Origin of the sequence: Nocardia sp. NPDC057272 (assembly GCF_042668615.1) — a bacterium.
Taxonomy (GTDB): Bacteria; Actinomycetota; Actinomycetes; order Mycobacteriales; family Mycobacteriaceae; genus Nocardia.
In genome coordinates this window covers 1-55,783 of the sequence record NZ_JBHUYK010000033.1, presented here as the reverse complement: position 1 = coordinate 55,783, position 55,783 = coordinate 1, and the positions used below count along the sequence as shown (strand labels likewise).

At 67.7% G+C, this 55,783-nt stretch carries 56 protein-coding genes, 1 tRNA gene and 1 pseudogene; 30 read left to right on the top strand and 28 right to left on the bottom strand.

Annotated features, from left to right (window positions below; translation table 11 throughout):
• Positions 1-49: 49 nt before the first annotated feature.
• Together ACFULV_RS30640 and ACFULV_RS30635 are read left to right on the top strand one after the other, a co-directional pair.
• On the top strand, positions 50-553 hold the full coding sequence (locus ACFULV_RS30640; protein ID WP_378639435.1) for a low molecular weight protein-tyrosine-phosphatase: 504 nt from the start codon (positions 50-52) through the stop codon (positions 551-553).
• Entirely contained in the window at positions 553-1,413 is an 861-nt protein-coding gene (locus ACFULV_RS30635) for an SURF1 family protein (RefSeq protein ID WP_378662726.1), read from the top strand. Before ACFULV_RS30640 ends, ACFULV_RS30635 begins: the two co-directional genes overlap by 1 nt.
• Positions 1,414-1,893: 480 nt before the next feature.
• On the opposite strand, the gene ACFULV_RS30630 is transcribed toward ACFULV_RS30635, so the two are convergent.
• Positions 1,894-2,829, bottom strand: coding sequence for a cobalamin biosynthesis protein (locus tag ACFULV_RS30630; protein ID WP_378662723.1), 936 nt, complete (start codon positions 2,827-2,829; stop codon positions 1,894-1,896).
• 117 nt (positions 2,830-2,946) lie between these two features.
• On the opposite strand from ACFULV_RS30630, the gene sigJ reads away from it, so the two are divergent.
• A complete protein-coding gene (gene sigJ, locus ACFULV_RS30625; RefSeq protein ID WP_378639125.1) occupies positions 2,947-3,873 on the top strand; it encodes an RNA polymerase sigma factor SigJ in 927 nt (308 codons plus the stop codon).
• Between the two features lie 17 nt (positions 3,874-3,890).
• Here the strand turns inward: sigJ and ald are convergent, their stop codons facing one another.
• A complete protein-coding gene (gene ald / locus ACFULV_RS30620) occupies positions 3,891-5,003 on the bottom strand; it encodes an alanine dehydrogenase (protein ID WP_378662720.1) in 1,113 nt (370 codons plus the stop codon).
• A 746-nt stretch (positions 5,004-5,749) separates the two neighbouring features.
• Positions 5,750-6,520 (bottom strand): MBL fold metallo-hydrolase, encoded by a 771-nt coding sequence (locus ACFULV_RS30615; RefSeq protein WP_378662717.1) that lies wholly within the window; start codon positions 6,518-6,520, stop codon positions 5,750-5,752.
• A gap of 71 nt (positions 6,521-6,591) precedes the next feature.
• Between ACFULV_RS30615 and ACFULV_RS30610 the strand changes: the two genes are divergently transcribed.
• The 4 genes from ACFULV_RS30610 (at position 6,592) to ACFULV_RS30595 (ending at position 9,007) form a co-directional block, all read left to right on the top strand.
• Positions 6,592-7,548: a GlxA family transcriptional regulator gene (locus ACFULV_RS30610; RefSeq protein ID WP_378662715.1), complete on the top strand. Its 957-nt coding sequence runs from the start codon at positions 6,592-6,594 to the stop codon at positions 7,546-7,548.
• Between the two features lie 8 nt (positions 7,549-7,556).
• Positions 7,557-8,072 (top strand): gamma carbonic anhydrase family protein, encoded by a 516-nt coding sequence (locus tag ACFULV_RS30605; RefSeq protein WP_378662713.1) that lies wholly within the window; start codon positions 7,557-7,559, stop codon positions 8,070-8,072.
• Between the two features lie 115 nt (positions 8,073-8,187).
• Positions 8,188-8,376, top strand: a complete 189-nt coding sequence (locus ACFULV_RS30600) for a hypothetical protein (protein ID WP_378639113.1) — start codon at positions 8,188-8,190, stop codon at positions 8,374-8,376.
• 7 nt (positions 8,377-8,383) lie between these two features.
• Positions 8,384-9,007 (top strand): TetR/AcrR family transcriptional regulator, encoded by a 624-nt coding sequence (locus tag ACFULV_RS30595; RefSeq protein WP_378662711.1) that lies wholly within the window; start codon positions 8,384-8,386, stop codon positions 9,005-9,007.
• Here ACFULV_RS30595 and ACFULV_RS30590 read toward each other — a convergent pair.
• Entirely contained in the window at positions 8,975-10,765 is a 1,791-nt protein-coding gene (locus tag ACFULV_RS30590; RefSeq protein WP_378662709.1) for an Eco57I restriction-modification methylase domain-containing protein, read from the bottom strand. The two genes, ACFULV_RS30595 and ACFULV_RS30590, sit on opposite strands and share 33 nt — an antisense overlap.
• Before the next feature lie 194 nt (positions 10,766-10,959).
• On the opposite strand from ACFULV_RS30590, the gene ACFULV_RS30585 reads away from it, so the two are divergent.
• Positions 10,960-12,795 (top strand): VWA domain-containing protein, encoded by a 1,836-nt coding sequence (locus ACFULV_RS30585; protein ID WP_378662706.1) that lies wholly within the window; start codon positions 10,960-10,962, stop codon positions 12,793-12,795.
• A 115-nt stretch (positions 12,796-12,910) separates the two neighbouring features.
• Positions 12,911-13,606: a nitroreductase gene (locus tag ACFULV_RS30580; protein WP_378639103.1), complete on the top strand. Its 696-nt coding sequence runs from the start codon at positions 12,911-12,913 to the stop codon at positions 13,604-13,606.
• 22 nt (positions 13,607-13,628) lie between these two features.
• Here ACFULV_RS30580 and ACFULV_RS30575 read toward each other — a convergent pair whose 3' ends face one another.
• From ACFULV_RS30575 to aceE, 7 genes are all read right to left on the bottom strand, one after another.
• A complete protein-coding gene (locus ACFULV_RS30575; protein WP_378662761.1) occupies positions 13,629-14,042 on the bottom strand; it encodes a winged helix-turn-helix transcriptional regulator in 414 nt (137 codons plus the stop codon).
• Between the two features lie 184 nt (positions 14,043-14,226).
• On the bottom strand, positions 14,227-15,657 hold the full coding sequence (locus ACFULV_RS30570) for a carboxyl transferase domain-containing protein (protein ID WP_364410755.1): 1,431 nt from the start codon (positions 15,655-15,657) through the stop codon (positions 14,227-14,229).
• Positions 15,658-15,774: 117 nt separating this feature from the next.
• A complete protein-coding gene (locus ACFULV_RS30565) occupies positions 15,775-17,031 on the bottom strand; it encodes a KasA/KasB family beta-ketoacyl-ACP synthase (RefSeq protein ID WP_266299014.1) in 1,257 nt (418 codons plus the stop codon).
• 9 nt (positions 17,032-17,040) lie between these two features.
• Positions 17,041-17,346: a meromycolate extension acyl carrier protein AcpM gene (gene acpM / locus ACFULV_RS30560; protein WP_056821158.1), complete on the bottom strand. Its 306-nt coding sequence runs from the start codon at positions 17,344-17,346 to the stop codon at positions 17,041-17,043.
• Between the two features lie 81 nt (positions 17,347-17,427).
• Positions 17,428-18,342, bottom strand: coding sequence for an ACP S-malonyltransferase (locus tag ACFULV_RS30555; protein ID WP_358071125.1), 915 nt, complete (start codon positions 18,340-18,342; stop codon positions 17,428-17,430).
• A 127-nt stretch (positions 18,343-18,469) separates the two neighbouring features.
• On the bottom strand, positions 18,470-19,771 hold the full coding sequence (locus ACFULV_RS30550; RefSeq protein WP_378662759.1) for a PucR family transcriptional regulator: 1,302 nt from the start codon (positions 19,769-19,771) through the stop codon (positions 18,470-18,472).
• A 44-nt stretch (positions 19,772-19,815) separates the two neighbouring features.
• Positions 19,816-22,698: a pyruvate dehydrogenase (acetyl-transferring), homodimeric type gene (gene aceE / locus ACFULV_RS30545; protein ID WP_378662703.1), complete on the bottom strand. Its 2,883-nt coding sequence runs from the start codon at positions 22,696-22,698 to the stop codon at positions 19,816-19,818.
• Between the two features lie 216 nt (positions 22,699-22,914).
• On the opposite strand from aceE, the gene ACFULV_RS30540 reads away from it, so the two are divergent.
• The 6 genes from ACFULV_RS30540 (at position 22,915) to ACFULV_RS30515 (ending at position 26,561) form a co-directional block, all read left to right on the top strand.
• Positions 22,915-23,463 (top strand): hypothetical protein, encoded by a 549-nt coding sequence (locus tag ACFULV_RS30540; protein ID WP_378639088.1) that lies wholly within the window; start codon positions 22,915-22,917, stop codon positions 23,461-23,463.
• Between the two features lie 127 nt (positions 23,464-23,590).
• Positions 23,591-24,013, top strand: a complete 423-nt coding sequence (locus tag ACFULV_RS30535) for a DUF3052 domain-containing protein (RefSeq protein WP_101469203.1) — start codon at positions 23,591-23,593, stop codon at positions 24,011-24,013.
• A gap of 73 nt (positions 24,014-24,086) precedes the next feature.
• The gene (locus tag ACFULV_RS30530) at positions 24,087-24,551 is read left to right on the top strand and encodes a peroxiredoxin (RefSeq protein ID WP_067456651.1); all 465 of its coding nucleotides are present in this window, start codon (positions 24,087-24,089) and stop codon (positions 24,549-24,551) included.
• 32 nt (positions 24,552-24,583) lie between these two features.
• Positions 24,584-24,655, top strand: a tRNA-Val gene (locus tag ACFULV_RS30525).
• Between the two features lie 67 nt (positions 24,656-24,722).
• Positions 24,723-26,156, top strand: a complete 1,434-nt coding sequence (gene tnpB / locus ACFULV_RS30520; RefSeq protein WP_378662701.1) for an IS607 family element RNA-guided endonuclease TnpB — start codon at positions 24,723-24,725, stop codon at positions 26,154-26,156.
• A gap of 186 nt (positions 26,157-26,342) precedes the next feature.
• Positions 26,343-26,561 carry a hypothetical protein gene (locus ACFULV_RS30515; RefSeq protein ID WP_378662698.1) on the top strand — a complete coding sequence of 73 codons (219 nt, stop codon included), beginning with the start codon at positions 26,343-26,345 and terminating at the stop codon, positions 26,559-26,561.
• Positions 26,562-26,907: 346 nt separating this feature from the next.
• Here the strand turns inward: ACFULV_RS30515 and ACFULV_RS30510 are convergent, their stop codons facing one another.
• On the bottom strand, positions 26,908-27,702 hold the full coding sequence (locus ACFULV_RS30510; protein ID WP_378662695.1) for a GTP-binding protein: 795 nt from the start codon (positions 27,700-27,702) through the stop codon (positions 26,908-26,910).
• 77 nt (positions 27,703-27,779) lie between these two features.
• Here ACFULV_RS30510 and ACFULV_RS30505 point away from each other — a divergent pair, with 77 nt between their 5' ends.
• Both ACFULV_RS30505 and ACFULV_RS30500 read left to right on the top strand, forming a co-directional pair.
• Entirely contained in the window at positions 27,780-28,226 is a 447-nt protein-coding gene (locus tag ACFULV_RS30505; protein WP_378662693.1) for a Zn-ribbon domain-containing OB-fold protein, read from the top strand.
• Entirely contained in the window at positions 28,219-29,421 is a 1,203-nt protein-coding gene (locus ACFULV_RS30500) for a lipid-transfer protein (protein ID WP_378662690.1), read from the top strand. Before ACFULV_RS30505 ends, ACFULV_RS30500 begins: the two co-directional genes overlap by 8 nt.
• A 70-nt stretch (positions 29,422-29,491) precedes the next feature.
• On the opposite strand, the gene ACFULV_RS30495 is transcribed toward ACFULV_RS30500, so the two are convergent.
• A complete protein-coding gene (locus ACFULV_RS30495) occupies positions 29,492-30,145 on the bottom strand; it encodes an FMN-dependent NADH-azoreductase (RefSeq protein ID WP_378662687.1) in 654 nt (217 codons plus the stop codon).
• Positions 30,146-30,278: 133 nt separating this feature from the next.
• On the opposite strand from ACFULV_RS30495, the gene ACFULV_RS30490 reads away from it, so the two are divergent.
• The 5 genes from ACFULV_RS30490 (at position 30,279) to ACFULV_RS30470 (ending at position 34,491) form a co-directional block, all read left to right on the top strand.
• Positions 30,279-30,620 carry a winged helix-turn-helix transcriptional regulator gene (locus tag ACFULV_RS30490; RefSeq protein WP_378639071.1) on the top strand — a complete coding sequence of 114 codons (342 nt, stop codon included), beginning with the start codon at positions 30,279-30,281 and terminating at the stop codon, positions 30,618-30,620.
• A 208-nt stretch (positions 30,621-30,828) separates the two neighbouring features.
• A complete protein-coding gene (locus tag ACFULV_RS30485) occupies positions 30,829-32,601 on the top strand; it encodes a hypothetical protein (RefSeq protein ID WP_378662757.1) in 1,773 nt (590 codons plus the stop codon).
• On the top strand, positions 32,598-32,792 hold the full coding sequence (locus tag ACFULV_RS30480; RefSeq protein ID WP_378639068.1) for a hypothetical protein: 195 nt from the start codon (positions 32,598-32,600) through the stop codon (positions 32,790-32,792). The genes ACFULV_RS30485 and ACFULV_RS30480 overlap by 4 nt, the downstream gene beginning before the upstream one ends.
• The gene (locus ACFULV_RS30475; RefSeq protein WP_378639065.1) at positions 32,789-33,166 is read left to right on the top strand and encodes a hypothetical protein; all 378 of its coding nucleotides are present in this window, start codon (positions 32,789-32,791) and stop codon (positions 33,164-33,166) included. The genes ACFULV_RS30480 and ACFULV_RS30475 overlap by 4 nt, the downstream gene beginning before the upstream one ends.
• Complete coding sequence (locus tag ACFULV_RS30470; protein ID WP_378662685.1) at positions 33,163-34,491, top strand: hypothetical protein; 1,329 nt, start codon at positions 33,163-33,165, stop codon at positions 34,489-34,491. Before ACFULV_RS30475 ends, ACFULV_RS30470 begins: the two co-directional genes overlap by 4 nt.
• Positions 34,492-34,496: 5 nt before the next feature.
• On the opposite strand, the pseudogene ACFULV_RS30465 reads toward ACFULV_RS30470, so the two are convergent.
• Positions 34,497-35,611 (bottom strand): annotated as a pseudogene (locus tag ACFULV_RS30465) (serine hydrolase domain-containing protein).
• A gap of 213 nt (positions 35,612-35,824) precedes the next feature.
• Between ACFULV_RS30465 and ACFULV_RS30460 the strand changes: the two are divergent.
• Entirely contained in the window at positions 35,825-36,469 is a 645-nt protein-coding gene (locus tag ACFULV_RS30460) for a GNAT family N-acetyltransferase (protein ID WP_378662682.1), read from the top strand.
• Positions 36,470-36,520: 51 nt separating this feature from the next.
• On the opposite strand, the gene ACFULV_RS30455 is transcribed toward ACFULV_RS30460, so the two are convergent.
• The 3 genes from ACFULV_RS30455 to ACFULV_RS30445 all read right to left on the bottom strand — a co-directional run bounded on the left by ACFULV_RS30455 (position 36,521) and on the right by ACFULV_RS30445 (position 38,343).
• On the bottom strand, positions 36,521-36,793 hold the full coding sequence (locus ACFULV_RS30455) for a hypothetical protein (RefSeq protein WP_378662679.1): 273 nt from the start codon (positions 36,791-36,793) through the stop codon (positions 36,521-36,523).
• On the bottom strand, positions 36,783-37,349 hold the full coding sequence (locus ACFULV_RS30450) for an RNA polymerase sigma factor (RefSeq protein WP_378662676.1): 567 nt from the start codon (positions 37,347-37,349) through the stop codon (positions 36,783-36,785). Before ACFULV_RS30450 ends, ACFULV_RS30455 begins: the two co-directional genes overlap by 11 nt.
• Before the next feature lie 232 nt (positions 37,350-37,581).
• Entirely contained in the window at positions 37,582-38,343 is a 762-nt protein-coding gene (locus ACFULV_RS30445) for a class I SAM-dependent methyltransferase (RefSeq protein WP_378662674.1), read from the bottom strand.
• A gap of 153 nt (positions 38,344-38,496) precedes the next feature.
• Here ACFULV_RS30445 and ACFULV_RS30440 point away from each other — a divergent pair, with 153 nt between their 5' ends.
• Positions 38,497-39,387, top strand: coding sequence for a ribonuclease Z (locus ACFULV_RS30440; RefSeq protein WP_378662671.1), 891 nt, complete (start codon positions 38,497-38,499; stop codon positions 39,385-39,387).
• 38 nt (positions 39,388-39,425) lie between these two features.
• On the opposite strand, the gene ACFULV_RS30435 is transcribed toward ACFULV_RS30440, so the two are convergent.
• On the bottom strand, positions 39,426-39,836 hold the full coding sequence (locus ACFULV_RS30435) for a hypothetical protein (protein ID WP_378639045.1): 411 nt from the start codon (positions 39,834-39,836) through the stop codon (positions 39,426-39,428).
• A 74-nt stretch (positions 39,837-39,910) separates the two neighbouring features.
• Entirely contained in the window at positions 39,911-40,564 is a 654-nt protein-coding gene (locus tag ACFULV_RS30430; RefSeq protein WP_378662668.1) for a TetR/AcrR family transcriptional regulator C-terminal domain-containing protein, read from the bottom strand.
• 94 nt (positions 40,565-40,658) lie between these two features.
• On the opposite strand from ACFULV_RS30430, the gene ACFULV_RS30425 reads away from it, so the two are divergent.
• Both ACFULV_RS30425 and ACFULV_RS30420 read left to right on the top strand, forming a co-directional pair.
• The gene (locus ACFULV_RS30425) at positions 40,659-41,030 is read left to right on the top strand and encodes a nitroreductase family deazaflavin-dependent oxidoreductase (RefSeq protein ID WP_378662665.1); all 372 of its coding nucleotides are present in this window, start codon (positions 40,659-40,661) and stop codon (positions 41,028-41,030) included.
• Positions 41,031-41,064: 34 nt separating this feature from the next.
• Complete coding sequence (locus ACFULV_RS30420) at positions 41,065-41,769, top strand: hypothetical protein (RefSeq protein ID WP_378662662.1); 705 nt, start codon at positions 41,065-41,067, stop codon at positions 41,767-41,769.
• Here the strand turns inward: ACFULV_RS30420 and ACFULV_RS30415 are convergent.
• Positions 41,741-42,277 carry a DUF3145 domain-containing protein gene (locus ACFULV_RS30415; RefSeq protein WP_378639037.1) on the bottom strand — a complete coding sequence of 179 codons (537 nt, stop codon included), beginning with the start codon at positions 42,275-42,277 and terminating at the stop codon, positions 41,741-41,743. The genes ACFULV_RS30420 and ACFULV_RS30415 overlap by 29 nt on opposite strands.
• Positions 42,278-42,380: 103 nt before the next feature.
• Complete coding sequence (locus ACFULV_RS30410) at positions 42,381-43,196, bottom strand: serine hydrolase domain-containing protein (protein WP_378662659.1); 816 nt, start codon at positions 43,194-43,196, stop codon at positions 42,381-42,383.
• Between the two features lie 39 nt (positions 43,197-43,235).
• Between ACFULV_RS30410 and ACFULV_RS30405 the strand changes: the two genes are divergently transcribed.
• Positions 43,236-44,432 (top strand): serine hydrolase domain-containing protein, encoded by a 1,197-nt coding sequence (locus tag ACFULV_RS30405; protein ID WP_378662656.1) that lies wholly within the window; start codon positions 43,236-43,238, stop codon positions 44,430-44,432.
• 77 nt (positions 44,433-44,509) lie between these two features.
• Here the strand turns inward: ACFULV_RS30405 and aztD are convergent, their stop codons facing one another.
• The 3 genes from aztD to aztB all read right to left on the bottom strand — a co-directional run bounded on the left by aztD (position 44,510) and on the right by aztB (position 48,881).
• Positions 44,510-45,670 (bottom strand): zinc metallochaperone AztD, encoded by a 1,161-nt coding sequence (gene aztD, locus ACFULV_RS30400; RefSeq protein ID WP_378662654.1) that lies wholly within the window; start codon positions 45,668-45,670, stop codon positions 44,510-44,512.
• Between the two features lie 26 nt (positions 45,671-45,696).
• Positions 45,697-46,569 carry a zinc ABC transporter substrate-binding protein AztC gene (aztC, locus tag ACFULV_RS30395; protein WP_378662755.1) on the bottom strand — a complete coding sequence of 291 codons (873 nt, stop codon included), beginning with the start codon at positions 46,567-46,569 and terminating at the stop codon, positions 45,697-45,699.
• 152 nt (positions 46,570-46,721) lie between these two features.
• The gene (aztB, locus tag ACFULV_RS30390) at positions 46,722-48,881 is read right to left on the bottom strand and encodes a zinc ABC transporter permease AztB (protein WP_378662651.1); all 2,160 of its coding nucleotides are present in this window, start codon (positions 48,879-48,881) and stop codon (positions 46,722-46,724) included.
• Between aztB and aztA the strand changes: the two genes are divergently transcribed.
• Together aztA and ACFULV_RS30380 are read left to right on the top strand one after the other, a co-directional pair.
• A complete protein-coding gene (gene aztA, locus ACFULV_RS30385) occupies positions 48,873-49,550 on the top strand; it encodes a zinc ABC transporter ATP-binding protein AztA (protein ID WP_378662648.1) in 678 nt (225 codons plus the stop codon). The genes aztB and aztA overlap by 9 nt on opposite strands.
• Positions 49,551-49,560: 10 nt before the next feature.
• Positions 49,561-49,917 carry an iron chaperone gene (locus ACFULV_RS30380; RefSeq protein WP_378662645.1) on the top strand — a complete coding sequence of 119 codons (357 nt, stop codon included), beginning with the start codon at positions 49,561-49,563 and terminating at the stop codon, positions 49,915-49,917.
• Here ACFULV_RS30380 and ACFULV_RS30375 read toward each other — a convergent pair whose 3' ends face one another.
• The 3 genes from ACFULV_RS30375 to ACFULV_RS30365 all read right to left on the bottom strand — a co-directional run bounded on the left by ACFULV_RS30375 (position 49,918) and on the right by ACFULV_RS30365 (position 52,812).
• The gene (locus ACFULV_RS30375) at positions 49,918-51,048 is read right to left on the bottom strand and encodes an NDMA-dependent alcohol dehydrogenase (RefSeq protein WP_378639020.1); all 1,131 of its coding nucleotides are present in this window, start codon (positions 51,046-51,048) and stop codon (positions 49,918-49,920) included.
• A 104-nt stretch (positions 51,049-51,152) separates the two neighbouring features.
• On the bottom strand, positions 51,153-51,677 hold the full coding sequence (locus ACFULV_RS30370; RefSeq protein WP_378662643.1) for a DinB family protein: 525 nt from the start codon (positions 51,675-51,677) through the stop codon (positions 51,153-51,155).
• 70 nt (positions 51,678-51,747) lie between these two features.
• A complete protein-coding gene (locus ACFULV_RS30365) occupies positions 51,748-52,812 on the bottom strand; it encodes a phosphotransferase family protein (protein WP_378662752.1) in 1,065 nt (354 codons plus the stop codon).
• A 70-nt stretch (positions 52,813-52,882) separates the two neighbouring features.
• On the opposite strand from ACFULV_RS30365, the gene pabB reads away from it, so the two are divergent.
• The gene (gene pabB / locus ACFULV_RS30360; protein WP_378662640.1) at positions 52,883-54,943 is read left to right on the top strand and encodes an aminodeoxychorismate synthase component I; all 2,061 of its coding nucleotides are present in this window, start codon (positions 52,883-52,885) and stop codon (positions 54,941-54,943) included.
• A 66-nt stretch (positions 54,944-55,009) separates the two neighbouring features.
• On the opposite strand, the gene ACFULV_RS30355 is transcribed toward pabB, so the two are convergent.
• Positions 55,010-55,501 carry a hypothetical protein gene (locus ACFULV_RS30355; RefSeq protein ID WP_378662638.1) on the bottom strand — a complete coding sequence of 164 codons (492 nt, stop codon included), beginning with the start codon at positions 55,499-55,501 and terminating at the stop codon, positions 55,010-55,012.
• Positions 55,502-55,783 lie beyond the last annotated feature (282 nt).

Genomic DNA, 55,783 nt, shown 5'->3' with positions numbered 1-55,783 from the left:
AGCACAACTGCACACCCTACGTGGCGGCGATTCGGCGCCACGGGCGAGAATGGCTCTCGTGGGTCCACTACATGTCTCGTTCATTTGCACAGGCAATATCTGCCGGTCACCGATGGCCGCGAAGATGTTCGAGGCGCACCTCTATCGAGCGGGTCTCGCGAACCGCGTGCGGGTGAGCAGCGCGGGCACCGGTTCGTGGCATGTCGGCGACGCGGCCGACCCGCGTACCGAGGCGACCCTGCGCCGCGCCGGCTACCCGACCGAGCACACCGCGGCGACCTTCGGTCCCGAGCACAGTGACGCCGACCTGATCATCGCCTTGGACACCGGCCACGATCGCGAGCTCGCGCACCGCGGCGTCCCCACCGAGCAGCGCAGGCTGCTGCGCAGCTTCGACCCCGCGGCCGACGGCCGCGACGTGCCGGACCCGTACTACGGCGACCAGTCCGATTTCGACCTCGTCCGCGACCAGATCGAGGCCGCCATCCCCGGCCTGCTCGACTGGGTCCACGCCGAGCTCGACGCGCGCAACCCCGCCGACGTGCAGCTCTGATGCGCAAACTCACCTTCCTGCTGCGCCCCAGCTGGCTGATCCTCGCGGTGATCGTCGCCGCGTTCGCCTACCTGTGCTTCACCGTCCTGGCGCCGTGGCAGCTCGGCAAGAACGACAGCACCGAACACCGCAACCAGCTGATCGCCGACTCCGTGCAGGCCGACCCCGTGGCCGTCACCGATGTCCTCGACGGCGACTCCGGCACCCACACCGAGTGGCGCAAGGTCACCGCGACCGGCGCCTTCGTCCCCGAGTCGACCGTCCTGGTCCGCCTCCGCCACCTCGACGGCGCCCCCGGCTACGCCGTCCTCGCCGCCTTCCGCCTCGACGACGGCCGCACCCTCCTGGTCGACCGCGGCCTGGTCGCCTCCGTCGACGGCACCCGCCCACCCGCGATCGCCGACCCGCCCGCCGGCCCGCAACGCATCGAAGCCCGAGTCCGAGCCTCCGAGGGCGTGGTCCCCGACAAAACGCCCAGCACCCAAGACGGCTTCCGCCAGGTGTACACGGTCGACACCACCCAGGAATCCGCCGTCCTCGGCACTCCCCTCACCCCCATTCCGACCGGCACCGACAAGGGCGGCTACCTCCAACTGGCCGCCGACCAGCCAGGCGCCTTCACCCCGACCCCCCTCCCCCAACTGGACGCGGGCCCCTACCTCTCCTACGGCCTCCAATGGCTCGCCTTCGGCCTGATGGCCCCCCTCGGCCTCGGCTATTTCGTCGTAGCCGAGCTCAAAGCCCGCCGCCGAGACCGCGCCCAACCGTCCACCCCGACGACCCCCACACCACCCGTAGACACCCCCACCCAACCCACCACAGAAGCCCGCCTAGCGGACCGCTACGGCCGCAACCGCTGACAGCTGCTCGGCTTCCCCCGAATCCAGCACGTCGTCCGGGACCTCAACCGTCTCCCAGCCGCACACCGCGAACCCCACCCCTGTCGCCACCCCGCCCCACCGTGCACCTCCCAGCCACACCGTGCGCCCCGGCCACACCGTGCGCGCCCCAGCCACACCGTGCGCGCCCCAGCCACACCGTGCGCGCCCCAGCCACACCGTGCGCGCCCCAGCCACACCGTGCACCCCAGGTCCGCCATGACCGCCCTCCCAACCCCGCCCCCGCGACCCCTAGGGAGCGGCGGCCACGAAGTGGCCGGTCCGCGGCCGGGTCGCCGGTTAGGCGCCGCGGAGATGCGACGAAGGAGCGATTCCGCGGCGCCTGACCGGCGGCCCCTCAGGGCCGCGGACACGCGCGCGCCAGCGCGCCAATAAACACAGCGTCAAACCGTCCTGGGACTACCGAACAACTGTCATCCCCACCACTACCAACCCGCACGCCTACCGCCCGCCCCGCAGCCAGGCAATCACACCCGCAACCACAACCGCCCCAACCTGCACAGCCCCGGACATCCGCACCGCACGCCGCAGATCCGCGGCAGTAGGTGTCGACCCGTCACCCAGCGTCGGCCGAAGTTCGGTCCCATGCCGATACTGCGTACGTCCACCCAACCCGATACCGAGGGCTCCCGCCATAGACGCCTCGACAACCCCCGCATTGGGACTCGGATGCCCGGCAGCATCACGCCGCCATGCGCGCAACGCACCCGAAGGTTTCCCGCCGACCACCGGAGCGAGGGCCGCCGTGAGCAGCCCGGTGACACGGGCAGGAACAAGATTGGCAACATCGTCGGTACGAGCAGCAGCCCAGCCGAACCGCTCGTACCGCTCGTTCCGGTACCCGACCATCGCGTCGAGAGTGTTGACCGCGCGATACCCCAGCACCCCCGGCACACCCGCGACCGCACCCCACAGCAACGGCGCGACCGCCGCATCCGAGGTGTTCTCGGCGATGGATTCGAGCGCGGCGCGCGCAAGCCCGTCGGCATCGAGCACCGACGGGTCCCGCCCACACAGCGAAGGCAACAGGTCACGGGCACCGGCGAGATCGCCGGCGTCGAGACGATCGGCCATAGCGTGTCCGGCGCGAACGAGGCTGCGACCGCCCAACGCGGTCCACGTAGCCACCGCGGTCAGCAGCACAGCACCAGCGCCCCTGCTCCGGGTAGCCAGCACACCGATCCCGACCACCGAGCCGACCGCGATCACCTCGTGCACCACCCCGGCACGTCGATCGTCGGCATAGGTCTTGGCTTCCAATGCCACTGCCGCCGAACCGAACCCGGCGACCGGATGCCACCGCTGCGGATCGCCGAAGACCCGATCGAGCACAAATCCCAGCACCAGCCCGACCGCCGTCGATGTCCCGTTCCGCACCGGCCGAGGGTAGCCCTCGACCCGAATGTCACACCCGCGACCACTGCTTCGTCATCACTGTGACGGCACTTCTAGACTCGCCGGGACCGAGCAAGATCAACCGAACGGGCGCACACCATGACCGCACCGCAGCCTCTCGATCAGGCCGAACTGGCCCGCCGCTTCGAGGAACACCGCCCCTACCTGCGGCGTCTCGCCTACAGCACACTCGGCAGCATCAGCGACGCCGAAGACGTGGTGCAGGACGCGTGGCTGCGCCTGCAACGGCAGTTCGACGCGGGCAAGGCGGACGAGATCGACAACCTGCGTGCCTGGCTCACCACCGTCATCGGCCGCCTCGCCCTGGACCAGCTCGGGTCCGCGCGCGCTCGCCGCGAACAGTACGTCGGCGAGTGGCTGCCCGAACCCGAGGTCACTTCCTGGGACGATCCGGCCGACCGCATCTCCCAGGACGAACGCGTCACCACCGCGCTGCTGGTGGTGCTCGAGTCGCTCTCGCCCGCCGAACGCACCGCGTTCGTATTGCAAGACGTGTTCGGCATGACCGGCCCCGAGGTCGCCGAGGTGGTCGGGCGTACGCCTGCCGCGGTCCGGCAGCTCGCCTCCCGCGCCCGCAAGCACGTCGAGAACGGCACTCCACGTTTTCCCGCTTCGCCCGCCGAACAGGAGAAGGTCGTCTCGGCGTTCTCGCTGGCCTGGCGCTCGGGTGATCTGAGTTCGCTGCTCGGCATTCTCGACGAGAACGTGGTCCTCACCGCCGACGGCGGCGGCAAGGTGCCCGCCATCCGTCAGCCGGTGCGCGGCGCGGAGCTCATCGCCAAGATGCTGCTCGGCTGGTACACCGCCGCGAACGGCTGGGGCCGGGCGGTGCTGGTCAACGGCATGCCGGGCCTGGTCGTCTTCGACGGCACCAATGTCGGCGTCTTCTCGTTCGTCATCGACGCCGGTCGCGTCGTCGCCATCAATGTGGTGCGCAATCCCGACAAGCTGCGCGACCTGCCCATCGACGGCGATCCGGACTGGTACCTGGGCGGCGGCCGGTAGCCGCGACGCGGCCCCGGTTACGCGCCGAGGGAATATCCGTGCGCGGCCGCGACTTCGGCGGACAGCAGCTTGCCGTCGACAGCCGTGAGTCCCGCGGCCAGACCGGGGTCGGCGGCACAGGCTCCGCGCCAGCCCTTGTCGGCGATCACCGTGGCGAACGGCAGGGTGGCGTTGGTGAGCGCCACCGTCGAGGTGTGCGGCACCGCGCCCGGCATGTTCGCCACGCAGTAGAACAGGGAATCCGCCACGGCGAAGGTCGGATTCGCGTGGGTGGTCGGCCGGGTCGAGGCGAAGCAACCGCCCTGATCGACGGCGATATCGACGAGCACCGAGCCGGGCCGCATCCGCGCGACGAGTTCGTCGGACACGAGTTTCGGTGCCCTGGCCCCCGGAACCAGCACCGACCCGATCACCAGATCCGCGGCGACAACGGCTTTTTCGATCTCGAGCGCGTGCGAGGCGAGGGTGCCGACCCGACCGGCGAAGCGAGCGTCGAGCTCGCGCAGGCGCGCCAGGTTCGTATCGAGCACGCTCACCACGGCGCCCATCCCGACCGCGATACTCGCGGCGTTCGTCCCCGCGACGCCGCCGCCGAGCACCACCACATCGGCCGGCCGCACCCCGGGCACTCCGCCGAGCAGCACGCCGCCGCCCCCCATCGGCGCCATCAGGTGATAGGCCCCGACCTGCGTGCTGAGCTTGCCCGCCACCTCGCTCATCGGTGCGAGCAACGGCAGCGACCCGTCGGGCCCGCGCACCGTCTCGTAGGCGATGGCGACGACTCCCGCGGACAGGATCGCGTCGGTGCACTCCTTCGATGCCGCCAGGTGCAAGTAGGTGAACAGCACCTGATCGCGGCGCATCAGTGAGTATTCCCGCGCGACAGGCTCTTTCACCTTCACCACCAGATCGGCCTGTGCCCAGACCTGATCGGCGTCGGCCACGATCCACGCACCCGTGGCGCGGTAGTCGTCGTCGGCGAAGCCGGACCCGACACCGGCCCCGGCCTGCACGAGCACCTCGTGCCCGTGCGCGACCAGTTCGGTAGCGCCCGCCGGAGTGAGCGCCACCCGGAACTCCTGCGGCTTGATCTCCGTCGGCACCCCGACGACTACGCCCGTTCGCGTCATCCGGCAAGCCTAGGACCTGGGCCGGAGCTCAGCCGTCGGCTCGATCGCGTGTCGCGGTCGCGCCGACTACGCCGGGGCTGGAACCGGCGGGCTGGACGTGGTTTCCGGGGCCGTCGCCGGGACGGTGGTGGTGGTCGGCGGTGCTGTTGTCTGCGTCGAGGTCACCGCGGGTGGCGTGGTGGTCGGGGCGAGGGTCGTCGTGACCGGCGGGACCGTTTCACCACACTCGTTGTGACCGCAGGAGTCTGTTCCGCACTCCGGGCCGGGCACACAGTTGTACCCGGGTGGGATGCCGCATTCGTTGTGACCGCAGGAGTCCGTTCCACACTCCGGCCCCGGCACACAGGTGTACCCGGGCGGGATCTCCCCTTGCGCGGGCGACCCCGGCGCGGCCTGCGTGGGTGAGTGGTAATACGACGACTCCGGCGTCGATCCACCACCCGAACCTCCCGGAACAGCGGATGCCGCAGGCGAACTCGTCGGCGTCACGGACGGCGTCGTGGTGGCCGACGTCTTCGATACCGAAGTCGATCCCGAATCACCGGAGTCACCACCGCCCGACGAACAGGCACCGACAGCGAACACCACCAAAGCCATCAGCACACCGAGCGCGATCCGGAACAGGTTGCCCCTCAGTAACTTCCGCGACATGTCTTCTCCTCAGCCCAAGGCCCCGCACCTGGCAGGACCAGGTGCGGGGCCGCACGAAAGATGTTAGATAGCAGAACTATTCGTTGAATCGCCGCTCACACCGAAAACATTTCACCTCGCACCGGCACGATCAGCTGGTGCGCGCGCTCGGCGTAGGCGAAGGTGCGCTCGAGATAGTCCAGCGACTCACTGAAGTGACCCCACCCCTCCGCGTGCACAGCGACGATCACGGCATCGCCGAGCACCGTGGCGGCCGCGACGGCGGTGCGGGCGTTCAACGTGACGTCACTGTCGCCGAACCGCCCCACATTGGCCCCGCCGATGTTCAGCACCGCGGCATCGATGCGCCCGACCCGCTCGACGATCTGCTCCACCAACTCCACCGAGGCGTTGTCGCCGGAGACGTACACCGTGGGCTCACCCGGCGCGCGCAGCACGAATCCGGTGACCACACCGCTGAACGGCTCGCATCCCGGCGGCCCGTGCAGTGCGGGCACCGCGGTGATCTCCACCGCGGAGACGGTCACCGTCTCCCACGGCGCCAGGCCACGCACACCCTCGATCCGGCTGGCGGCATCCGGTGTCGAGAGGACCGTGTCGACCTCGGCGAGAAGCGCACGGCCGGCGTTGTCGAGGTTGTCGGCGTGCTGGTCGTGCGAGAGGAGCACCACGTCGATCGTCCCGATCTCCTCGACCGGTACGGCCGGACCGCTGAGTTTGTGCAGGGTGATCGGACCCGGGTAGTCGCCGGGCTCGTCGAAGGTCGGATCGGTGAGCCAGGTCAGTCCGCCGTAGCGGAAACGCAGGGTCGGGCCGCCGATATGCAGGGCGGCTGCCAGAGCGGGGCGGGTGATCATCTCGGTCATGCCGATAACTTTCGCCGAGCGGGCCACGGCCCGACAGTGGCCTGCAGGCCGTACAACGCTAAGATCGGGCCATGACCTCGGTGGCCGTGATCGCGTTCGACGGAATCAGCCCGTTCCACCTGTCGGTACCGAGCCTGGTGTTCGGCAGATCCGGCACCGGCGTCGACGACACGTCGACCTATGACGTGCGGGTCTGCGCCGAGGAACCCGGAACACTGTCCACCGCGGCCGGTTTCGACATCACCGTCCGACACGGCCTCGATACCGTGAGCACCGCCGACCTGGTGGTCTTTCCCGGATGGGTCCGCGACCAAGGGATTTCGCCCGCGCTGAACGAGGCGGTCCACATCGCCCACGCCAGGGGCGCACGGCTCGTCGGCCTGTGCCTCGGCTCCTGGGCGATCGCGGCGACCGGACTCGCCGACGGCCGCGAGGTCACCACCCACTGGGCCGCCGCCGACGCACTGGCTCTGGCCTACCCCGACGTTCACGTACGCGCCGACACCCTGTGGAGCGACCTGGGCGACGTGATCACCTCCGCGGGCGTCGCCGCCGCACTGGACTGCTGCCTGCACATCGTCCGCACCGACCTCGGCGTCCGCGCTGCCACCGAACTGGCGCGATCGCTGGTCACCGCACCGCACCGCCACGGCTCGCAGGCGCAGTACATCCCGATCGCGGTGCCCGACGACGACCCCGACGACCCGATCGAATGCGCGATGGCCTGGGCTCGCGCCCGCCTCGACACCGCCGTCGACCTCGACCATTGGTCCCGCGAGGCGCTGATGTCGCGGCGCACCTTCACCCGCCGCTTCCGCGATCGCACCGGCACCAGTCCCCAGCAGTGGCTCCTGCAGCAGCGCATCGACCATGCCCGGCTACTGCTGGAATCGACCGACGACACCGTCGACCGGGTCGCCCGCGACACCGGCTTCGGCAGCACGGTGAGCCTGCGCCACCACTTCCACCGCGTGCTCGGCACGTCTCCGGCGGCCCACCGCGCGCAGTTCCGCGGTGCGGCGCAATAATGACGTTCATGATCATCAAGGTGAGCGGGTTCACTCCCGAGATCGACGACACTGCCTGGATCGCGCCGAACGCGACCGTGATCGGGCGGGTCCGCCTGGGCGCCGAGGTCGGCGTCTGGTACTCGGCGGTGCTGCGCGGCGACCTCGAACAGATCAGCATTGGCGCGCGCACCAATATCCAGGACGGCTGCGTGCTGCATGCCGACCCCGGTTTCGTCCTCACCGTCGGCACCGGGGTCTCGGTGGGACACAACGCGATTCTGCACGGCTGCACCATCGGCGACGATGTTCTCGTCGGCATGGGCGCGACCGTGCTCAACGGCGCGGTGATCGGCGCGGGCAGCCTGATCGCGGCCAATGCCCTGATTCCCGAGGGCGCGCAGATTCCGCCCGGCTCACTCGTGGCGGGCGTGCCGGGCAAGGTGCGCCGCGAACTCACCCCGGCCCAGCAGGACGGCATCAAGCTCAACGCGGCGGTGTATCTGCACAATCTGACCAACCATCGCGATGCCGAGGTGTTGTGACCCGTCACACTGAGCAAGTGACCAGTAGGGAACCCTGATAGCATTTCTCCTGCGTATTGCGTCCGATCATAAGAGTGGCGGTCGGCACCGGATACGCGAGGCAGGAGGTATCACGGTGGCTTACGTGCATTCCGGTGTGCGCCGAGCGGCGGGACGGCTCAGCGTGGCCGATATCGCGGCCCAGCCCGGCGGGGTCGAGGCACTCCAATCCCGTGTTCACGAACTCCGTTCTCGCGGAGTACATTTCGCGGCCAATGCGATCGAGCAGGAGATGGCCGCCTTGGATCTGCCGCCGCGGGGATAATGGGGTAATGCCTACCGTTACGTCGATCCTCGCGCGGATACTCGAAAAGCCCGTCACCGACGGGGAGAAGCTGCTCGACAGCGCGCTGTCGGCATTTCTGGACTTCGGGATCAAGCGCACGAGCATGGGCGAGATCGCTCGGCGGGCCGGCATCAGCCCGGCCACCCTCTATCGGCGGTACGAATCCAAGAACGAGCTGGTCGAAGCGGTCGGCGTGCGCGAGGCGCAGCGCTATGTGACCGAGATCGATGAGCGAGTACGCGCGGTCACCGAACCCGGCGAGCAGCTCGTCGAGATCTTCGTCGCCTTCGTCACCACCATCGCAGGCAATGAACTGCTGCGCCGGTTGCTCAGCACCGAGCCGGAGATCATCCTGCCCCGGCTCACCACCGACGCCGGGCCGATCCTCGCCGTCGGGCGCGCGTATCTGGCCGAGAAGCTGCGCGAGCTCCAGGTCAGCGCGCCGGTGCCCGAATTCGATCCCGATCTGGTCGCCGAGATCATGGCGCGGCTCGCGCTGTCGCTGGCACTGACTCCCGACGGACTCATTCCGCTCGACGACGCGGAAGCCGGGCGGGAGTTCGCGCGGCGCACGCTGCTACCGATGGTCGGCCTCCGCGAGATCCGCTGACACACCGAAGGCCGCCGCCACCACCTCATCGATGTTCGAATCAGCCACCGGTACACCGTCTTCCAGCAGTGCGCGCACCCTTCGCACGACCTCCCCCGCCGCCGGGCAGCCAGGATCGGGCACCGGCAGTCGCGCCACGTACTGGGTGATCCAGCGGCGCCGGCCCGAGTACAGCCGGTTGCCGCAGACGGCGTCGTAGAACCGCAGTCCCAGTGCCGAATTCGCCACGCCCATCAGCAGATACGCCAGATCGATGGCCGCGCGGCCCGCACCGAGATCGGTGAGCGAGATCCAGTAGCAGTCACCGTTGACCACCGCACCCGATCGGTCGAGGGCGAATCGCGGACGTTCACTGATGTCGGGAAACACCAATTTCGGTGCGCCCCAGAGGTGTGGGCGCTGGGGGACCCAGATCTCGAACCACTTCCGGCCACCGTCGAGCACGTAACGTCTGCCCGACAGAGCTTGTTCGTGCGACTGTAAATATGCTGCCGCACAGGGGAATTCGGAGAGGTCGATCGGGGTGCGGCGGGGCTGCAGCAGATCGTAGGGATAGAGCACCTTCGTGCCGCGTGCCATCGCGACCCGCCAGGGTTGCAGATCGTGGTGAGTGATCAACTCCCGCAGCAGTTCCGGTTCCGGCGTCGGGTCCATCTGATCCCAGCGGTCCGAGATGAACACCCGATCGGCTGTCGTCTTGATCCCCACCCGGATCCGCGCGGCCTCCCCGAACGAGCGCCAGGTGCGGTCGGCGATCCGGCCGAGCCAGTGATCGACAGCGGGGCGCGACATGCGCCACGCGGTGTCACCGTGACGGCCGGAGCGGATCCCGCCTCGCGGGGCGACCAGCCCTGCCGACTCCGCGTTCACCGCCGGTGGGGCCAACGACTTCGCCGGCCGCACCTCTGTCACGGGCGCACGGGCCACCGCGTCGCCTGTCGCCAGCACCCCGACCTCCACCGCGAACACCCGCCCCCCAGCGCCGACGCGGCAGGCATCCTCGCCCGCCAGCGCGTCGAAAAGCGCGGTGGTGCAGTCGGGTTCGACCCCCGATTCCTCATAGACCGAGACATAGCGGCAGTCGGGTGGTCCGGTGGCACGCAGGGCGACGGTGATCGCGGGCAGCACCGCGGCGGCGAAGAGTTTGGTGTCACCGAGGTCGTAGAGCTCCACCGGTGTCAGTTCATCGGTGAGAATTCGGCGCAGGTTCGATCCGGCCCGCGTGGTGAGAAAGCGGTTGGCACAGAGCAATCCGAGCACTCCCCCGGCAGTCAGCAGCCGCGGCGCGATGGCGACGAAGGGATGGGTGAGGTCGATCCGCCCGCGCAGGCCGAACTGTTTGCTCAGCAGCTGTGCGGTCGCGCCGCCCAACTGCTGGGTGCGGACATACGGCGGATTGCTGATGATCAAGTCGAACGAGCCGTCGGCCAGCTGGGCCGCCGCTGCCAGGAAGTCGCCGCCGCGGCAGTCTATTTCGATGCCGAGCGCGGCGGCCCGGTCGGCGGTTTCGGCGATCGCGTGTCGATCCAGGTCATATCCCGTCAGGCGCACCGCCAAATCCGGTGCGGTCGAGGCGACTTCCCGACGTACCGCCAGCAACAGCTCGCCGTCCCCGCACGCCGGGTCGAGCACGCGCAGCACGCCGCCGCGTGGGGTGTATCGCAGCGCTCGTCGCGCCAGGAACCGCGCGAGCTCCGGTGGCGTGTAGTGCCTGCCGTGCCGTTTACGCTCCTGCGCGTCGCGGGCCTGCAAAGCCATGCGTTCGATTGTGCCCCGGAACCGCCCCGATGCGCCGCAGGCGCGAGCCGGGGCGCAGCGCGACGACCTCACCTGCGCAAACCCGATCGAGTGTTTCAAACAGTGGTTTGCACCACTCGATCAGGGGTGGAGCGAGCAGTGGGCGATAGGTAACGTCTGTCCGGTTTCACCCCGCTGCACCGAAGCCGAGGACGATGCCGAGACTCAGCACGCTGACCGCCGCACTCACCGCCGTAGCCCTCACCGTGCTGCCCGCGTTACCCCCGGTCCTCGCGCAGGCCGACCCCGGCCGGTACGCACCGACCATGCTCATCCTCGATGCCTCGGGCTCGATGGAGCGCCCCGATCAGGGTGGCACCATGATGGATTCGGCGAAGCGGGCCGTGCGCGCGTTCGTCGCCTCGGCGCCCGCCGAATCATCGGTCGGACTCACCACCTACGGCACCGGCACCAGCAATGCCGAGGCGGACAAGGCAGCAGGGTGCCGCGACGTCCAGGTGCTGCGGCAACCGACCACCATCGACAAGCCCGCCCTCACCACCGCTGTCGACGGTATCCACGCGCGCGGCTGGACCCCGATGGGCACCGCGCTGCGCCAGGCCGCCGACGCGCTGCCCGATTCCGGACCGCGTTCGATCGTGCTCGTCTCCGACGGTGACGACACCTGTTCACCGCCGGACCCGTGCGAGGTCGCCGAGGAGTTGAAGGCGCAGGGTCTGGACCTGATCGTGCATTCGATCGGGTTCGCCGTCGACGACAAGGCGCGCGCCCAGCTCACGTGCACGGCCCAGGCCACCGGCGGCACCTACAGCGATGCCGCCGACGGTGCCGCGCTGGAACGCATTCTGCCGCGGGTGAGTTCGGCCGCGCTGCGCAACTACCAGGCCACCGGCACACCCATCACCGGCACCGACGAATACCGGACCGCGCCGGTCGCGAAACCCGGCCAGTACCTCGACACCATCGGTCAGCAGCAGAAGCGCCTCTACGCGGTCGACGTGCCCGCGGGCGCGACCGCCCACTTCACCGGGATCGTCTCGTTCCCCCGGGCGAAGGGCGTCTCCACGACGGAGGACATGAACGCGCTGGAACTGCGGGTCTTCGGCCGCGACGGCGCCGATTGCGGTATTCGCGAGCGTGAACTCGAGACCAGGGCCAGCGACGGTGTCGCACTCACCGTCGCCAAGACCTTCGAGGGGGCGGCCGAGGAACCCACCAGCGCTGATTCCGCCAAGTGCAAGGGCGGCGGCCGCTACTACTTCGAGCTGAACTGGGATCTGGTGGCCAAGGGCTCGCCCGCGCGACTGCCGATGGAAATCCTCGTCGGCATCGAACCCGGGGTCACCGATCCCGGGCCGGCCGCGGTGAGCACCCCGGTGACCTTCACCGATCCGGCCGGGCCCGCCCAACCGATCAGCGGTGGCGGCTCGTTCACGACCGCCTCCACGCTGCCCGGCGGCGGCAACTTCACCGACACCCTCCAGTCCGGTGAGTACGTCTTCTACCGGGTGCGGCTCGACTGGGGGCAGGGACTGGCCTACCGCGTGCGGTTCGCCGAGACCGGCGGCGCGAACAGCACCGCCGCGTCGAATGTGGAGACCACCCTGTATTCGCCGCTCGGTCGCGACATCGACTCCGACACCACCGTTTACACGGGCAGGTCGAGCGCTGAGCTCGCGCTGGCGTCGGTGCCGGTCCGGTATGCCAACCGGGATCAGTCAGATTCGCAGGTCCAACGGCAGGCGGTGGCCGGCTGGCACTACATCGCCGTCAAACTCGGCATCCCGATGGGCGCGGACGCGATGCCGCCGACGCCGATACAGCTCGACGTCGCCGTGTCGGGCGCGGCCGAAGCAGGGCCGACCTATGTCGGCGTCAGTGCTCAGCCGGAAGCCGAACAGACTGTCGCCGTGAGCGGTCCGGCGACGGTCGCGCGGCCGTGGGCCCTGTACGCCCTGATCGGGGCGGGCGCGGCGCTGGTCGTCGGCGTCGGTATCGCGATCCTGGTCGTCTCTCGTAGACGCGACTGATTCCGGCTTCCGCCGGCACCCGAGTCCGTGGTGCCGGCGGGTTCCGCCGCGGTGACCGAACTGCTAAATTAGTCTCAAAATGAGACCAGTTCTCCGTACCGTAGGGAGCCGCGCGATGGCGCAGACCGAGCACGACAGCAGCGATTTCGCCACTCTCCAGCGGCTGGCCGACGAACGCTGGAGCTGCCGTCAGTTCACCTCCGAGCAGGTCGACCGCGCGACCATCGAACAGCTGCTGACCCTCGCCCAGCGCACGCCGTCGTGGTGCAATACCCAGCCCTGGCAGGTCGTGGTCACCGCGGGCGAAGGCACCGAGCGGTTCCGCAAGGAACTTCTCGACCACATCCGAACCGCTGGCAACACACCTGATTTCGAATTCCCCGCCGCCTACGAGGGCATCTACCGGGACCGTCGCCGTGCCTGCGGGTTCCAGCTCTACGACAGCGTCGGCATCGTCAAGGGCGACCACGAGAAGACCATGCGCCAGATGGTGCGCAACTTCGAATTCTTCGACGCCCCGCACGTCGCCATCGTCACCTCCGAAGCCGACCTGGGCATCTACGGCGCCGTCGACTGCGGCCTCTGGCTCGAGAACTTCCTCCTCGGCGCCCAAGCTCTCGGCCTCGGCGCCGCTCCCCAAGCCGCCCTGGCCTCCTACGCCCCCTTCATCCGCGACTACTTCGCCATCCCCGACAACCGCAAGGTCGTCTTCGGCGTCTCCTTCGGCCACCCCGACACCACCCACCCGATCAACGCCTTCCGCACCGCCCGCGCCCCCCTCGACGACCAGGTCACCTGGCACACGTCCTGACCGGGCGGATCACCGCGCCGCGTCAGGCAGGGTGCCCGGCCGAGGACATTCCGGGACCGGCTTGCGGTTCGACGTCGCGCGCGGTGATCTCCGCCGCGCACTCGTCGCACGTCAGATGCGCGTGCGCCTCCCCCGCGCAACCACGATGCCGGTATTCCACCGGCGGCCCATCCGGCGCCATGTAGGCATCGCCCCAATCGCGGATCGCCATCAGAATGGGGTAGATCGCGTGCCCCTTCTCGGTGAGGCGATACTCCTCGTAGACACCGTCATCAACCGGCCGCTTCACCAGAATCTCATGTTCGACCAGCCGATCGAGCCGATCCCGCAGCCGACTCCGCGAAATCCCCAGCGCGCTCTGGAACGCGTTGAAACGCCGCACCCCGGCGAAGCTGTACTTCAGGATCAGCAAGGTCCAGCGATCACCGAAGATCACCAGCGGCCGCGTGATAGAGCACGGGACGTCTGCGAGTTCCTCATAGCGCACCCCGCCATTATCCCCCGAACACGCACGGCCGCGGCGCGGTAGACGGGGTTCGTCCCGAGCGGCCGGCTGACCCACGACGACTTCGGGCCCCGGAAGAATCTCCCGGGGCCCGAAGTCGTTGTGTCAGTTCAGATCACAATGGGATGTTCTTGTGGTGGCTCTTGCGGGCCGGAGCCGCCGCGAGGGCCGCGGCGATGATGCTGCGGGTTTTGGCGGGGTCGATGACCTCGTCGACGACGCCGATGGCGACGGCGCGTTCGACGCCGCCCGCGAGCTGCTCGTGTTCGGCGGTGAGGCGCTCATGGAGGGCTTCGCGCTCGGATTCGGGGGCGGCGGCGAGTGCCTTCTTGTGCAGGATACCGACGGCGGCCTTGGCGCCCATGACGGCGACTTCGGAGCCGGGCCAGGCGTAGACGGCGGTGGCGCCGAGGGCGCGGGCGTTCATCGCGATGTAGGCGCCGCCGTAGATCTTGCGGGTCACCAGGGTGACGCGGGGAACGCGGGCTTCGGCGAAGGCGTGCAGCAGCTTCGCGCCGCGACGAACCACGCCCTCGAGTTCCTGGCCGACACCGGGCAGGTAGCCGGGAACATCGGTGACCACGACCAGCGGGATACCGAACGCGTCGCACAGTCGCACGAAACGTGAAGCCTTTTCGGCACTTTCGGAGTTCAGGCAGCCGCCGAGGCGCAGCGGGTTGTTGGCCAGGACGCCGACGGTGCGACCGCCGAGACGACCGAGACCGGTGACCATGCTGCGGGCGTAACCACCCTGGAGTTCCTCGAAGGAGGACTCACCGTCGACGTTGTCGAGCAGCTCGTGCACGATCGGCTTCACGTCGTAGGCGCGCTTGGCCGACTCCGGCAGCATCGCCTTGAGATCGACATCGCCGTGCTCGGCCGCGACCAGGTCGAACTCGCCCTGCTCGGCGAACATCGACACCAGCCGGCGCGCGCGGTGCATGGCGTCGGCCTCGTCGTCGGCGGCGATGTGGCAGACGCCGGACTTCTTGAAGTGTGTGGTGGGACCACCGAGGGTCTCCATGTCGACGTTCTCGCCGGTCACCGAGCGCACCACGTCGGGCCCGGTGACGAACACGCGGCCCTCGGGCGCCATGATGACCACATCGGTCAGCGCGGGACCGTAGGCGGCGCCACCGGCGGCGAAGCCGAGCACCACCGAGATCTGGGGAACGAGACCGGACGCGCGAACCATAGCCTCGAAGACCAGGCCTACCGCGTGCAGCGCCTCGACACCCTCGGCCAGGCGCGCGCCACCGGAGTGCCACAGCCCGACGACGGGAATGCCGGATTCGATCGCGGTGTCGATCGCGTCGACGATGTGCTTGCAGCCCTCCACACCCATCGCGCCGCCCATGACGGTCGCGTCGGAGCAGTAGGCCACGGTGCGGACCCCGTCGACCTCGCCGATCGCGGCGAGCACGCCGGAGCGGTCACGCGGATGCAGCGGCAGGACGGTGCCGGGGTCGAAGAAGCGCTGGAGCCGACCCAGTGGGTCGCGCGGATCGGTGGTGGTGTCTTGAAACGCGGGAGCAATGATGGTCATCGCGCTCACTCCTTCGTAAAGATTGCCGCGGCGGCGGCTGCTGTGGCGAACCGCCGGTGGGAGTCGAACCATTCAGTTGGCACGACCCCCACCGGGGATCGGAATGCAGTCGGCGGCTTATGCCCGACCGAAGGCGAGCGCGACGTTGTGCCCACCGAAACCGAAGGAATTGTTGATCGCGTACTCGATTTCCTGGCGACGGGCTTCCCCGTGCACCACATCGAGATCGATCTCCGGATCCTGGTTGTCCAGGTTCAGTGTCGGCGGAACAATGCCGTCCCGGATCGCGAGCACCGTGAGGATCGACTCCAGGGCGCCGACGGCGCCGATCGAGTGACCCAGTGCCGACTTCGGCGCGTACACCGAAGCGTGCTTACCGATCGCCTTGTGGATCGCGTTCGCCTCGGCGGAGTCACCGATGGGCGTCGCGGTCGCGTGGGCGTTGATGTGGGTGATGTCGCTCTTGGTCAGACCAGCGGTCTGCATCGCGCGAGTCATCGCCCTGGCCGCACCGGTGCCCTCGGGATCGGGAGCGACCAGGTGGAACCCGTCGGAGGTGATACCGGCACCCAGCAGACGAGCGTGGATGGTGGCACCGCGCGCCTTGGCGTGCTCTTCGGTCTCGATGACCATGAGCGCGCCGGCCTCACCGAAGACGAAACCGTCGCGATCCTTGTCGAAGGGACGCGAAGCACCCTTCGGATCGTCGTTGCGGGTACTCATCGCACGCATCATGGAGAACGCCGCGATCGGCACCGAGTCGATGAAGCCCTCGACACCACCGGTGACGACGATGTCGGCGTCACCCATCACGATCATCCGCCACGCGTTGGCGATGGCCTCCGAACCCGACGAGCACGCCGAGACCGGAGTGACCACTCCCGCCCTGGCCTTCAGCTCGAGACCGACGACCGCCGACGGACCGTTCGGCATGACCATCTGAACAGCCAGCGGCGAGATCTTGCGATAGCCACCGTTCTTCAGCTTGTCGACCGAGTCGATCAGGGCGTCGCCGCCGCCGAGTCCGGTGCCGATCGCGACGCCGAGACGGTCGTTGTCGACCTCAGGGCTGCCCGCGTTCTTCCACACCTCGCGACCGAGAACGGTCGCCAGGCGCTCGACATACGCCATGCGGCGGATCTCGACCCGGCTCAACAGGGTGTCGGGGCTGACCTTCAGGTGACCGCCGATTCGCACCGGCAGGTCGTATTCCTCGATGAAGGAATCCTCGAGAACGTCGATTCCGCTCTCACCGTTGAGGAGTCCCTTCCACGTCGCATCGACATCACCAGCGATCGACGTGGTCGCCGCCATCGACGTGACGACGACGTTGGGGAAGTTCCCGTTCAAAGTACTGGGAGCAGGAGTGGTCAAAGTTCGGCCCTACTCGCCGGCGCTGTCGAACTTGGCCTTGAGCTCGGCGGCGACGTCGGCGTTCTCGGCCTCGAGCTTCTGGACGTAAGCGACGGAGTCGCCGACGGTCTTCAGGCTGGCCAGATCCTCATCGGGGATCTTGACGCCGTACTTGTCTTCCATCTGCACAGCGATCTCGACCATGGACAGCGAGTCGATGTCCAGGTCGTCGACGAAGGACTTCTCGAGGGTCACCTCGGAGGGTTCGATACCCGTAACCTCTTCGATGATCTTGCCGAGTTCTTCGACGATCTGTTCCTGGGTCAGAGCGGCCACTTTGGTGGCTCCCTTCTTGTTGCTATTTGTAGGGTTCGTGAACGGCCTGCACTTCGCTGTGCACGACCGCCGGGGGGAAAGCTAGCCCGAGGTGGTCAGTTCGGCCAACGCGGGGAGGTCTTCGGGGGTCTTCAGGGCCAGATTGGGCGTGCCCTTCAGCTCCCGTTTGGCGATGCCGACCAGCGTGCCAGCCGGCGGCAACTCGACCACGGCCGAGACGGCCGCGGCGCGAATGGTCTCGTTGCACAGGTCCCAGCGCACGGGGCGAGTGACCTGAGCGGCAAGTTTTTCGATCGCGTCGGCGCCCGAGGTGACCGGTTGTCCGTCGAAGTTCGACAGCAACGTCCGGATCGGGTCGCTCGGCGAGATCTGGGCGATGGCATCGGCGACAGCTTCCTGTGCCGGGGCCATGAAGACGGTGTGGAACGCACCGGCGACGGGCAACGCGCGGACCCGTGCCTTCTCCGGCGGGTTCGCGGCGAGCTCCGCCAGAGCTTCCAGGCGACCCGCTGCCACGATCTGGCCTACCGCGTTGCGGTTGGCCGGGACGAGATCGAGTTCGGCGAGTCGTGCGAGCACGGTGGCCTCATCGCCACCGAGCACTGCGGACATGCCGGTCGGCTCCAGCGCACAGGCCTTGGCCATCTCCCGGCCGCGGATGGCGGCGAGGGCGACTGCCTCGTCGGCGGTGATGACACCGGCGACAGCGGCTGCGGCGAATTCGCCGACCGAGTGTCCGGCGACGACTGTATCCGCCGGAATCGACCCGGGGGTGATTTCGGCGAACGCGAGGAGTGCGGCGGCGACCACGAGCGGCTGCGTCACCGCAGTGTCGACGATCTCCTCGGCCGTCGCGGTGGTACCGAGACGGACCAGATCTAGGCCTGCGGCCTTCGACCAGAGCTCGAGGCGATCAGTCGCACCGGGAAGTGCGAGCCACGGCGTGAGCATGCCGGGTGTCTGGGACCCCTGTCCAGGGGTGAGCAACGCGATCACCCCCTAAGACAACACTGTGACCCCCGCCGCATGAGATGTCGGCGCGAATGAAGCTTTCCGATCGCTTTTGTAGGGGTCCCACAAAATCCGAGGTGGGGTGTCGGGATCGACCGATTCCCCAATCCCGTTACAGGGGGTCGTGACCCAATGGGACAGGCGGGGTTTCTGTGACAGGAGGAGACGATTCGTTATGCGTTCGTGTCAAACGGCCCACTGTGGCTGCGATTCGGAGCACATAGGCGTCCCGGGGATTCATGGGATCGCGGCCGGTGACCTCGCCGATTCGTTTGAGTCGGTACCGAACGGTATTTGGATGGACGTACAGCTGCCGAGCGCAAGTTTCTACTGCTCCGCCACAATCCAGGTAGGCGTCGAGTGTGTCGGATAACGAAGATCCGGCAGCAGCCAACGGGAGCACAAGATACTCGTTCAACGCCTCTATCGCAGCTCTATCGCCCAGCAACGCGCGTTCCGGGAGCAACTCCGTGGCGTGAACGGGCCTTGGCGCCGCGCGCCAGCCCACCACGGCCTCCATTCCCGCCAGCGCCTCGATCGCCGACGCGTGCGCGGCGCCGAGGGTACGCATCGTCGGGCCGATCACCACCGGACCGTCGGAGAACACCTCGGCCAGCAGATCGGTGAGGAACGGCGAGCCCATGCCCGACTCCCCCAGGTGCCCGCTGACCACCATCACCAGCCGCGCACCCTGCACCACCGCCAGCGCGGCCCTGCCGTGTTTAGTCGCGATGGTGTGCACCGCACCGACCGTCGACACGCCCTGGTCCAGCGGCGGTGTGCCGACCAGCACTGTGGCGGGCGCCGTGGCGTCCCAGTTCAACGTGGCGGCCCGGGAAAGCATGTCCGGGCCCGTGTCGCCCCGGACCACCGCGTCGACGACCAGGGCCTCCAGGCGGGTATCCCAGGCGCCGCGCGACTCGGCGGCGCTGGCGTACACCGAGGCGGCCGCGAAGCCGAGCTCACGCCCGTACCGCAGCACCGCCTCGGTGAGCGCCACCAGCTGCCGATCGTTGCGCGCCAGCGCGGGCAGCCACTGCTCGAAGAAGTCCATGGCCACCCGCACCATGTCCACGGTCTGGCGCAGCGTGAGCCGCCGCGCCAGATCCTGTGGAATCACCTGGAACGCGTCCAGGCTGAAGCGGATATCGGAATCGGGATCCTGCAACCACTCCAGGAAGTTCACGACCGCCGTCTGCACCAGCATCTGCACACCCGCTCGCTGCGCGGCGTCCAGATCGGCGAAGAACGGCAGCCGATCCTGCATCGACCCCACCGCCTCGGTGGACAGCCGGCCCGAGAACTGCTTGACCCGCTTGAGCAGCGTGTCGGGCAGCGGATCACGGGTCTGCCGATTCGGGGACAGAGCCCCCGTCGGCAGATAGACCTCGTGTTCGCTGGTGCCCTCGGTGATCCGACGGGGCCGCGGCGGTTTGCGCTCCACAGTCCAATAGTCCGCTACGCGAGTTCCTCTGCCGCGTCCGCACTCGGCTTCGGCGCGGCGGCCACGCTGTCGATGCCGTATTTCGCGGCCGCTTCCACCGCCTTGGCTTTGTCGAACGTGCCGTCCCGGACGAGACCCTCGAGCACCGCGACCACGATCGACTGCGCGTCGACGTTGAACACCCGGCGCGCGGCCGTGCGGGTGTCGGAGAAGCCGAACCCGTCGGTGCCGAGGGTGATGTAGTCGCCGGGCACCCACTGCCGGATCTGATCGGGCACCGCGCGCATCCAGTCCGTCGCGGCGACCACCGGTCCCCGCGCGGCCGAGAGCGCCTGGGTGACGTAGGGCGAACCCGAATCCGCGTCGGGGTGCTTGAGCGCCGCGATCTCCTTGTCCAGCGCCTCCCGGCGGAGCTCGCCGAACGAGGTCACCGACCACACATCCGCGGCCACACCCCACTCCTGGGCCAGGATCTCCTGCGCGCGCAGGCCGTCGGGCACGGTCACGCCGGACACGAGGATCTGGGCACGAACCTCGCCCTCACCGCCGCCCTGGTACAGGTACAGACCTTTGAGCAGACCCGCGACGTCGAGGTCGTCGGGCTCGGCCGGCTGCTGATAGGGCTCGTTGTACAGGGTGATGTAGTAGAAGATGTTCTCCCCGCCGAACGTGCCGACCGCGGGCACCTCGGTGCCGGGCAGCTGACTGGCCGGAACCTCGCCGCCGCCGTACATCCGGCGCAGACCGTCGCGCACGATGTGCGCGATCTCGAACGAGAACGCCGGATCATAGGTCACCACAGCGGGATTAGACGACGCCAGCAGCAGCGACTGCCCGTCGTTGTGCTGCAGTCCCTCACCGGTGAGGGTGGTGCGGCCCGCGGTGGCGCCGAGGACGAATCCGCGCGCGAGCTGGTCGGCCGCGGCCCAGAAGCTGTCGCCGGTGCGCTGGAATCCGAACATCGAATAGAAGATGTAGAGCGGGATCATCGGCTCGCCGTGGGTGGCGTAGGAGGTGGCGACCGCGGTGAACGAGGCGGTGGAACCGGCTTCGTTGATGCCCTCGTGCAGGATCTGGCCGACCGCGCTCTCCTTGTAGGCGAGCATCAGTTCCGCGTCGACCGAGGTGTAGAGCTGGCCGTTGCGGTTGTAGATCTTCAGCGTCGGGAACCACGAGTCCATGCCGAAGGTGCGGGCCTCGTCGGGGATGATCGGCACGATCCGCTTGCCGATCTCCTTGTCGCGCAACAGTTCCTTGACCAGGCGCACCAGCGCCATCGTCGTGGCGACCTTCTGCTTGCCCGAACCCTTGCGCACCGAGCGGTAGGCCTCGTCGCCCGGCAGCTTCAGCGCCTTGGCGGACGAGCGACGCTCCGGCACGAAACCGCCGAGCGACTTGCGCCGGGCCAGCATGTACTCGATGGCCGGATCGTCCATGCCGGGGTGGTAGTACGGCGGCAGGTACGGGTCCTTCTCCAGCTCGGCATCGCTGATCGGGATGCGCTGCAGATCGCGGAAGTCCTTGAGATCTTGCAGCGCCAGCTTCTTCATCTGATGGGTGGCGTTGCGGCCCTCGAAGTGCTTGCCGAGGGTGTAGCCCTTGATCGTCTTGGCCAGGATCACCGTCGGCTGGCCCTTGTGCGCCATCGCCGCCGAATACGCCGCATAGACCTTGCGGTAGTCGTGGCCGCCGCGCTTGAGATTCCAGATCTCGCTGTCGGACATGTTCTGCACCAGCGCTTTGGTGCGCGGGTCGCGGCCGAAGAAGTGGTCGCGCACGTACGCGCCGTCATTGGCCTTGTAGGTCTGGTAATCACCGTCGGGGGTGGAGTTCATCAGGTTCACCAGCGCGCCGTCGCGGTCGGCGCCGAGCAGCGCGTCCCACTCGCGACCCCAGACCACCTTGATCACGTTCCAGCCGGCGCCACGGAAGAACGACTCCAGTTCCTGGATGATCTTGCCGTTGCCGCGCACCGGGCCGTCGAGCCGCTGCAGGTTGCAGTTGATCACGAAGGTGAGGTTGTCGAGCGCCTCGTTGGCGGCCACCTGGATCAGGCCGCGCGACTCGGGTTCGTCCATCTCGCCGTCGCCCAGGAAGGCCCAGACGTGCTGGTCTGAGGTGTCCTTGATGCCACGATCGGTGAGGTAGTGGTTGAACCTGGCCTGGTAGATCGCGTTCATCGGGCCCAGGCCCATCGACACCGTCGGGAATTCCCAGAAGTCGGGCATCAGCCGCGGGTGCGGGTAGGACGGCAGTCCCTTGCCCAGGCCGCCGTGGCTGTACTCCTGACGGAATCCGTCGAGCCGGTCCGTACTCAGGCGCCCCTCGAGGAAACCGCGCGCGTAGATGCCGGGCGAGGCGTGGCCCTGGATGTAGACGTGGTCGCCGCCGCCGGGGTGATCCTTGCCGCGGAAGAAGTGGTTGAAGCCCACCTCGTAGAGCGCCGCCGAGGACGCGTAGGTCGAAATATGGCCGCCGACACCGATTCCGGGGCGCTGCGCGCGATGCACCATGATCGCGGCGTTCCACCGGATCCAGGCGCGGAAGCGGCGCTCGACTTCCTCGTCACCGGGGAACCACGGTTCGTTCTCGGTGGGAATCGTGTTGACGTAATCGGTGGAGGTGAGCGCCGGAATCGAGACACGGCGTTCGCCCGCTCGCTCGAGCAGGCGCAACATCAGGTAGCGGGCGCGACCCGGGCCTTCCCGGTCGAGCATGTCGTCGAAGGATTCCAGCCATTCACTGGTCTCTTCGGGGTCGATATCCGGTAGATACGACGCCACTCCTTCGCGGATGACCCGTACCCGTTCACCGGTGGGTTTGGTGGTGGATTCACCGCCCCCGGTGGAGGTCGCTACTGGATCGTTGGAAGCTGCAGAGTGGATCAGGTCGGTCAAATCTGCTCCTCGTGATGGGGGCTGAACTGCTTGGTCGGCGTCGCTATCCCCGGGCCTGCCCGCTTGGTGTGCGGACCACCCGTTGCGAAAGGTTCGGGTGCACCCCCCATCCTTACCGAAACGGCTGCCGAGGTCATCACCTCAGCGCGAATACCATTAGGTAGGTTCTGCGGGGAAATACGAGTCGCGCACGTGAGTGAGAGGGAACGCCGGACGATGAGGGTGCTGCACGCGCGCCGACTGGGGCTGATCTGTGCCTTTGTCGCCGTGACCGCGGGTTCGGTGGTGGCGGGTTGTGCCGAGCAGATCCCCGGCACACCGACGACCGACGCGGCCGAAGTAGCCGCCTACAAGACCACCGCCGCGGCGTCGTCCTCGGCCGCCGCGTCCTCGCGCGCCGCGGCCGCGCGCGAGCGCGCGATCACCGACAACTGCGGCCAGTTCGCCACCACCACCGGCGCCGGCGTCACCGCGTACAACGACTTCGTCTCCGCACACGACACCAACGCTCCCGACTACGCCGCCAAGCGCGAGTCCGCGGCCACCACCCTCGACAACGCGGCGACCAAAGTGGAGTCGGGCGTCGTCGCCGCGGCAGGCGCGTTGCCGACCGAACTGGCCGACAAATTCACCGCGTACGTCGTCGCGGCACGCGAGCTGGCCGTGCAGACCAGAAAGATGACCTACAACTCACCTGTCGGCAAGCTCAACGAGGCCAGCCGCACCATCAACCAGGCACGCACCGCAGTCCACGACGCCTGTTGAGACGGCCGATTTTGCCCTCCCGACACGCGGCATACGGTCCCAATTCATCCGATCAGCTTGCGCTACGGCCGATAACCATGTTCGCTTGCACCTATCTTACTGTCGGAAGTTTAGGGAGGACACCACCGTGGTCGCCGCGGCGGACGCGCAGAACTACGCTCAGAAGCTTGGCATTTCTCACGGCTTGGTTGTTCAGGAATTGGGCTGGGACGAGGACACCGACGACGCATTGCGCGCCGAGATCGAGGAGGTCAGCGGCGGCGAAATGGTCGACGAAGACTCCGATGAGGTCGTTGACGCCGTCCTGCTGTGGTGGCGAGAAGGTGACGGCGATCTGGCCGACGAGCTGATGGATGCCATCAGCCCGCTGGCCGATGAAGGCTTCATCTGGGTCCTCACCCCCAAAACCGGTCAACAAGGCCATGTCGATCCGAGCGAGATCGCCGAAGCCGCACCCACGGCCGGCCTGACCCAGACATCCACCATCAGCCTCGGCAGCTGGACCGGCTCACGCCTCGTTCAGCCGAAGGCACCGTCCAAACAGCGCTGAATCCGCCGTTCGCTAGGGTCTCAGTTGGGCTCGCATGCCCGGCTGGGACCCGACACGACGGAGGATTCGTAGTATGCCGCTAGAAGTTGGCACTCTCGCGCCGGATTTCACGCTCAAGGACCAGAACAACCAGCCCGTCACCCTGTCGGATTTCCGCGGCAAGAAGAACGTGCTGCTGGTGTTCTATCCACTCGCCTTCACCGGCATCTGCCAAGGCGAGCTGTGCAAGGTCCGCGACGAGCTGCCCAAATTCCAGAACGACGACGCCGAGATCATCGCGATCTCCGTCGGCCCGCCCCCCACCCACAAGATCTGGGCCGCGGAACAGGGCTACCTGTTCCCCCTGCTGTCGGACTTCTGGCCGCACGGCGCCGTCACCCAGTCCTACGACGTCTTCAACGAGAAATCCGGTTACCCCAACCGCGGAACCTTCGTCGTCGACAAGTCCGGCTACATCACCTTCGCGGAGATGAACGGCCCCGGACAGGCCCGTGACCAGGCGGCTTGGGAGAAAGCTCTCGCCGCGCTAGATTCATAACCCGACACCGCCGGTACTCCCCGGCGGTGCCAGGGCGTATAGCTCAGCGGTAGAGCACTGGTTTTACACACCAGCGGTCGTAGGTTCGATCCCTACTGCGCCCACAGATGTTGTACAGGTCCATCATCACGACTACGGAGTGTGATCACAGCAGCTGCAGGACGGGGGATCATGCTCTCGCTCGATGCAACTCCGGAGACTCCGAGTCACGCGGCAACGACCGGCTCTGTGCTCCGCGCGTTCGTCTTCGCGCTGGAACCCACCCCCACCCAGCAGGACATGCTCCAGTCGCATTGCGGCGCCCAGCGGTTCGCCTACAACTGGGGACTCGCGATGGTTCGGGCCATCTTCGCGCAACGTGAAGCGGAACGCTCGTATGGTGTCCCTGCAGAAGATCTGACTCCGCATATGAACTGGTCGGCCTACGCACTCCGCAAACGATGGAACGCAGCCAAGCCGACAGCGGCTCCGTGGTGGTCAGAGAACTCGAAGGAGGCCTACGCGAGCGGGCTGGCCAACCTGGCCACCGCGCTGAATCGTTGGGCGAAGGGGCGGGATTCCGGTATGAACCGGGTTAGCCGATTCCCGAAGTTCAAGTCCAAGCGGAGTCGACAGTCCTGCCGATTCTCTACCGGCGCATTCGGGCTGGTGGCCACCGACCGACGACATGTCAAACTTCCCAGGATCGGCGTGGTCCGCACTTTGGAGTCGACCCGGTCGCTGGAACGGCACATCCGAACAGGGGTCGCCCGAATTCGTTCTGCCACTGTCAGCTTCCGGAACGAGCGTTGGCAAGTATCGTTCTCGGTCGAGCTCTCCGGCCCCCCGACTACACCTGCAGGCAAACGGATTCCTGTTGTCGGTGTTGACCTCGGGATCAAGCACTTGGCGATTTTGTCAATGCCGATCCCTGGAATCTCCGACGAGGACGGGTTCGTCGCGGCGCCACCGGATGTCGAGCGCACCACGAAAAAGCTTCGTCGTCTGCAACGTCGCGCCACACGTCGGCACGGTCCCGATAGGCGGACCCACCGCACACCATCTCGGCGCTGGGAGAAGACCAGAGCAGAGATAGCGCGGGTGCACAAACAGCTGACGAATGCCCGCACAGACAGCCTTCACCAACTGACAACACAGCTGACCACTTCCTGCGAGTCCATAGCCATCGAGGATCTGCATGTCGCCGGACTGATCCGAAACCGAAGGCTCAGTCGGAAGATTCAGCTTGCGGCGTGGGGCGAGCTACGCCGCCAACTCACGTACAAGTCGAAATGGCGAGGAACCTCGCTTGTTGTCGCCGATCGGTTCTACCCCAGCTCGAAGACTTGCAGCGGATGCGGCGCAGTGAAAAACAAACTGCACCTGTCCGATCGGGTCTTTCGATGCGAAAATTGCAGTGCCGAGCTGGACCGCGACATCAACGCGGCCAGAAACCTTGCCTCGCTGGTTCATCAGCAGGACAGGCCGTCCGCGGCGAGTTGCGTCGGGACGCTAAACAAGCCCGATGGAAACCCGCGTAAGTCCGGCGTCTTGTCGGCAATGGGTACTGCCACGGGTAGGCCCCCGAGGTCAACGCCTCGCAGCAATGCGACAGCTGTCCGATGAGACAACGGTTCGATCCCCTCTGCGCCCCCCGCAGCAGAAGTGGCAGGTCTTCGCCGCAGGAAAACCCGCACGCGTCATCAATCGCTGCGAGGTGACGAAGGAGGAAGCGCGCTTGCTGTCAAACGTGCCGATGCCCCAGGATTCGGGGGCGGTCGGAATCAGTTGATCGACCGTACGATTCCGGACATGACTCTCATCGGCCGGGCATTGCGCACCGGCGCTGCGGCCCTCGCCATCACTGCCGGACTGGTCACCGCCGCCGGGCCCGCCGCCGCGGAAGCACCGTCGGGTTCGGGCAGCAGCTCGTTGGGCACCGGCTCCTCCGCACTGGTGCAGTCCGTGCTCACCGCGATCGGATGCGCCGTCGGCGCCAACTCCTGCGGGCCCATCGTCATCCCTCTGTAGATCGTTCACCGGACAGGGATTTCGGTCGGCGCAGGGCTAGTGCTCGCAGTCGTTGTGGATCGGCGGGCAGTAGATGGTCGTGGCGCAGGCCAGGCAGGTGTGCGTTCGGTGGTGTCCGCCGATTCGGACGCAGGGCAGCACGCTGACGAGCGACCGGCCTGTCCCGAGTCGGTGTCCGTTCGGGCAGAAGCGCGGCGCTGGTTCTGTCCAGCGTCCATTGCGCAGGTAGAGCCGAATCGAGTCGCACATACGTTCGATTATGCACTTCGCTGGGTTGATGGCGCGACTGGGCACACCGCCGCCACTACGACTGAGCCACGCCCCCGATCAGGTCCGAACGCGGCGGTCAGTAGTCGAGGGCGTGTTCCGGCTGACAGACGTACAGGGGCGAGGGCAGGTAGCGGACGATGGCGTCCAGGAGCGGGGCGATGTCGTCGCGCGCGAGGGGTGTGGCGCACAGGATGGGCACGATGTCGCCGTTGCGGGTGCGGCGGCGGATGCGAGTGTGCAGGTCTCGAACAGTGAGCGAGTCCACAGGGTGCTGTTCGGTCAGGATCGCTACGAGTGAGCGGCACCACCGCTCGGCGGGTTGCCCTGGGCTTCCCAGGGATTCGGTTGCCGCGGCCTCTAGTGCCGACAGCGGGACCAGGTCGATGACGTCGAAGCCGACACCGGCGCCGACGGGGATCTGGAGGGCCAACGGTGCCGCCCCGCGAGCGTCGGCGATCGTACGGACACAGCGGTCGAAGTCGGCGGTGGGTTGATCGAGGCCGCCGACCAGGCACAGCCGGGCGACCTGGTGATCGTCGGCGACGCGCAACATGGTTTCGAGTCGCGGGGTGGCGTGCGCGGCGGCGTCCACGACAACGATGACCGCGTCGGCTACGCGGATGGATCGTTCGAGGTCGGCGATGAGCGCGTCGCCCGATAGCTCGGCGACGCGAATCGTGTGCTCGATTCCGTCCATCGACCAGCGGACCGTGTTCTCGGTGTCGCCGAAACATCGGCGCAGGCGATGGACCACCCGCGCCGTCCCGTCGACATCGCCGATGATCGTGACGTTGCGAATCGACTGCGGGTCAATAGCTTTGGTGCCCATCGCGCGGTACTCCAGATCGATGTCATCACATCCTCGATCCACTCACCGTACCTGCGCCCGAGCAGCGCTGGAACGGAATTCCGCCCCAAAGTAGAACGTGTTCCTATACCGTCGGCCACGTGCAGAAAGAACAACGCCCCGCCGTGGCTGACTGGTTCACTGCGGACGACGGCCAGGTACGCCTTAAAGGAACTCGCTGCGACGACTGCGGCACGCCGTACTTCCCGAAGAACACACTCGCCTGCCGCAACCCCCAGTGCACAGGTGCCCACGACGGCTCCGAGCTCGCCGAGTACCTGTTCTCCACGCGTGGCCGGATCTGGTCGTACGCGGACGCCCGGTACAAGCCGCCCGCGCCCTACGTCTCGGCCGATCCCTTCGTGCCCTACGTCGTCGCGGCAGTGGAGCTCGAGGTCGAGCAGATGGTGATTCTCGGGCAGGTCGTGCGCGGTCTCACCGTCGATGATCTGGCCGTCGGCATGCCGGTCGAATTGACCGTCGGGACGCTGTACGAGGACGAGGACGCGGAGCACACGGTGTGGATGTGGAGGCCGGTCAATGACTGACACGAATGATCGCGACATCGCCGTCCTCGGCGCGGGCATGCACCCGTGGGGCAAGTGGGGACGCAACTTCGTCGAATACGGTCTGGTGGCCGCGCGTGCGGCGCTGGCCGACGCCGGGCTGGACCACCGCGACGTCGGCTACATCGCCGGCGCCGACACCATCCGCAACGGCTACCCCGGCTTCGTCTCGGGCGCGACTTTCGCGCAGGCGCTCGGCTGGTCGGGTGCGCAGATCTCGAGTAGCTACGCCGCCTGCGCCTCCGGTGCGCAGGCCATCGCCAACGCGCGCGCCCAGATCCTGGCCGGGCTGTGCGAGGTGGCGCTGGTGGTCGGCGCGGATACCACGCCGAAGGGCTTCTTCCAGCCGGTCGGCGGCGAGCGCCGCGATGACCCGGACTGGCTGCGCTTCCATCTGCTGGGCGCCACCAACCCGATCTATTTCGCGCTCTACGCCCGCCGCCGCATGGCGTTGCACGGCGCCACTCTCGACGACTTCGCCGCGGTCAAGGTGAAGAACTCCCGGCACGGCCTGAACAACCCGAATGCCCGCTACCGCAAGGAAGTCTCGGTCGAGGAGATCTCCGCCTCGGCGATCGTGTCGGATCCGTTGCGGCTGCTCGACATCTGCGCGACCAGCGACGGCGGAGCCGCGCTGGTGCTGACATCGATGGACTACGCACGCCGCCACGGCATCGCCGATCCGGTGCGCATCTGCGCGCTGTCGACGGTGACGCCGACGTTCCCGAAAACCGTGCTCGATCTGCCGGATTTCTCGACGGATTCGGCTGTGTCCGTGGAGCCCCCGTCTCGCACCTTCCGGTCGGCCATCGCGCACGCCGCCTACGAAGAGGCCGGAATCGGTCCCGCCGACCTGTCCTTCGCGGAGGTCTATGACCTCTCCACCGCACTGGAACTGGACTGGTACGAGGACATCGGGCTGTGCGAGACGGGCGAAGCGGAGGCTCTGTTGCGCAGTGGCGCAACGACATTGGGCGGACGGGTGCCGGTGAACCCCAGCGGCGGCCTCGCCTGCTTCGGCGAGGCCATCCCCGCACAGGCCATCTCCCAGGTCTGCGAGCTCACCTGGCAGTTGCGTGGCCAGGCCGACGGCCGCCAGGTGGACAACGCCCGCGCGGGCATCGCGGTGAATCAAGGTCTCTTCGGCCATGGTTCGGCGATCATCGCCACTCGCTGACCCTGCATCACTCCGGCCGGTTACCGAAACCCCGGGCTATGTCCGGGGTTTCGGCGTCCACCGGGTGCGCTCAGCCCGCTATATCGACGACTTCGCGCTCAGGAGTCAGGTCGGCTACCCGGTTGCGGGCGCGTTCGAGGGATCGCTGTAGGCGCTCGCCGCCGAATTCGTCGTTTCCCGTGTAGACGAACTCGACCTCCTCGATGCCGATGAAACCCAGAGCCGTGCGCAGGTACGGCTCCACGTGGTTCAGGCTCGCCAGCGGACCGCCCGTCTCGTAGCCGGCGTCGCCGGTGCCGACGATGACGAAGGCGCGCTTACCGGAGGTGAGTGGTGTGTACGGAGCCGCGGCTTCGGGATCGAAGGAGAAGGTGCGGCCGACCCGGACGATCTGGTCGATGTAGGCCTTCAGCATCGCCGGTACCCCGAAGTTGTACATGGGCACTCCGAGCACCAGCACGTCGGAGGCGAACAGCTCGTCCACCAGCTGGTCGCTGTAGGCCAGGGTGTCGCGCATCGACGCGGTGCGCTCCCCCGGCGGGGTGAAAGCGGCGGCGATCCAGTCCTCGGTGAGGTGCGGAGGCGGTTCGTGGCCGAGGTCGCGGCGGATCACCGTGTCACCGGGCCTGCCCTCGCTCCAGCGCGCGACGAACTCCCCGACCAGCGTGCGGGTGTGGGAGCGCGATCGGCGCGGGCTGGCATCGAGCTGAAGTAGCTGGGCCATCTCTGAAACTCCTGTCGGGACCGGGTCTGCTTGCTGGATCGAGCCTGCCCGACAGGGAATATCCGCGTAAGAACGCACATTTCTGTTACCCAGTACCCTTTTCCATACCTTTGCCGGTGAGACGAGGATGTGCATGGCGAGACGTAAGCAGGATCTCGATTTCGACTGCCCGGTCGAGGTCACCCTCGATGTGATCGGCGGCAAATGGAAGGGCATGATCGTCTTCCATCTGAGCGAGGGAACGGCCCGGTTCAACGAGATGCGCCGAGCCATGGCGCACGTGACCCAGCGAATGCTGACCGCGCAGCTACGCGAACTCGAGCGCGACGGCGTACTCACCCGCACCGTGTATCCGGAGGTTCCGCCCCGGGTCGAGTACGAGCTGACCGAGTTCGGTCGCGGTCTCGTCCCGATCATTCTGCTGATGGAGACCTGGGGCGAGCAGTACCGTGAGCAGCTACGTCCGGCCGGGTAGCACCTCGCGCGGCTGAGCGCCGACCCGCGACCTGTGCGCGCGGGGTATCGGCGTAGCGCGGAATTCGGGATACTGTTCGTTACCCCGCAGACCGGGCGCTTCGACATATCGGAGGACTGCCGTGGCCACAGTGTTGAGCGATCCGTCGACGATCCTGGCCGCGCCGGGCACCGAGGGCGGTGGCGCTGCCCTCGATCAGGTGGCGCTGATGACCGGCGCTGCCGCGGTGGTCGGTGCGGTGCTGCTGTGGGTGGCCTACCTGCACCGGACGCGACGCATCACCTGGCTGCAACGGCTGGCCGACTTCAGCGGCCGCCTCATGAACCGTCCCGGCTGGGTGGCGCTGCCGATCGCGATGTTCCTCGCGACCATCCTGACCGCGTTTCTCGGCTTCATCTGGGACGTGAGCCTGCATGTCGGCAAGGGCCGCGACGACGGGCCGCTGGCCAACCCGGCGCACTATTTCATCCTCGTCGGCCTGTTCTTCCTCTTCATGGCGGGCATGCTCGCGATCATCCTGCCGCTCGACGAGAAGCCGGGCAGGGCCGCGGTGAAGATCACCCGCGACTGGTACGCCCCCGTGGGCGGCATCTTGATCGCCGGTGCCGGTCTGTACGCGCTGATCGGCTTCCCGCTCGACGACATCTGGCACCGGCTGTTCGGCCAGGACGTCACGCTCTGGGGACCCACCCACCTCATGCTCATCGGCGGCGCCGGTCTGTCGCTGATCGGCGTGCTCCTGCTCGAACTCGAGGGCCGCTACAACCGGCCCGACCCCGAACGCACCGACGGGCGGATGCTGTGGGCGATCCAGGCCTTCGCTTTCGGCGGCCTGGTGATCGGGCTGTCGGTGTTCCAGGTGGAGTTCGACTTCGGCGTCGAACAGTTCCGGCTCGTGCTGCAACCGATGTTGATCGTCTTCGCCGCCACGATCGCGCTGATCTCGGCGCGTTTGACGCTCGGACCACTCAGCACGCTGCTGCTCGTGGCCTTCGCCTTCTGCGTGCGGTACATCGTGGCGGTCCTCGTCGGCACCGGATTCGAGGCACCACGCAATGTGTTCCCGCTCTATCTCGGTGCCGCGATCGTGGTCGAACTGCTCGCCCTCCTGCCGCTGATCCGCCGACCGCTCTGGTGGGGCGCGCTCACCGGGCTCGGTGTGGCGACGGTCGGCATCTGGCTCGAATCGCTGTGGATCGAGCGGATGTTCGTCAACCCCTGGGTCGGTGGGATGTGGCTGGAACTGCTCGCGATGGCGGTGCCCGTCGGTGTGGCCGGCGGTGTGATCGGAGCGATGCTCGGCACCGTCTTGCGCGGTGAGGCACTGCCCAGACCCGCGGTGCGGCGTGGACTCGTGGTCGCCGCGGTGGTGATCGCGGCGGCGGCGACCGCGAACGGGCTGATCATCCGGGTACCGGAGAACGCGACGGCGACCGTCGCACTGACCGACGCCGATCCCGAGCAGGGTGGGCGGATGGTCACCGCCGACATCCGGCTCTCCCCCGACGATCTCATCGGTTCCGATCCGGAGTGGGTGCAGATCCTGGCCTGGCAGGGCGGTACCGGCGACGACAGCCCTGGCCACGGCCTCGTCGTGGACAAGCTGCATCGCGTCGCCGACGGCCACTTCGTCTCCACCCGGCCCGTCCCCGTGCACGGCACCTGGAAGACGGTGCTGCGCCTGCAGGACGGGCGCATGCAATCCGCGCTCCCGATCTTCATGCCGCTCGATCGCGGCATCGGCGCCGCGGAGGTGCCCGCGCCCGCGAGCTTCACCCGGCCGTTCGTCGAGGAGATCTCGGTCCTGCAGCGCGAGCGGTCCTTCGATCACCCGTCCTGGCTGATCGGTCTGGCGGGCCTGGTGGTGCTGGCGTGCAGCCTGGCCTTGATCGCGGCGATGGCGTGGGGTGCGGCCCGCGTCAACGACCGCTATCTGGCGGCGGGCAGCACACCGGACCAGAAGGCGACGGCCGGACCATGATTCGCCAGGAGAACGTCGACATCCTCGCCGACCACTCCCTCCTGCTGGCGATCCCGGCTTTCCTGCCCGCGGTGGCACTGGTCGGCCTGGTGCTGTTCATCGCGATGCGTGACCGGCGCGCGGAGAAGCGCGAAAACGAGGACGCACGAGCACAATCCGCGCCGATCGACCGCACCGAGGAGAATCCGTGACACATCGTCGGCTCCGGTACGGCCTTGTCACGATCGTCGCGGGTTCGCTGCTGGTGGGCTGCTCATCGGGTGCGGAGTCCGAGCCGGCCGACGAGCCCGCGAGCACGGCCCGCACCATCGACATCCGGATCGCGAACGGCGCGGTGTCCCCGGCCAATACGCGCACCGAAGCCGCGGTCGGGCAACGCATCGAGTTGCGGGTCGACAGTGACGCCACCGACGAACTGCATGTCCACTCGGCCCCCGCGCACACCTTTCCGGTCGCCGCGGCCTCCGGCCAGCAGTTCGACTTCACCGTGACGGTGCCGGGCCGGGTGGAGATCGAACTGCACCACCTCGGACGGACGGTGACGACGCTGCTGGTCCGGCAGTGAACCTCCTCGCCCATGGCCTCAACGGTGCCGCTGACCTGCCGATTCCGCTCACCTACGCGTTGATCGGCGCGGCGTGGGCGCTCACCTTCTCGTTCGCGCTGCTGTTCCTCGCCTGGCGTCGACCCCGGCTCGACCCCGACTCACCGGGATTTCCGCTGCCCACGCCGGTTCGCCGGATGATCGACGCCCGCGCGACGCGGACGGTCATCGCCGTGGCGAGCGTGGTGGTCACCGTCTGCGTGCTCGTCATCGCGGTGTTCGGCTCCTCGGATCCGGCCCTGAATCCGGTGCCGGGAGTGCTCTACATCGGCGTCTGGGTCGGGGTGATGGTGGCGTCCCTGCTGATCGGACCGGTCTGGAGGGTCGTATCCCCGGTCAGGGCGATCCATCGATTCGGCTGCGTACTGCTGCGACGCGCGCCGGAGCAGGGACTTCTCCGCTATCGCGAGGGGTGGGGCTATCTCCCGGCCGCTGCGGGCCTGTTCTCCTTCGTGTGGCTGGAATTGGCCTGGCGCGCACCGGGGTCGGTGAGCTCGGTGCTGACCTGGCTGCTCGGCTATCTGGTCGTGACCACGATCGGTCTCACGCTGTTCGGCACCGTCTGGGCAGAGCGGGCCGATCCGCTCGAGGTGTACAGCACGCTGCTGGCACACCTGAGCGCCTACGGCCGCGACCGCGCGGGGCAGCCGGTGTTGCGGATGCCGCTGAACAATCTCGCGGGGACTCCCGGACTCGCCGGATCTGTCGCGGTCGCGGCGACGCTGCTCGGGTCCACCGCCTTCGACAGCTTCTCGACTTTTCCGCGGTGGCGCGAACTGGTCGACGACCTGGCCCCGGTCGTCGACGCGACGCTGGTGCGCACGGCCGGACTGCTGATCTTCATCGGGGTGGTGGGCGGACTGTTCTCCGTCGCCGCGCGCGCCACCGGCGGCCTCTCCCACGCCGATCGGGCGCTGCTGCCGCGGCGGCTGGCACTCAGTCTCACCCCGATCGTGGCGGGCTATCTGATCGCCCATTACCTCACGTTCCTCCTCGAGAAGGGGCAGGCGACAGTACTGCTGTTCGCGGACCCGCTCGACCGTGGATGGAACATCGCGGGCCTGGCCGATCGCGAGGTCGCCTACGTGCTGTCGAGTCCTCCGAGTGTGCTCGCCACCTGCAAGGTGCTCGCGGTCCTGATCGGCCACGTCCTCGGTGTCGCCGCCGCCCACGACCGCTGTCTAGTGCTTCTCCCGCCGCGTCACCGGCTGACCGGCCAGCTGGCATTGATGCTGACCATGGTCGGCTTCACGTTCACCGGGCTGTATCTGCTGTTCGGGGGTTAGCGGTGTCAGGGGCACAGGGCGCGGGTCAGGATGGCCATCATGTCCGGCTGTTCGCTGGGAGGCTCGGTCCAGACGATCGTGGCGGCCCGCCCGTCGGTGGTGGCGCCGGAGAAGGTGGCGTATCCGGTGATTCCGCCGGTGTGCCCGATATAGCGTGTGCCGCAGGACAGTTCGGCCGACATCACGCCGAGACCGTATTCGGGCATGCTGTCCACGCCGGTCGGCAAGGTGGCCAGCAGCTGCTGTAGTTCCGGTTCCGCCACCACCTTTCCCGCCACCAGGTCGAGGAAGTATCGGTTCAGGTCGTCGCCGGTGGAGACCAGTGCGCCTGCCGCCCACGGCACCGAGGGTTCGATCCGGGTGACGTCCGTGCGAGTACCGTCGATCGGCGCGTAGCCGTGCGGGTGCGGACCGCGGATATCGTGCTCGCCGGTGGCGGGCAGATAGGTATCGGCCAGGCCCATGGGCGAATGATCCTGTCCTGCAAGACATCCGTATAGGAGCGTCCGGTGATCCGCTCGACGAGCATCGCGGCAACCAGGTAGTTCGTGTTCGTGTAGGTGAAGCGGGCACCCGGTGCGAACTTCGCCGGCCGCCGCAGGGCGATGGCGAGCTGTTCGGCGGGTGTGAACGTCCGGAGGTCGAGAGCGGCGCGGTATTCGTCGATCTCCGGTGCGTCGGCGAACTCCGGTAATCCGCTGCGGTGCTGCAGGATCTGACGCACCGTGATGGCCCGTCCGTCGACGCCGTCACCGACGATCGAGCCGGGCAGGTAGGTATCGATCGGCTCGTCGAGCTGTATTCGCCCCTCGGTCACGAGTTGCAGCACGATCGCCGCGACAAAGGACTTCGACACGCTGCCCACCCGAACCCGCTGCGGCGGCTCGACCGGAATCGGCACCCCGGTGGCCTGATCGCCGACACCGGCCGCCAACGTGGTGGTCTTGCCGTTCTCGGTGAGCGTCGCGATCACCCCCGACACCCCCGAGGCCACTGCCGCGTCGATGTCGTCGCGCACCCGCTGCACCCGGTCGGACGATTCCGCGCGGTTCTCGGTGGGCGAGACCTCGGGACCGTCCTCCGGATTCGCACACCCCACCAAGGAGACGACAACCGCCATCGCGGCAACGATCGAGAATCTGCGCATGATCCGACCCTAGGAATCCCGCACCGCTGACACATCCGGAACAACCCTGGACCACACCCGGAGATCACGCCGTCGCCCCGTCGGGTCCTGACGACCATCGACCCACTCGCTTGCGCTGCGGCGCTGCGACATTCGCCTTCGCGAAAATGAGATGAGCCGGGTCTGGTCCGCCGGGCAGAATGACTCGTGCTCATCGACCACTGGCCGCTGCTCGGACTGCGACTGTCCACACCCCGCCTGGAACTCCGCCTGCCCGCAGACGCGGAGCTCGCCGAGCTGGCCGATCTCGCGGCGGAAGGCGTCCACGACCCTGACCGCATGCCGTTCGCTGTCCCGTGGACAGACCTCCCTCCCCGCGAACGAGCACGCTCGGTGGTTCAACATCACTGGCTCCAACTCGGCAACTGGTCCCCCGACAACTGGACGCTGAACCTCGCGGTGTTCGAGCACGGCCGAGTCGTCGGACAGCAGGCGATCGCCGCCCGCGATTACGCGACTTTGCGTGAGGTCGACACCGGCTCCTGGATCGGTCTTCGACACCAAGGGCGAGGTATCGGCACCGAAATGCGCGCAGCGGTCCTCCACCTGGCCTTCGCTGGGCTCGCAGCCACCGACGCGACGTCCGGCGCCTTCGCCGGCAACTCGCCATCGTTGCGAGTCTCCGAGAAGCTCGGCTACGAGCAGGACGGGATCCGGCGCCTCACTGTGCGCGGGAAGGCCACCGTCCAGCGCCGAGTACGTCTCTCGCGCGCGAAATGGGAGAGCCTGCAGCGGACAACCGTCGGGATCGACGGGCTCACTCCGTGTCTGCCCTTGCTCGGCGCGGCGTGAGCTGCCTTCGAGCGGTCAGCCGGATTGTCGACCGCTCGAAGCCGTCAGCTTCTAGGAAGGGACTCGATGGCTGTCACTGACCCTCAGCGTGCACTGGCCGCCGTCACAGGAGCGCTGTAGCCGCCCCCTGGAGATGGTCTGCACCAGTCCGATCGCCCAGCACGTCGGACACCCGCGCAGCGCGACCAAACCCACGGGCAGCAGCAACAAGCTGAGCGGCCCGACCACCGGGATCAGCGCCACCGACCCGATGAGGGCGCCGAACCCCACCCCGCCGCGCACCAGGTGCTCGAACATGGACTTGCTCGCGAAATCATCGCTCATCATTTCCTCCAGGAGCCTCGTCAGGCGTGGCCCGTAGCGCTTGTTGAACTGTCGCCCGCGCCCGGTGCAGCCGTGACTTCATCGCCGCCGTACTGAGCCCGAGCGCATCGGCGACCATCCGCCCGCTGTAGCCCTGGATATCGCGCATGATCAGCACGCTGCGCTGGTCGGCGGGCAGGTCGGCGACCGCGGCCGCCACCCGGCCCGCCTCCAGACGTCGCAGTACTTCGTCCTCGGCCGAGGCAGCCGAGATGTTGTCCTGCACGAGGATTCGTCCCGACAGACCCGTCCGTGCCCGCCGCAGGCACTCGTTGCGAACGATCCGGAACATCCACGACGCCAGCGCACCGGAGGCCCGCAACATCCCGATCTTGCGATACAGGATGATCAGCGCCTCCTGCGCCGCGTCCTCGGCGTCTTCCGGTGTGGCACACAAGGAATGGGCGAACCGCTGGATATGCGGATGCGAACCCGACACCAGCGCCGCGATCGAATCCACATCACCACCCTGTGCGGCGGCGATCAATCGCTCATCGGGCCACCGCGACTCACCCACGCCCAGCTCGTTTGCGCTTCACGACCACCATGCACGTGCAGAGCAACACCAGACCGACCACAACACCGATACCGACGACCACAACAAACCTCCGTGTCCTGTCCCGACGTCCGTCGCGACACACATAAGAGGCACCGGCGACCCGAAAGGATTCACCCGTCCCGAAACTCGTCGGCAACCGCCGCGCACCTCGATATCGTTCGAATCACGCATACAGGCACCTCGAAGCCCGTCAAGGGCGACGAGCGGTGATGAGCCAAGAGCGTGAGTCGAAATACACACCGGTTTCGGTCTCGTGGTCGGCCAGAATTTCACGCAGCCGTGCGCGGGCTCGGTCGGCTTTGGTGGGCTCGAGCGCGGTGAGGAAGGCGGTGAACCCTGTCAGGCGGAGGAGGTTGTCGTAGGCGGCCGCGCAGTCGGGACCGTAGTAGACGGGCTCGTCGAGCTCGGTGAAGTCGATGTCGGTGAAACCCGCTGTCGTCAGCATGGGTTCGGTCACGGTCGGGTCGGCCAGCGAGAACGGTCCGCGGCCGGGTGTGGCGATCGACGCGGCGAGGACGTCGCTGAACACCGTCGCCCATTCGTTGCGGTCGTGGCTTTGCCAGACCAGCCACGCGAGACGACCGCCCGGACGTAGTGCGCGCGCGATGTTGGTGAAAGCGGCGACCGGATCGGCGAAGAACATCACACCGAACCTGCTGATGCAGAGGTCGAAAGCGGCGGGCGGGAAGGTATTGTCCTGCGCATCGGCCAGCTCGAAACTGACATTCGACGGCCCTTCGTCGGCGCTGATGCGACGGGCCTGTTCGAGCATCATCTCCGAGATGTCGACCCCCACCGCACTCCCGTCGACGGCCGCGCGAGCCGCCTCCCGCGTGGTCTGCCCTGTGCCACACCCGATGTCGAGCACGCGATCACCGGTGCCGACCTTCGCTGTCGCGAAGAAGTGTGCCTGGTGCAGACGTAGTTCGGCGTCGTAGTCGAACAGATCCATCGTTGTCCTCCGGAAGCTGTGTGATCGGTGCGGGCCTCGGCGGGCGGCACGCACTCGGTCCATCTCACCATCACCTTCGTCCGCGTACCCGCTCATCGCGTCCGACGGTCGAATCGACGTGACACCGACACGGCGACCCGCCAGGATGGGTCGATGTCGACACGAGAACTCGTCGTCCTCGGCACAGCCGGAGCTGTGCCCACCCGCCGTCGCAACCACAACGGCTACCTACTGCGCTGGGACGGGCAGGGCGTGCTGTTCGATCCCGGCGAGGGCACGCAGCGTCAGATGGCGCACGCGGGCGCCTCCGCGACCGAACTGAATTGGTTGTGTATCACCCATTTTCACGGTGACCACTCGCTGGGTGTGCCAGGCATCGTGCAGCGACTGGGACGCGATGGGGTGCCCCACGGCGTGCACGCCGTCTACCCCGGCGAGAATGCCGAGTATTGGGACCGGCTGCGGTACGCGACGAGCTACTACGGCTCTCCCACGCTGATCGAGCACCCGGTGAGCGGCCCCGGCGAAACGTTGCAGGGCAACGGTTTCACCCTCACCGCGCTTTCCCTCGCCCACAGCATCCCCACGTACGGCTATCGCCTCGCCGAACCGGACAGCCGGACGTTTCTGCCCGAGAAGTTGCGTGAGCACGGCATTTCCGGCGCCGCGGTCCGCGAGCTGTCAGGTCCACTGCTGGAGGAATGCTCGGCGCCGAGGCCCGGCCAGAAGGTCGCCTTCGTCATGGATACGCGCCTGTGCGACCACGTCTTCGAGCTCGCGGATGGCGTCGACCTGCTGATCATCGAGTCCACCTTCCTCGACTCCGAGACGGATCAGGCGCACGAACGCGGCCATCTCACGGCGCGTCAGGCGGGCGAGGTCGCGCGTTCCTGCGGCGTGAAAACCCTTGTTCTGACCCATTTCTCGGAGCGCTACACCGAAAGCGAGGACCACCTGTTCATCGAGCAGGCGGACTTCCCCGGCGCCGTCCTCGCCCACGATCTCGACCGTGTCGCCCTCCCGCCGCGACGCACAGGCGGCTGAGGACAGCCGCGGCACACCGGCCGCGGCTGTCAGCGGACCTAGAAGCCGAAGCTTCCGGTCGAGGGCGTCGCGGCCGGAACGTTGACCGTGACCAACTCGGAGAACGCGAACTCGGCGCCGTTGACGCAGCCACCGCGGGCGGTGATCGTGGTGCCGGGCTCGAGGCCGTCGAGCGAGGTCACGACCGTCTTGCCGGGGTCGGCCAGTGATTCCGGGGCGCTGTCACCGAAGAACACGTGGTTGTTCTCGGGACCGACGCCCGCTTCGGCCCAGCACTGCCCCCGGTCGTTGGGGTTGCGCAGGGTGGCGGTGACGGTGCCCGCCGCGGTACCGGCGAAGGTGATCTCGGGCGCTACGAACGGGGTCGCCGCGCCCGCGGGCGCGCCGGGACCGAAGGCGACAACCGCGGCTGACGCGGCAAGGATGGCTCCAGAAATTCGTCTGTTCATCACATGTTTGATGCTGCACCACAACGGATTTCGACACAAGGACAGCGCTGCCCCAGTAATCGGGGGCTGGCGCCTCAGCGCGAAACCCGGCGTGCCTCGAGCGCATCCAGGATCAGGTCCAGACCGAAACCGAACTCGCTCGAGTAGTCGTACCCCGGTTGCAGTGCGTGGTCGACGATCATCTCGGTGAGATAGGGCAACTCGTCTGCCGGAAGGTTCGCGAGAATACCGCCCGCGACTTCCTCGACGTCGGCAGGCACGGACACGGGCAGGTTCGCCTCCTGCAGGACGAACCCGCCGACGTAGCTGTCGATCAGCGAGACCGCGTGCGCGGCCATCGGCAGCGAGAACCCGGCCTCGCGAAGAACTCCGAGAACAGCATCGTGATGACGCAGCGTCGCCGATCCGGGATTGCGGCGGGAATCCATCAGCCCGAGCGCCCAGCTGTGTCGCGCCAGAACCGAACGCGCCGAACAGGCCGTGCCCCGGATCGCATCCCGCCACTGCGCACTGCCCGCCTTCGGCAACTCGATCGCCGCGAACACCGCGTCGACGACCCCGTCGAGCATCGCGTCCTTGTTCGGTACGTGGTTGTAGAGAGACATCGCCTCCACGCCGAGCTCCTGCGCCACCCGCCGCATCGTGATGGCCTCCACTCCCCCACGATCGGCGACCCGAATCGCGGCCTCCAGCACACGATCGCGGCTGAGCGGTTGTCGTACGGGCATGGGACCTCCTCGGTGACGAAGTGTTGACAAGCTTACAACCGTAAGTCAGCCTTACAGGTGTAAGTTCACACCGGCCCGAACAAGGGAGCACCCCATGCCTATGCCGATTTGGTGGGGCCACATCAACAAACGCGTCTTCAACCCACGCGCTGTCGCAGGCGGAAAATGGCCGGTCCTCACCCACACCGGCCGCTCCTCGGGAAAGACCTATCGCACCCCACTCGACGCCCACCCCGTCGACGGTGGCTACCTGTTCGTCCTCGTCTACGGATCAGCCGCGGACTGGGTGCAGAACATCCTGGCCGCCGGTACCGCGCAGCTCCGCAAGGACGGCCGGGAGGTAGCCCTCACCGCACCCCGCGTCGTCGGCAGAGACGAAGCGTTCCAGGCGCTCCCCCCGGAAATCCCCCGCCCCCCGAAACTCCTCCGCATCACCGAGTTCCTCCGCATGGACCTCGCCGACTGACCTCGCCACATCCCCAGCTGAATACAGTGGTGGCGTGACTGATTCAGCACGACCGACAACCATCCGAGGACGAGCTGTGGCCTGGGCGATCGCGACAACGATCGCGACAACGATCGTGGCCGTGCTCGCGATTTCGGTGGGCGGGGGTGCCGTGAGTGCGCTGCTCGCGGTGCGGGAGTCCGGGTCCGGTGTGCTGTCGTCCGCGGTCACAGCTGCCGTCTACGTGTGGCTGATTGCGGTCCCGGTGGCGATCGGTGCCGGTGTGGCTCTCGGGATCGGACTGCCCGCGACGGCCTTCGTGCGCACCGGCACCAGCGAACAGTCCCGGTTCCTCGCGAAATGCGGTGTGCTCGGTATCGTTGGCGCTCTGGCGCTGTGGCCGCTGGCCGCGCTCGGTGGCGTCGTCTCGACCACGTGGACAGTGCACTGGCTCAACGATGTCCCCACAGCCCAGGTATCGCATTTCGTCTGGATGGCGCTGGAACTGTCGGTCGGACAGTGGTCGGCCGCCTACACACTTCTCGCTGCGGCGGCGGCCGCCGTCGTTCCGGCCCTGATCCAGTATCGAGCCCCCACCAGCGAACACCGCATTCGGCGTGCCCTATCGGCAACCGCGGCGATTCTCGCGCTGTGTGCAATCCTGGGCACAGCCCACGCGCTTTACCTCAACAGGCCGGTCACGATGGACGCCGCGGCGCACGGATCGGGTGTCAGCCCACATCCCGTCGCAGCCAGGTGACTTCCGCGCCGACGTTGTCGGTTCCCTGACGGAATGCCTCGAGATCCTCGTCCCAGGGTGCGCCCAGTGCTCGGTCGAGTTCGGTGGAGAGGTCGAAGGTTCCGTGGACGTCCAGTTCTTTGGCGGCTTGGAGTAGGGCGCGTAATCGCATTTCGCCCAGCATCACGTCACCGTTGGCACCGGTGGATCCGTGCCAGAGGCCGAGGGTGGGGACGAAGCTGTAGCGTTCGCCGTCGACGCCTTCGCTGGGGTCCTCGGTGACTTCGAAGCGGAGAACAGGCCAGGTGCGCAATGATTGGGCTATCCGGGCCGCGGTGCCGACGGGGCCTATCCAGTCGCTGCTGGCGCGGAGTTGCCCGTCGGCCGGTTGGGTGTTCCAGCGCAATTTCGCGGGGGACGACAGCGCGGTGGACAGCGCCCATTCCACGTGAGGGCACAACGCGGCGGGCGATGAGTGGATGTAGACCACACCCGCCGTCGCGTCAGCGAACTGACTCGATGCGCGCACTTACCAACACCTCCAGCCTCGACAAGGAACGTCTTCCCCAACGGCCCGTCGTGGTCTGGCGTGGCACGAGTGTACTGAAGTGTGCGGTGTTGCGCGTGTTACTTTACTGCGTGTTATGTGTCTCTGCGATAACGGAATCGCTGAATTTCGGCCACGCCGCTCTGGCCCAGTCACCGAAATTCTCGTCGCTCAGCGCGATTGTCGCCACTTCGATTTCCGGGTCGACCCAGAGGAACGTGCCGGACTGGCCGAAGTGCCCGTAGGTGCGGGCGGAATTGGTTGCCCCCGTCCAGTGCGGGGTTTTCCCGTCGCGGATTTCGAATCCCAATCCCCAGTCGTTGGGGCGCTGGGAGCCGAATCCGGGGAGGACGCCGTTGCGGTCGGGGAATTGCACCGAGGTCGCGTCGTCCAAGGTTTGCCGGGATATCAATTGAGGTGTCAGCAACTCGGCGGCGAATAGCGTGAGGTCGGCGAGGGAGGCTCTGCACGCATGGCCGGCGGAACCGTCGAGGACCGCCGTGCGCATACCGAGCGGCTCGAAAACCGCCTCGCGCAGATACAGCGGAAATTCGATCCCGGTCACGTCGGTGAGGAAATCGGCGAGCAGTTCGAAGCCCGCGCTCGAGTAGATGCGCCGCGCCCCGGGTGCGGCGAGAACTTCGGGAGTGGCGAACGCGACGCCCGAGGTGTGGGCCAGCAGATGCCGCACGGTAGAACCGGGCGGACCCGCCGGTTGGTCGAGTTCGACCGCGCCTTCCTCGAGCGCCACGAGGGTGGCGTAGGCGACGAGCGGTTTGGTGACCGAGGCGAGCCGGAACACCCGCTCGGTGTCGCCGATGCTCGACACACTGCCGGCCGTGACCACGGCGGCGGCGGCGTTCTCGACCGGCCAGTGCTGAACCTGCTGCAACGATCGCATATCGGCAGCGTACGAGACGCGGCTACGATCGTGGACACCATGAGTCCCGCACCATCGATCCACGGCGACGTGGCGGCCGGTTTCGGCCCCGTCGCCGACGCCTTCCGCCGCAACTTCACCGATCACGGCGAGATCGGCGCCGCCGTCGCCGTCTACTCCGGTGACCAGCCACTGGTCGACCTGTGGGCGGGCCATCGCGACCGACAGCGCGAGGTGGCCTGGGAGCGCGACACGATCGTGCCGGTGTTCTCCTCGTCGAAGGGAATGTCGGCGTTCACCCTCGCGACGGCGGTGTCGCGGGGGCTGCTCGACTACGAGGCGCCGGTGGCGAAGTACTGGCCGGAGTTCGCCGCGCACGGCAAAGAGCGCATCACGGTGCGTCAGCTCATCGACCATCAGGCCGGGCTGTCGGGACTGGACCGGATCGTGAAACTGCGCGAACTGGTCGACCGCGACGCCCTCGGCGAGTTGCTGGCCGCGCAGAAGCCGGCCTGGGAGCCGGGCACCCGGCACGGTTATCACGCACTCACACTGGGCCTGTATCAGAGCGAATTGCTGCGGCGGGTGGATCCGGCGGGCCGCAGTCTCGGGCGGTTCTTCGCCGAGGAGATCGCGGGCCAGGTCGGCGCCGATCTGTTCATCGGACTGCCCGAGACCGAGTCGATGGACCGGGTCGCCCAGCTCTCGGCGACCAAGGGCTGGGACATCTGGCGCTACGAGCGGCGTGATCTGCCGCTGCGCATCGGCGGTGAGGTCTATGCCAAGCGCGGACACTCCTACGCCGCGCTGACGAATCCGCGCCCTGGCGCCCCCGCCCGCGCCGCGCGACGGGAGTTCCTGGAAATCGAATGGCCCGGCATGAACGGCGTCGGCAATGCCCGCGCGCTGGCGCAGGTCTACGGCGCCGCCGCGGGCCGCACCGGCGTGCTGCCGATCAGCGAGGACGTTCTCGACCTGCTGGCCGCCGCCGACACCGCCGACGATGTGCCCGCCGAAGACCTGGTGCTGCACACCAAGAGCCGCTACCACCTCGGTTTCCGCAAGTCGCGCGGCACGTTCCGCTTCGGCTCGGACAAACGCGCGTACGGCACCACCGGTTTGGGTGGCTCCTTCGGATTCGCCGACCCGGCAACCGGAGTGGGCTTCGGCTACAGCATGAACCGTCTCGGTATGGCGATTCTCGACGATGTGCGCAGCCGTAACCTGCGCGAGGTCGTCGTGCGGTGCGCCGCCTGAGTCAGCGATCCGAACTGACGAGCACCACGCTCGCCGGTGTTCCGTGAGACGAACACGGGCGAGCGTGGTGACCTCGATCAGTGCGCGGTAACGCCGGTCAGCTCGTTCGGCGTGGCTGCCAGAGTCGCGCTGGCGGTGATGTTTCCGGCGGCCAGGTCGACACGGTGCACCTGCTTGGACGCGGGGTCGCTCACGTAGGCGACGCCGTCGCGAACGAACAGGTTCGGGCGGGCGACCTGCCAGTCGAGCGGCTCCTGCCAGCTGCCGATCACCGGAATGGTGCGAACCACCGCGCCCGCGACGGGGTCGATGACGTGGATCTTGCCGTCGGTGCCCAGCACCAGCGCCTCACCCTGCGGGCCGCGAGCCAGCGAACGGAAGGTGTAGCTGGTGCCGATGTCGACCAGCCGCAGCGTGCCGTCGACGGTGTTCACCAGCGAAATCTGCTGCGGGCGTTCGAGTTCGGCATCTTTGTCCTGCTTGTAGTCACCGAGCACGATCGGCGACGCGTCGCTGCCGGACATGTTGCCGATCCGCCCGTAAGCGGTCGGGCTGGTGACCTTGGTGATCTTGCCGTCGCGGTAGACGACGGCGCCGGTCTGGCAGCCGATCACGACCGCCTCGCCCTGAGCCGCCGCTTCACCGTGCACGCCGGGGCAGTCCTCGTTGCGGGTGAGCTCCTTGCGGTCCTTGTCGAGCGCGACGACGCCGACCCGCTTGTCCTCGGTGCCGAGGGTGAGCACCATGTTCCCATTGCTCAACTCGATCGCGACACCGTGGTGCGGAGCGGCGGCCTGGTAGACCTCCGTCGGCTTGCCGCTGTCGACCTGCGCGGTATCGAGCACGGTGACCTCACCGGAGCCGTCGGCGAACAGCACCGTCTTGCCCGCGTGCCGGACGACATGGCCCGGCTTGGCGGCGGGGAACTGGGTTCCGGTGAACGCGGCGTCGTAGGCGTCGAAGACGCGGAAGCCGTCCTTGGTCGACACCATCAGATGGTCGTCGTCCCCGACCGGGTTGAGCCGGTTGTAGCCGTCGATCTTCACCTCGCCCCGCTGGGCCAGTGACGCGCCGTCGAGGACGTAGATGCCGCCGTCGTAGGTGAGGGCGATCGGTTCGGCGCCCGGCGTGTGCGGGTGGTCGTGACCGGAATCCTCTGTGCCGCAGCCGCTCAGCGCCATCGCCGAGGCGAGTGCCGCGGACATGGCCACCATGGTGGTGGTCCGTGACCTGTTCATGTAGTGCTCCATCTCTTGTGCGTGAATTACGTGCTCGGCCCGGATAGACCACGGGCGATGGCCTCGGTGTTGGCGCGAGCCATCTCCAGATAGGTGGCCGCGCCGTCACCGGGTGCGGTGAGCGACTCGGTGTGCAGGGCGATCACCTGCACCTGTAGTCCGGTGTGTTCGGCCAGGACGCGCGACAGCCGATCGGGCTGTGCGGAGTCGGCGAAGATCGCACTCACACCCGCGGTCCTGATCGCAGTCGCGAGGTCGTCGAGATCGGAGGCGCTCGGCGAGGCCAGGGTGGTGCCGCTGGGGATCACCGCGCCGATCACCCGGAATCCGAATCGCTGTGCGAGATAACCGAAGACGTGATGGTCGGTCACCAGCTGCCTGCGCTCGGCCGGGACGGCGGCGAACCGATCGGTCATCCACCGGTCCAGCTCGTCGACCTCGCCGAGGTAGCGCCGCGTGTTCGCCCGCACCGCGTCGGCGTCGATGCCGTCGACCCGGGCGAGCACCTCGGTACTGATCGCCTCGACGGCCGTGCGCACCCGGCGCGGATCGGTCCAGAAGTGCGGATCAGGTTGTCCCGCCGACTCATCGGAGGCGTAGGTGATCGGATCCACCCGCTCGGCCACGGCGAGGGTGGGAACCCCGGCACTGGTGGCAGCCCCCACATGCCGGGCCACGCCTTCCTCGAGCCCGAGCCCGTTGTGCACCACCAGCGCAGCCCGCTCGATCTCGGCTGCTTGACGTGCGGATATACCGAACGAATGCGGATCGGCGCCCGCCTGCATCAGCACTGTCACCGGCACCGTGTCACCGACAACGGCCCGGGTCAGATCGCCGAGGATATTGGTGGTCACCACGATCCCGGACCGCTCGGCCCCGCTGCTGCACGCACTCACCAGCGGCACGAGCAGGGCAGCCGCGAACAGGAGCGGGACTGCGCGGCGGATCGTCCCTGTGATTCGACCAATGTCGTAGCGGCGCGACGGTATCGACGTCACGGCAGCTGCCCGCCGTCGGCTCGAGGGGAGAACGTGAGAGATGTGCGCGCGCTTCACAGGCCGGTCTCCACCATCAGCGAGGGCGCGATGTCCAGCGAGAACGTGCGCGCGACGCGAAGATTGTCGTTGTAGGCGATCTCGTGGACGGTGCGCGCCCGAGAGTCGTTGATGTAGGCGCGCTCCGGGTCGACACTGATCACCGGATCTCCTTCGACGGGTCCGGCGATAAGCGCGGTACGCGTCGTCTCCGCGCCGGTTACGGGATCGATGCCGTGCAGCACACCATCGCGGGTGAGCACCAGCAGCGGCGATCCCTCACCGGCGGTGTTCACCGCGACCGCGTCGGAGATCGCGGTTCGAGTCCAGTTCTTCTTCCTGATGTCGAGGGTCCACACACCGTCGCGACCCGCGAGCGCGGTCAGTGTGGTGCTGCCGGGGCGGTGGGTGAAGGCGCTCGCCCGGTCCGAGGTCTGCGCCGGATAGGGAATCTTCTCGGCGACGATCTCGCCCTCGCGCTGGGCCACCACGAGCGCGCCGTCGGCACAGCCGACAACAACTCCGCGCCTGGTCACGGCCTGCCCTTTCGGCTGCGGACACGGGGGAGCCTGCACTTGCCCCGCCGCGCCGTCACGCCCGCGCACCTCGACTCGACCCGAACTGTCAGCCACCACGATCCGCTCGGCATACGGCACCGCGATGCCCTCGATTCGGCGTTGCGTCTGGGCGACACCGCCGTCCAGCGCCGGACGGTCGAACAAGATCGACGCGCCGGAGTCCAGCACCACCGACGCGACGGCAGCATCGCTGTACGCACCGACGACCCCGCGGCCGCCTTCCGGTGCGGGAGAAACGCTCCCGGCGCCGGGCCCCGTATCCGCAGCACTGTCGGCCGCGGCGATCACCCCGATCTCCCGGACAGGGGCTTTGTAGAAGTGCCGGTGGTCGCCGTGGTCGACGGTCCACGCCCCGCTGTCCACGACCTGGATCGACGCACCTGAACTCAGGTACGCGAAACGCCCGTCCCCCACCGCTCCAACGGTCGACACCTTCTGGTCGCCACTGTTCGGCGACGGCGCGGTGCCACCCGGCGCGCTCGAATGCGGCTGCGCTCGACCACTTTCCGCTGAGCCGGCGTCAACGGCCGTGACCTCCCCGCTCAACAGATCGATCACCCGCACAGCCCCGGCCTCGTCGGCGACAACCACGCGTGTCTGTGCCTCGCTCATCTCCTCCGCGCCCGCGACGAACCCGTGCGGCGCCGTCTCCTCGACGACCGGCACCTCTGTTGCCCCGCAGCCCACCAACGGCACAGCGGCGAGCGCGACCACGCCCACCCGGCCGACCCGTTCCCGCACCGCGGAAATGAGCGCGGACACGAAGAACGAGCCGACGGCCACCGCCGCGATGGTGGCCCCCGCAGCGGTTCCCGCGTGCCACGAAATGACCAGGCCCCCCACGGTGGACTGCCCACCGATCAACGCGGCAACCGCCATCACCACCGGCACCCGGTTCGACCAGAACACCGCGGCGGCGGGCGGCGCGATCAGCAATCCGAAGACCAGCAGCGTCCCCACGACGTGAAACGACGCCACGATCGCCAGGGTCACCAAACCCACCAGCGCCGCGTGCGCCAGCTTCGGACGCAGCCCGAGGGTGTGCGCCTTGCGTGCATCGAAGGTGAGCGCCACGAACGCGCGATGCCCGAGCACCGCCACCACCAGCGCGACGACAAGGGCCGCAACGAGATACCACAGGTCGACGGCGCGCACGGCCAGCACATCACCGAACAGGAACCCGGTCAGATCCACCGCGAAGGACTGCGACCGCGACACGATGATCACCCCGGTCGCGAGCATCCCGACGAACAACAGGCCGATCGCGGTATCCGGCGCGAACCGCTTGCCACGACTCAGCACCGACACCCCGGCGGCCATGGCGGTGCAACTGATCGCGGCGCCGATCATCAGGTTCCCGCCGAGCAACGCCGCGACCGCGACGCCGGGCAGCATCCCGTGCGCCATCGCGTCGCCGAGAAATGCCATGCCGCGCACCACCACCCAGGTCCCGGCGAGGGCGCACACGCACGACACGAGCAGCCCACCCCACAGCGCGCGTTGCACGAAAGCCACCTCGAACGGGGCGAACAGCCAATCCATAGCGCGAGACGATATACTGAAAATGATTATCGTTTCAATTGAGGTGAGATGCAGCACACAGATGACGCAGCAATCCGGATCGAGCGGCTGACCGCCGGTTACGCCCGGCGGCCCGTACTCCACGAGGTGACGGCCACGATCCCGCGCGGGCAGGTGACCGCGATCGTCGGACCCAACGGCTCGGGAAAATCGACCCTGCTCGGCGTTCTCGCCGGCACCGTGACCGCGCAGGATGGGACGGTGCACCGCACCACCACCCGGCGACCCGCCTTCGTGGTGCAGCACACGGCGATTCCGCAGACTCTGCCGATCACGGTGCGAGAAGTGGTCGCGATGGGGCGCTGGGCGCACCGCGGACCGTGGCGGCGACTGACCCGTGCGGATCGCGAGATCGCGCGCACCTGCCTGGAACGAATGGAGCTCACCGATCTGGCGACCCGGCGGCTCGACACCCTCTCGGGCGGTCAACGCCAACGCACGCTGCTCGCACAGGCTTTGGCGCAGGAGTCCGATCTACTGCTGCTGGACGAGCCGGCGGCGGGCTTGGACGAGGCGTCTCAGGCCGAGATCTCCCGGGTCCTGGCGCAGATCAGCGCGGCCGGTGTGACTGTCGTCCAGGCCACCCACGACCTGGACGAGGCGAGCCGGGCAGACCACTGCCTGCTGCTGCGGGACGGGCGGCTGAAGGCCGCGGGTCATCCGGAGAAAGTGCTGGTCAGAGCCTAGAGTCGAGGACATGACCGAGAAACCCGACTCCGTCGACGCCTATCTGGCGGCCCAACCGGTGTCAGAGCGCGCTGTCCTGCAGCGGATCCGCGAAACGATCCACCGCGCGGTGCCCGACACGGGCGAGAAGATCAGCTACGCCATCCCGGCCGCCACCATCGACGGCCGGGTGTTCATCTTCTTCGCGGGCTGGAAGTCCCACGTGAGCGTGTACCCCGTCCCCGAGGGGGACGAGGCGTTCGAGAAAGCCGTCGAGCCCTACAACTCGGGCCGTGGCACCTTGAAATTCCCACTCGGCGAACCGATTCCGTACGACCTGATCGCCCAGGTCGCGGTCCGCCTCGCCGAGCGGGCGGGCAAGAGCTGACTACCAGTCGGCTTCGGTGAAGCGGATGATGCCGCGGATGTTCTTGCCGTCCAGCATGTCCTGGTAGCCCTGGTTGATCTCTTCGAGCGAGTAGCTGCGCGTGACCATGTCGTCGAGATTGAGCTGGCCCGCCTTGTAGAGCGAGAGCAGGCGCGGCGCGTCCTGACGGGCGTTGCCGCCACCGAAGATCGTGCCCTTCACCGTCTTCTGCAACATCGACAGCAGGAAGCTGTTCATCTTGACGTCGCCGGCGTCCATGCGCCCCATCGAGGTGACGACCAGAGTGCCCGCCTTGCCGGTGAGGATCAGGCCCTCTTCGACGTAGTCGCCATGCATCTCACCCATGGTGAGGATGACCTTCTCGGCCATCCGCCCCTCGGTGGCCTCGATCATCGGCATGATCGCGGCGGCCATGCTCTCGTAGGTGTGGGTGGCGCCGAACTTCTGCGCCTGTTCGCGCTTCCACGGATTCGGGTCGATGGCGATGACCTTCGACGCGCCGGAGAGCACGGCCCCTTGCAGCGCGCTCATGCCGACGCCACCGATACCCGCGATCACCACGGTCTCACCCGGCTGCACCTGTGCCACATGGGTCGAGGATCCGAAGCCGGTCGGCACGCCGCAGCCGACGAGGCAAGCCACCTCGAACGGGATGGTGGGATCGATCTTCACAACGGACGTGTGGTGCACCGTCATGTACGGGGAGAACGTGCCGAGCAGGCACATCGGGATGACATTCTCGCCACGCGCCTGGATGCGGTACGTTCCGTCCGAAATGGCCTGCCCCATCAGCAGTCCCGCGCCGAGGTCGCACAGCGCCATGTTGCCGGCGACGCACGAGGGACAGCGGCCGCAGGCGGGGATGAACGACAGGATGACGTGGTCACCCACGGCCAGGTCGGCCGGACAGTTCGGGCCGAGCTTGGTGATCACACCCGCGCCCTCGTGCCCACCCATCACCGGGTAGGACGGCATCGGCGTCGCGCCGGTGACGATGTGATGGTCGGAGTGGCACATGCCCGCCGTTTCCATCCGGATCTGCACTTCACCGGCGACGGGGTCGCCGACCTCGATCTCCTCGACCGACCATTCCTGGTCGGTGCCCCACAGGATCGCGCCCTTCGTCTTCATGCCGGTAGACCTCTCGCCAAGCTCGTGCCTCGTTGTGACTGCACTCACCCTAGCCACAAATCACCGGTTTCTGAAACACGTTCTAGAAAATATTCGAGAGATTTCTATCCGCGCACGTCATGGACGTGGTGCACGACGTCGTGCAAGAAGTACCGGCCCAGCGAGGTGACCGTGAACAGCGAACCGTCGCTGCGCGCGCCCCGCAGATCGAGCCGATCGGCGGGCACCGCACCGAACGCGGCAGCCACACGATCGGCGGCGAGCGCCAGCTCCCGGGCGACCACGGCGGGATCCTGCTGGTCGTAGCGATCGGCGACGGCGGTCGCGTCCTGATCCCAGTTCTCGAACCGCGGCGCCTCGACCCCGTCACCGTCGAGCATCAGCGCGAGCCTGGTGTCGAAGATCCGGCACACATCGCGTACATGAGCGCCGTACTCGAGGGCCGACCAGGTCAGCTCGTCGGGACGCACTCGCGCATCGTCACGTTCGAGCGCCGTGCCGATCCTGGCGGCGCTGTCGAGCACGAGCTCGGGGACGGCCGAGTACGCGGTGGCCTCGGCATCGAATCCGCACTCCGAGCAGGCGCGTTCGAGGACCCAGGTCCAATTCTTGGTGTCGGGGACGATCATGGAAGTCAGCCTAAATTGTCCTCTTTTTATGCTCCATCAATATCCAGCCAACTATCGGCGAGATACGGCATCATTCGGCGAGCTGAGTCGCCTGCTCGAAGAGTTCCAGCGTCACCGCGTGCAGGAAGTCGCCGACCGGTTTCGGCGCCTTGCCCGCGAACGCCCGCGCGTAGGTGCCCTCGAGGACGATGCCCAGCTTGAAGCAGGCCAGCACGGTGTACCAGGTGACGGCACTGAGATCGCGGTCGGAGAACTTGCCGTAGTGCTCGATCATCTCCGCCTCGGTCGGCAGACCGCCGACGGTGCCGAGGGTGCCCATCAGACCCGCCCCGACGGTGCCGGGCTCGGGCCGGGTCGCCAGCTGCCAGCCCAGGTCGAGCAGCGGATCGCCGATCGTCGACATCTCCCAGTCGACCATCGCCGCCACCTCGGGGCCGTCGTAGTCGAACATCATGTTCGCCAGGTGACAGTCGCCGTGCATGATGCCGGGCAGCCAGTCCGCAGGCCGGTGCCGCTCGAGCCAGTCGCCGATCCGCTCGACACCGGGGATCTGCGGGCCGGGGTAGCCCTCGTTGGCGTTGTAGGAGTCGAGTTCGCGCAGCCAGCGCGGGACCTGCCGCTCGAGGAAACCCGCGGGACGGCCGTAGTCGTCGAGGCCGAGCGCCTGATAGTCGAGGGAGCCGAGCCGGGCGATGGCCTCGACCGCGGACAGACCCATCTGGCGCCGGACCTCGGGATCACCAGCGTGCAATTCGGGCAGTTCCGTCTGTGGGTTGAAGCCGCGGATGGGCTCCATCAGATAGAACACCGCGCCGATCACCGATTCGTCGTCGCAGGCCGCGATCACCCGGGGCGAACGCACCTCGGTGTCGGCGATCGCGCGCAGCAGCCGTGATTCCCGGCCGATCACCTCATTGCTCTTGGCGCGCAGATGCTTGGGCCCGCGCCGCAGCACGTACTCACGCCCGCCCCGGGTGAAGCGCAGCATCACATTCTGCGTGCCGCCGCCGAGAGCGGTGACCGCGTCGAATTCCGTCCCGGGCAAGCCCTGTTCGTCCATCCACCGTCCGATCGCCGCGAAATCGGCGATCGCCGGGTCAACATCGACAGGTTGAGAAACAGCCATGCCGCACATTGTGCCCGGAGTTCGGCGGGGGCTGCGCGGGAATGCGCACGCGCACGCCCGGCGTAATGTTTCTGCCACGATGCGCACGCTCTTGATCGACAACTACGACTCGTTCACCTACAACCTCTATCAGCTGATCAGCGAGGTCAACGGGAGCGAGCCGACCGTCGTGCGCAACGACGAGGCCGACGGCTCCCTCGACCTCGACCAGTTCGACAATGTGGTGATCTCGCCCGGACCCGGCCGCCCGGACCGCGCCCGCGACATGGGGGTGTCGACAGCGCTGATCGCGCAGACCGATCTGCCGCTGCTGGGCGTGTGCCTAGGCCATCAGGGGATCGTGCTCGGCGCGGGCGGAACGGTGGAGCGCGCGCCACAGGCCAGGCACGGTTTCCTCGACCAGGTGACCCACGACGATCGGGATCTGTTCGCCGGTCTGCCGCAGGGCTTCACCGTGGTGCGCTACCACTCGCTCGCGGCGCGGGAGCCGCTGCCCGCGTCGCTCGAGGTGACCGCGTCGACCAGCGATGGGGTGATCATGGGGGTGCGCCATCGCGAGCGGCCGCAGTGGGGTGTGCAGTTCCACCCCGAGTCGGTGTCGAGTGAATTCGGCGCCGCGCTGCTGCGCAACTTCGCCGATCTCACCAAGGCGCGCACACGGGTAGCCGCACCGGTGGTCGTGCGCGGACCCGCGGTCGTGGCGCCCGTTTCCCATGAACGCTCATTCAGCCTGCGGCACAAGGTGATCGAACGCGCGATCGATACCGAAGCGATCTTCCTGCGCCGGTGTGCCGACGCTCCGAGCGCGTTCTGGCTCGACAGTGAGCACGTCGAACCCGGCCTGGACCGGTTCTCGTTCCTCGGCGACGCGCGCGGGCCGCATGCCGAAATCGTCGGCTATCGGGTCGGCGACGCCCGCGTCACCGTGACGGACGTCATGGGCACCCGTACCGTCGCGGGCACGGTCCTGGACTATCTCGATCGCGAACTCCGGGCGCGGCACTGCGATACCCCGCCGTTGCCTTTCGATTTCGCGGGCGGCTACGTCGGCTATCTCGGTTACGAGGTGAAGGCCGACTGCGGTGCGAACATCGCGCACCGCTCCCCCACCCCCGATGCCCAGTGGATCTTCGCCGACCGGCTGGTCGTCGTCGACCACGAGGCCGGGCGAACTCACCTGCTCGCCCTGTGCGAACCCGCCACCGCCAGCGACGCCGAGCAGTGGCTGCGCGAGTCTTCCGAGTCCCTCGACGATCTCCCCACCTGGGCCAATCCCGCCGACCTGCCCGTGCCCGCCGATCCCGACGCCGTACAGGCGCATCTGGTGCGTGGCCGCGACCGCTATCTCGCGGATATCGCGGTGTGTCAGGACCGGCTGCACGCGGGCGAGTCCTACGAGATCTGCCTGACCGACGCGGTCGCCGTCGCCGCAGCGCCCGAGGACGGATTCGCCTTCTACCGGCGACTGCGTCGCTGCAATCCGGCACCGTACGCCGCCTACCTCCGCTTCGACGGTCTGGATGTGGCGTGTTCCTCGCCGGAACGGTTCCTGAAGATCGACCGGGATCGGGTGGTCGAGAGCAAACCGATCAAAGGCACCGCCCCGCGCGGACGGACCGCCGACGAGGACGAGCGCCTGCGTCGCGCGCTGGCCGACGACCCGAAGACCCGGGCCGAGAACCTGATGATCGTCGACCTGTTGCGCAACGACCTCGGCCGCGTCTGTGACGTGGGTTCGGTGCACGTCCCGAAGCTGATGGACACCGAAACCTATTCCACCCTGCACCAATTGGTGTCGACCGTGCGTGGCACGCTGCTTCCCGGCGCCGGGGTGATCGACTGTCTGCGCGCCTGCTTCCCCGGCGGTTCGATGACCGGCGCGCCGAAGCTGCGGACCATGGAGATCCTCGACGAACTGGAAACCCAAGCGCGCGGCATCTATTCGGGCACCATCGGTTTCCTCGGCCTGAACGGCACCGCCGACCTCAACATCGTCATCCGCACGGCAGTCCGCTACGACGACGAGTGGCGGATCGGCGCGGGCGGCGCGATCGTCCTCGATTCCGATCCCGAGGACGAGTACGCGGAGATGGTGCTCAAGGCGGCGGCGACATTCCGGGCTCTGACTCCCGGGATGTGAGTTCGACGCCCACGCAGCAATACCGGTCGGGCCACGTCGCGGCCGGATCGGACGGCGTTCGAGGAATCAGCGTCGCCGACGGCCGCGTTTGTCCGGCTCCGGTTCCGGTGCGGGTTCCTCGCCCCCACGCCCCGTGATCCGCCCGAGCAACCCGACACCGGGCAGCTTCGCCACCGCGCCGAACACGTCCTCACCCAGGGAGATCATCGCCTCGAGCCGTGGCAACAACCGGTCATAGGTGGCGAACACCGGATCAGCCAGCGCCAACGTCCGATCGAGCCGATCGATCGTGCTGTTGAGCCGATCGACCGCGATCGACAGGTTCTCCACCAGATCCGGCAACTGCGCGGCCAGCTGCGCCGACGCGGGCGGCAACCGAACCGCCGCATCGAAGGCGTACCCCGCTGTCTGCTGAGCGGCATCGATAGCCTGCCCCGCCGCAGTCTGCGCCGCCCCCACCGCCGCCTGAGCCGCCGACAGCAACTCCGCCCCCGGCACCTTCCGCGCCTGCGCCGGAGCAGGCTCCTCCGCGCGCCCCCGTCTCCTCGGGTTCGTCATAACACCACTGTGCCCCAAGGACGCCACAGACGCAGGGAAGCACACCCCGCACCGCCTCGTGTCACGCCAGAACTCCGCCGCCTAACTGCTGCACCACCCCGAACCCGCAGACCGCCCTCACCCCCGACCACAGTCCACCCAGCCGATCCCCCTCTTCAACAACCCACCCAACCCACCCACCGCACTCCCGACCCCTAGGTAGGGACGGCCACGAAGTGGCCGGTCCGCGGCCGGGCCGCCGGTTAGGCGCCGCGGAGATGCGACGAAGGAGCGATTCCGCGG

Excerpts from the sequence above, each read along its gene's own strand:
- ACFULV_RS30440 (WP_378662671.1), top strand. The coding sequence starts at position 38,497 with ATGTCGACACGAGAACTCGTCGTCCTCGGCACAGCCGGAGCTGTGCCC.
- ACFULV_RS30355 (WP_378662638.1), bottom strand. The coding sequence starts at position 55,501 with ATGACGAACCCGAGGAGACGGGGGCGCGCGGAGGAGCCTGCTCCGGCG.
- ACFULV_RS30490 (WP_378639071.1), top strand. The coding sequence starts at position 30,279 with ATGGCGAGACGTAAGCAGGATCTCGATTTCGACTGCCCGGTCGAGGTC.
- aztD (WP_378662654.1), bottom strand. The coding sequence starts at position 45,670 with ATGAACAGGTCACGGACCACCACCATGGTGGCCATGTCCGCGGCACTC.
- ACFULV_RS30365 (WP_378662752.1), bottom strand. The coding sequence starts at position 52,812 with ATGTGCGGCATGGCTGTTTCTCAACCTGTCGATGTTGACCCGGCGATC.
- ACFULV_RS30430 (WP_378662668.1), bottom strand. The coding sequence starts at position 40,564 with ATGCCCGTACGACAACCGCTCAGCCGCGATCGTGTGCTGGAGGCCGCG.
- ACFULV_RS30435 (WP_378639045.1), bottom strand. The coding sequence starts at position 39,836 with ATGAACAGACGAATTTCTGGAGCCATCCTTGCCGCGTCAGCCGCGGTT.
- ACFULV_RS30495 (WP_378662687.1), bottom strand. The coding sequence starts at position 30,145 with ATGGCCCAGCTACTTCAGCTCGATGCCAGCCCGCGCCGATCGCGCTCC.
- ACFULV_RS30500 (WP_378662690.1), top strand. The coding sequence starts at position 28,219 with ATGACTGACACGAATGATCGCGACATCGCCGTCCTCGGCGCGGGCATG.
- aztA (WP_378662648.1), top strand. The coding sequence starts at position 48,873 with ATGCAGCACACAGATGACGCAGCAATCCGGATCGAGCGGCTGACCGCC.
- ACFULV_RS30585 (WP_378662706.1), top strand. The coding sequence starts at position 10,960 with ATGCCGAGACTCAGCACGCTGACCGCCGCACTCACCGCCGTAGCCCTC.
- ACFULV_RS30605 (WP_378662713.1), top strand. The coding sequence starts at position 7,557 with ATGATCATCAAGGTGAGCGGGTTCACTCCCGAGATCGACGACACTGCC.
- ACFULV_RS30610 (WP_378662715.1), top strand. The coding sequence starts at position 6,592 with ATGACCTCGGTGGCCGTGATCGCGTTCGACGGAATCAGCCCGTTCCAC.
- ACFULV_RS30570 (WP_364410755.1), bottom strand. The coding sequence starts at position 15,657 with ATGACCATCATTGCTCCCGCGTTTCAAGACACCACCACCGATCCGCGC.
- ACFULV_RS30370 (WP_378662643.1), bottom strand. The coding sequence starts at position 51,677 with ATGATCGTCCCCGACACCAAGAATTGGACCTGGGTCCTCGAACGCGCC.
- ACFULV_RS30445 (WP_378662674.1), bottom strand. The coding sequence starts at position 38,343 with ATGGATCTGTTCGACTACGACGCCGAACTACGTCTGCACCAGGCACAC.
- ACFULV_RS30515 (WP_378662698.1), top strand. The coding sequence starts at position 26,343 with ATGACTCTCATCGGCCGGGCATTGCGCACCGGCGCTGCGGCCCTCGCC.
- ACFULV_RS30425 (WP_378662665.1), top strand. The coding sequence starts at position 40,659 with ATGCCTATGCCGATTTGGTGGGGCCACATCAACAAACGCGTCTTCAAC.
- ACFULV_RS30635 (WP_378662726.1), top strand. The coding sequence starts at position 553 with ATGCGCAAACTCACCTTCCTGCTGCGCCCCAGCTGGCTGATCCTCGCG.
- ACFULV_RS30530 (WP_067456651.1), top strand. The coding sequence starts at position 24,087 with ATGCCGCTAGAAGTTGGCACTCTCGCGCCGGATTTCACGCTCAAGGAC.
- ACFULV_RS30590 (WP_378662709.1), bottom strand. The coding sequence starts at position 10,765 with ATGGCTTTGCAGGCCCGCGACGCGCAGGAGCGTAAACGGCACGGCAGG.
- sigJ (WP_378639125.1), top strand. The coding sequence starts at position 2,947 with ATGACCGCACCGCAGCCTCTCGATCAGGCCGAACTGGCCCGCCGCTTC.
- ACFULV_RS30480 (WP_378639068.1), top strand. The coding sequence starts at position 32,598 with ATGATTCGCCAGGAGAACGTCGACATCCTCGCCGACCACTCCCTCCTG.
- ald (WP_378662720.1), bottom strand. The coding sequence starts at position 5,003 with ATGACGCGAACGGGCGTAGTCGTCGGGGTGCCGACGGAGATCAAGCCG.
- ACFULV_RS30540 (WP_378639088.1), top strand. The coding sequence starts at position 22,915 with ATGAGGGTGCTGCACGCGCGCCGACTGGGGCTGATCTGTGCCTTTGTC.
- tnpB (WP_378662701.1), top strand. The coding sequence starts at position 24,723 with ATGCTCTCGCTCGATGCAACTCCGGAGACTCCGAGTCACGCGGCAACG.
- ACFULV_RS30375 (WP_378639020.1), bottom strand. The coding sequence starts at position 51,048 with ATGAAGACGAAGGGCGCGATCCTGTGGGGCACCGACCAGGAATGGTCG.
- ACFULV_RS30640 (WP_378639435.1), top strand. The coding sequence starts at position 50 with ATGGCTCTCGTGGGTCCACTACATGTCTCGTTCATTTGCACAGGCAAT.
- ACFULV_RS30455 (WP_378662679.1), bottom strand. The coding sequence starts at position 36,793 with ATGAGCGATGATTTCGCGAGCAAGTCCATGTTCGAGCACCTGGTGCGC.
- ACFULV_RS30615 (WP_378662717.1), bottom strand. The coding sequence starts at position 6,520 with ATGACCGAGATGATCACCCGCCCCGCTCTGGCAGCCGCCCTGCATATC.
- ACFULV_RS30485 (WP_378662757.1), top strand. The coding sequence starts at position 30,829 with ATGACCGGCGCTGCCGCGGTGGTCGGTGCGGTGCTGCTGTGGGTGGCC.
- pabB (WP_378662640.1), top strand. The coding sequence starts at position 52,883 with ATGCGCACGCTCTTGATCGACAACTACGACTCGTTCACCTACAACCTC.
- ACFULV_RS30595 (WP_378662711.1), top strand. The coding sequence starts at position 8,384 with ATGCCTACCGTTACGTCGATCCTCGCGCGGATACTCGAAAAGCCCGTC.
- ACFULV_RS30580 (WP_378639103.1), top strand. The coding sequence starts at position 12,911 with ATGGCGCAGACCGAGCACGACAGCAGCGATTTCGCCACTCTCCAGCGG.
- ACFULV_RS30405 (WP_378662656.1), top strand. The coding sequence starts at position 43,236 with ATGAGTCCCGCACCATCGATCCACGGCGACGTGGCGGCCGGTTTCGGC.
- ACFULV_RS30410 (WP_378662659.1), bottom strand. The coding sequence starts at position 43,196 with ATGCGATCGTTGCAGCAGGTTCAGCACTGGCCGGTCGAGAACGCCGCC.
- ACFULV_RS30380 (WP_378662645.1), top strand. The coding sequence starts at position 49,561 with ATGACCGAGAAACCCGACTCCGTCGACGCCTATCTGGCGGCCCAACCG.